The 57671-nt window shown below is 41.8% G+C and carries 53 protein-coding genes, 2 tRNA genes and 1 pseudogene (1 of these 56 running past the window's edge); 20 read left to right on the plus strand and 36 right to left on the minus strand.

Features of this window, described 5'->3' with window-relative positions:
- Positions 1-312 precede the first annotated feature (312 nt).
- The 3 genes from VXQ92_RS07215 to def all read right to left on the minus strand — a co-directional run bounded on the left by VXQ92_RS07215 (position 313) and on the right by def (position 3458).
- Positions 313-2343 (minus strand): TonB-dependent copper receptor, encoded by a 2031-nt coding sequence (locus VXQ92_RS07215; protein ID WP_416680955.1) that lies wholly within the window; start codon positions 2341-2343, stop codon positions 313-315.
- A gap of 73 nt (positions 2344-2416) precedes the next feature.
- Positions 2417-2836 carry a DUF2946 family protein gene (locus tag VXQ92_RS07220; RefSeq protein WP_064096964.1) on the minus strand — a complete coding sequence of 140 codons (420 nt, stop codon included), beginning with the start codon at positions 2834-2836 and terminating at the stop codon, positions 2417-2419.
- 91 nt (positions 2837-2927) lie between these two features.
- Entirely contained in the window at positions 2928-3458 is a 531-nt protein-coding gene (def, locus tag VXQ92_RS07225) for a peptide deformylase (protein ID WP_004644875.1), read from the minus strand.
- Positions 3459-3579: 121 nt separating this feature from the next.
- Between def and VXQ92_RS07230 the strand changes: the two genes are divergently transcribed.
- From VXQ92_RS07230 to VXQ92_RS07240, 3 genes are read left to right on the plus strand one after another with little or no spacing between them, the layout of a single operon-like run.
- On the plus strand, positions 3580-4734 hold the full coding sequence (locus VXQ92_RS07230) for a LysM peptidoglycan-binding domain-containing protein (RefSeq protein WP_064096963.1): 1155 nt from the start codon (positions 3580-3582) through the stop codon (positions 4732-4734).
- A 56-nt stretch (positions 4735-4790) separates the two neighbouring features.
- The gene (gene dprA / locus VXQ92_RS07235) at positions 4791-5930 is read left to right on the plus strand and encodes a DNA-processing protein DprA (protein WP_416680956.1); all 1140 of its coding nucleotides are present in this window, start codon (positions 4791-4793) and stop codon (positions 5928-5930) included.
- A 40-nt stretch (positions 5931-5970) separates the two neighbouring features.
- Positions 5971-6540 carry an L-threonylcarbamoyladenylate synthase gene (locus VXQ92_RS07240; protein ID WP_064096961.1) on the plus strand — a complete coding sequence of 190 codons (570 nt, stop codon included), beginning with the start codon at positions 5971-5973 and terminating at the stop codon, positions 6538-6540.
- A 432-nt stretch (positions 6541-6972) separates the two neighbouring features.
- Here VXQ92_RS07240 and VXQ92_RS07245 read toward each other — a convergent pair whose 3' ends face one another.
- A complete protein-coding gene (locus tag VXQ92_RS07245; protein ID WP_416680957.1) occupies positions 6973-7881 on the minus strand; it encodes a DMT family transporter in 909 nt (302 codons plus the stop codon).
- A 189-nt stretch (positions 7882-8070) separates the two neighbouring features.
- Here VXQ92_RS07245 and VXQ92_RS07250 point away from each other — a divergent pair, with 189 nt between their 5' ends.
- Positions 8071-8616, plus strand: a complete 546-nt coding sequence (locus VXQ92_RS07250; RefSeq protein WP_416680958.1) for a glutathione peroxidase — start codon at positions 8071-8073, stop codon at positions 8614-8616.
- Positions 8617-9024: 408 nt separating this feature from the next.
- Positions 9025-9600 (plus strand): hypothetical protein, encoded by a 576-nt coding sequence (locus VXQ92_RS07255; protein WP_416680960.1) that lies wholly within the window; start codon positions 9025-9027, stop codon positions 9598-9600.
- A 76-nt stretch (positions 9601-9676) separates the two neighbouring features.
- Here VXQ92_RS07255 and adhP read toward each other — a convergent pair whose 3' ends face one another.
- Both adhP and VXQ92_RS07265 read right to left on the minus strand, forming a co-directional pair.
- Positions 9677-10708 carry an alcohol dehydrogenase AdhP gene (adhP, locus tag VXQ92_RS07260; protein ID WP_179992711.1) on the minus strand — a complete coding sequence of 344 codons (1032 nt, stop codon included), beginning with the start codon at positions 10706-10708 and terminating at the stop codon, positions 9677-9679.
- Positions 10709-11078: 370 nt separating this feature from the next.
- On the minus strand, positions 11079-12485 hold the full coding sequence (locus VXQ92_RS07265; protein ID WP_416680961.1) for an NAD-dependent succinate-semialdehyde dehydrogenase: 1407 nt from the start codon (positions 12483-12485) through the stop codon (positions 11079-11081).
- A gap of 362 nt (positions 12486-12847) precedes the next feature.
- On the opposite strand from VXQ92_RS07265, the gene VXQ92_RS07270 reads away from it, so the two are divergent.
- Positions 12848-13486 carry a hypothetical protein gene (locus tag VXQ92_RS07270; RefSeq protein ID WP_180050939.1) on the plus strand — a complete coding sequence of 213 codons (639 nt, stop codon included), beginning with the start codon at positions 12848-12850 and terminating at the stop codon, positions 13484-13486.
- Between the two features lie 51 nt (positions 13487-13537).
- Here the strand turns inward: VXQ92_RS07270 and VXQ92_RS07275 are convergent, their stop codons facing one another.
- From VXQ92_RS07275 to VXQ92_RS07320, 10 genes are all read right to left on the minus strand, one after another.
- Entirely contained in the window at positions 13538-13957 is a 420-nt protein-coding gene (locus VXQ92_RS07275; protein WP_004814254.1) for a F0F1 ATP synthase subunit epsilon, read from the minus strand.
- A gap of 26 nt (positions 13958-13983) precedes the next feature.
- Positions 13984-15378, minus strand: coding sequence for a F0F1 ATP synthase subunit beta (atpD, locus tag VXQ92_RS07280; RefSeq protein ID WP_004280997.1), 1395 nt, complete (start codon positions 15376-15378; stop codon positions 13984-13986).
- 26 nt (positions 15379-15404) lie between these two features.
- Positions 15405-16274, minus strand: coding sequence for a F0F1 ATP synthase subunit gamma (atpG, locus tag VXQ92_RS07285; RefSeq protein WP_004280996.1), 870 nt, complete (start codon positions 16272-16274; stop codon positions 15405-15407).
- A gap of 88 nt (positions 16275-16362) precedes the next feature.
- Positions 16363-17907, minus strand: coding sequence for a F0F1 ATP synthase subunit alpha (gene atpA / locus VXQ92_RS07290; RefSeq protein WP_005094547.1), 1545 nt, complete (start codon positions 17905-17907; stop codon positions 16363-16365).
- A 43-nt stretch (positions 17908-17950) separates the two neighbouring features.
- Positions 17951-18487, minus strand: a complete 537-nt coding sequence (locus VXQ92_RS07295; RefSeq protein WP_191730889.1) for a F0F1 ATP synthase subunit delta — start codon at positions 18485-18487, stop codon at positions 17951-17953.
- A gap of 12 nt (positions 18488-18499) precedes the next feature.
- Positions 18500-18970: a F0F1 ATP synthase subunit B gene (locus tag VXQ92_RS07300; protein ID WP_064096954.1), complete on the minus strand. Its 471-nt coding sequence runs from the start codon at positions 18968-18970 to the stop codon at positions 18500-18502.
- 39 nt (positions 18971-19009) lie between these two features.
- Positions 19010-19255, minus strand: a complete 246-nt coding sequence (gene atpE, locus VXQ92_RS07305; protein ID WP_000424060.1) for a F0F1 ATP synthase subunit C — start codon at positions 19253-19255, stop codon at positions 19010-19012.
- 83 nt (positions 19256-19338) lie between these two features.
- Complete coding sequence (atpB, locus tag VXQ92_RS07310; RefSeq protein ID WP_064096953.1) at positions 19339-20214, minus strand: F0F1 ATP synthase subunit A; 876 nt, start codon at positions 20212-20214, stop codon at positions 19339-19341.
- 111 nt (positions 20215-20325) lie between these two features.
- The gene (locus VXQ92_RS07315; protein ID WP_064096952.1) at positions 20326-20718 is read right to left on the minus strand and encodes an ATP synthase subunit I; all 393 of its coding nucleotides are present in this window, start codon (positions 20716-20718) and stop codon (positions 20326-20328) included.
- A gap of 174 nt (positions 20719-20892) precedes the next feature.
- On the minus strand, positions 20893-21729 hold the full coding sequence (locus tag VXQ92_RS07320; protein ID WP_416680962.1) for a metal ABC transporter solute-binding protein, Zn/Mn family: 837 nt from the start codon (positions 21727-21729) through the stop codon (positions 20893-20895).
- A gap of 147 nt (positions 21730-21876) precedes the next feature.
- On the opposite strand from VXQ92_RS07320, the gene VXQ92_RS07325 reads away from it, so the two are divergent.
- From VXQ92_RS07325 to znuB, 3 genes are read left to right on the plus strand one after another with little or no spacing between them, the layout of a single operon-like run.
- Positions 21877-22374 carry a transcriptional repressor gene (locus tag VXQ92_RS07325; protein WP_416680963.1) on the plus strand — a complete coding sequence of 166 codons (498 nt, stop codon included), beginning with the start codon at positions 21877-21879 and terminating at the stop codon, positions 22372-22374.
- Positions 22356-23138 carry a zinc ABC transporter ATP-binding protein ZnuC gene (znuC, locus tag VXQ92_RS07330; protein ID WP_064096949.1) on the plus strand — a complete coding sequence of 261 codons (783 nt, stop codon included), beginning with the start codon at positions 22356-22358 and terminating at the stop codon, positions 23136-23138. Before VXQ92_RS07325 ends, znuC begins: the two co-directional genes overlap by 19 nt.
- Positions 23139-23141: 3 nt before the next feature.
- Complete coding sequence (znuB, locus tag VXQ92_RS07335; RefSeq protein ID WP_064096948.1) at positions 23142-23942, plus strand: zinc ABC transporter permease subunit ZnuB; 801 nt, start codon at positions 23142-23144, stop codon at positions 23940-23942.
- Positions 23943-24030: 88 nt separating this feature from the next.
- Here the strand turns inward: znuB and VXQ92_RS07340 are convergent, their stop codons facing one another.
- Positions 24031-24651 carry a LysE family transporter gene (locus VXQ92_RS07340; protein WP_064101719.1) on the minus strand — a complete coding sequence of 207 codons (621 nt, stop codon included), beginning with the start codon at positions 24649-24651 and terminating at the stop codon, positions 24031-24033.
- A 161-nt stretch (positions 24652-24812) separates the two neighbouring features.
- Between VXQ92_RS07340 and VXQ92_RS07345 the strand changes: the two genes are divergently transcribed.
- Positions 24813-25733 (plus strand): Dyp-type peroxidase, encoded by a 921-nt coding sequence (locus tag VXQ92_RS07345; protein ID WP_416680964.1) that lies wholly within the window; start codon positions 24813-24815, stop codon positions 25731-25733.
- 44 nt (positions 25734-25777) lie between these two features.
- Here VXQ92_RS07345 and VXQ92_RS07350 read toward each other — a convergent pair whose 3' ends face one another.
- The 3 genes from VXQ92_RS07350 to VXQ92_RS07360 are packed head-to-tail and all read right to left on the minus strand — an operon-like array spanning position 25778 to position 31308.
- Positions 25778-26464: a hypothetical protein gene (locus VXQ92_RS07350; RefSeq protein WP_005108400.1), complete on the minus strand. Its 687-nt coding sequence runs from the start codon at positions 26462-26464 to the stop codon at positions 25778-25780.
- Between the two features lie 12 nt (positions 26465-26476).
- A complete protein-coding gene (locus tag VXQ92_RS07355; RefSeq protein WP_416680966.1) occupies positions 26477-28453 on the minus strand; it encodes a LysM peptidoglycan-binding domain-containing protein in 1977 nt (658 codons plus the stop codon).
- Between the two features lie 17 nt (positions 28454-28470).
- Entirely contained in the window at positions 28471-31308 is a 2838-nt protein-coding gene (locus VXQ92_RS07360; RefSeq protein ID WP_416680967.1) for a type VI secretion system Vgr family protein, read from the minus strand.
- A gap of 246 nt (positions 31309-31554) precedes the next feature.
- Between VXQ92_RS07360 and VXQ92_RS07365 the strand changes: the two genes are divergently transcribed.
- Both VXQ92_RS07365 and VXQ92_RS07370 read left to right on the plus strand, forming a co-directional pair.
- Positions 31555-32709: a methionine aminotransferase gene (locus VXQ92_RS07365; protein ID WP_416680968.1), complete on the plus strand. Its 1155-nt coding sequence runs from the start codon at positions 31555-31557 to the stop codon at positions 32707-32709.
- A gap of 133 nt (positions 32710-32842) precedes the next feature.
- Positions 32843-34207: an MATE family efflux transporter gene (locus VXQ92_RS07370; RefSeq protein ID WP_416680969.1), complete on the plus strand. Its 1365-nt coding sequence runs from the start codon at positions 32843-32845 to the stop codon at positions 34205-34207.
- Between the two features lie 119 nt (positions 34208-34326).
- Here the strand turns inward: VXQ92_RS07370 and VXQ92_RS07375 are convergent, their stop codons facing one another.
- Entirely contained in the window at positions 34327-35175 is an 849-nt protein-coding gene (locus tag VXQ92_RS07375) for an SDR family NAD(P)-dependent oxidoreductase (RefSeq protein WP_416680970.1), read from the minus strand.
- Positions 35176-35399: 224 nt separating this feature from the next.
- Here VXQ92_RS07375 and VXQ92_RS07380 point away from each other — a divergent pair, with 224 nt between their 5' ends.
- The 3 genes from VXQ92_RS07380 (at position 35400) to phoR (ending at position 38423) form a co-directional block, all read left to right on the plus strand.
- Positions 35400-36077: a TetR/AcrR family transcriptional regulator gene (locus VXQ92_RS07380; protein ID WP_064096939.1), complete on the plus strand. Its 678-nt coding sequence runs from the start codon at positions 35400-35402 to the stop codon at positions 36075-36077.
- 250 nt (positions 36078-36327) lie between these two features.
- The gene (gene phoB, locus VXQ92_RS07385) at positions 36328-37038 is read left to right on the plus strand and encodes a phosphate regulon transcriptional regulator PhoB (RefSeq protein ID WP_064096938.1); all 711 of its coding nucleotides are present in this window, start codon (positions 36328-36330) and stop codon (positions 37036-37038) included.
- A 26-nt stretch (positions 37039-37064) separates the two neighbouring features.
- Positions 37065-38423 carry a phosphate regulon sensor histidine kinase PhoR gene (gene phoR, locus VXQ92_RS07390; protein ID WP_416680971.1) on the plus strand — a complete coding sequence of 453 codons (1359 nt, stop codon included), beginning with the start codon at positions 37065-37067 and terminating at the stop codon, positions 38421-38423.
- Between the two features lie 48 nt (positions 38424-38471).
- Here the strand turns inward: phoR and VXQ92_RS07395 are convergent, their stop codons facing one another.
- On the minus strand, positions 38472-39122 hold the full coding sequence (locus tag VXQ92_RS07395; protein WP_416680973.1) for a glutathione S-transferase family protein: 651 nt from the start codon (positions 39120-39122) through the stop codon (positions 38472-38474).
- Positions 39123-39281: 159 nt separating this feature from the next.
- A complete protein-coding gene (locus tag VXQ92_RS07400; RefSeq protein ID WP_416680974.1) occupies positions 39282-40229 on the minus strand; it encodes a pirin family protein in 948 nt (315 codons plus the stop codon).
- Positions 40230-40730: 501 nt separating this feature from the next.
- Here VXQ92_RS07400 and VXQ92_RS07405 point away from each other — a divergent pair.
- Complete coding sequence (locus VXQ92_RS07405; RefSeq protein WP_416680975.1) at positions 40731-42053, plus strand: GGDEF domain-containing protein; 1323 nt, start codon at positions 40731-40733, stop codon at positions 42051-42053.
- 191 nt (positions 42054-42244) lie between these two features.
- The gene (locus VXQ92_RS07410) at positions 42245-43462 is read left to right on the plus strand and encodes a GGDEF domain-containing protein (RefSeq protein WP_416680976.1); all 1218 of its coding nucleotides are present in this window, start codon (positions 42245-42247) and stop codon (positions 43460-43462) included.
- A 141-nt stretch (positions 43463-43603) separates the two neighbouring features.
- On the opposite strand, the gene guaA is transcribed toward VXQ92_RS07410, so the two are convergent.
- Together guaA and VXQ92_RS07420 are read right to left on the minus strand one after the other, a co-directional pair.
- Positions 43604-45172 carry a glutamine-hydrolyzing GMP synthase gene (gene guaA / locus VXQ92_RS07415; protein ID WP_064096934.1) on the minus strand — a complete coding sequence of 523 codons (1569 nt, stop codon included), beginning with the start codon at positions 45170-45172 and terminating at the stop codon, positions 43604-43606.
- A gap of 193 nt (positions 45173-45365) precedes the next feature.
- The gene (locus VXQ92_RS07420; RefSeq protein ID WP_144723855.1) at positions 45366-45728 is read right to left on the minus strand and encodes a NirD/YgiW/YdeI family stress tolerance protein; all 363 of its coding nucleotides are present in this window, start codon (positions 45726-45728) and stop codon (positions 45366-45368) included.
- A gap of 271 nt (positions 45729-45999) precedes the next feature.
- Between VXQ92_RS07420 and VXQ92_RS07425 the strand changes: the two genes are divergently transcribed.
- Positions 46000-46638 carry a DedA family protein gene (locus VXQ92_RS07425; RefSeq protein WP_064101706.1) on the plus strand — a complete coding sequence of 213 codons (639 nt, stop codon included), beginning with the start codon at positions 46000-46002 and terminating at the stop codon, positions 46636-46638.
- Positions 46639-46659: 21 nt separating this feature from the next.
- Here VXQ92_RS07425 and VXQ92_RS07430 read toward each other — a convergent pair whose 3' ends face one another.
- From VXQ92_RS07430 to VXQ92_RS07450, 5 genes are all read right to left on the minus strand, one after another.
- Positions 46660-47253, minus strand: a complete 594-nt coding sequence (locus VXQ92_RS07430; protein WP_064096931.1) for a hypothetical protein — start codon at positions 47251-47253, stop codon at positions 46660-46662.
- Between the two features lie 197 nt (positions 47254-47450).
- Entirely contained in the window at positions 47451-47843 is a 393-nt protein-coding gene (locus tag VXQ92_RS07435) for a hypothetical protein (RefSeq protein ID WP_064101705.1), read from the minus strand.
- A 13-nt stretch (positions 47844-47856) separates the two neighbouring features.
- On the minus strand, positions 47857-48693 hold the full coding sequence (locus tag VXQ92_RS07440) for a ParA family protein (protein ID WP_416680977.1): 837 nt from the start codon (positions 48691-48693) through the stop codon (positions 47857-47859).
- A gap of 96 nt (positions 48694-48789) precedes the next feature.
- Positions 48790-49182, minus strand: a complete 393-nt coding sequence (locus VXQ92_RS07445; protein ID WP_064101703.1) for a SirB2 family protein — start codon at positions 49180-49182, stop codon at positions 48790-48792.
- Between the two features lie 9 nt (positions 49183-49191).
- Positions 49192-49500, minus strand: a complete 309-nt coding sequence (locus VXQ92_RS07450; protein WP_416680978.1) for a BolA family protein — start codon at positions 49498-49500, stop codon at positions 49192-49194.
- 233 nt (positions 49501-49733) lie between these two features.
- Here VXQ92_RS07450 and VXQ92_RS07455 point away from each other — a divergent pair.
- Both VXQ92_RS07455 and VXQ92_RS07460 read left to right on the plus strand, forming a co-directional pair.
- Positions 49734-49806 (plus strand) — tRNA-Gly (locus VXQ92_RS07455).
- Positions 49807-49854: 48 nt separating this feature from the next.
- A tRNA-Gly gene (locus VXQ92_RS07460) sits at positions 49855-49930 on the plus strand.
- A 174-nt stretch (positions 49931-50104) separates the two neighbouring features.
- On the opposite strand, the gene VXQ92_RS07465 is transcribed toward VXQ92_RS07460, so the two are convergent.
- From VXQ92_RS07465 to VXQ92_RS07490, 6 genes and pseudogenes are all read right to left on the minus strand, one after another.
- Positions 50105-51364, minus strand: a complete 1260-nt coding sequence (locus tag VXQ92_RS07465; RefSeq protein WP_416680979.1) for a capsule biosynthesis protein — start codon at positions 51362-51364, stop codon at positions 50105-50107.
- Positions 51365-51371: 7 nt separating this feature from the next.
- On the minus strand, positions 51372-53324 hold the full coding sequence (locus VXQ92_RS07470) for a capsular polysaccharide biosynthesis protein (protein WP_416680980.1): 1953 nt from the start codon (positions 53322-53324) through the stop codon (positions 51372-51374).
- A gap of 87 nt (positions 53325-53411) precedes the next feature.
- On the minus strand, positions 53412-54722 hold the full coding sequence (locus VXQ92_RS07475) for a hypothetical protein (RefSeq protein ID WP_416680981.1): 1311 nt from the start codon (positions 54720-54722) through the stop codon (positions 53412-53414).
- A 196-nt stretch (positions 54723-54918) separates the two neighbouring features.
- The gene (locus VXQ92_RS07480; protein WP_416680982.1) at positions 54919-57144 is read right to left on the minus strand and encodes a hypothetical protein; all 2226 of its coding nucleotides are present in this window, start codon (positions 57142-57144) and stop codon (positions 54919-54921) included.
- Between the two features lie 67 nt (positions 57145-57211).
- A pseudogene (locus VXQ92_RS07485) lies at positions 57212-57343 on the minus strand (IS982 family transposase); the annotation flags it as partial.
- A 148-nt stretch (positions 57344-57491) separates the two neighbouring features.
- On the minus strand, positions 57492-57671 hold the 3' portion of the coding sequence (locus VXQ92_RS07490) for a polysaccharide biosynthesis/export family protein (protein WP_064096921.1). The gene runs 1506 nt beyond the window's last position; 180 of the gene's 1686 nt are visible here — the last part of the coding sequence; its start codon lies beyond the right edge, outside the window; its stop codon occupies positions 57492-57494.

Consider the following 57671-nt stretch of genomic DNA (forward strand, 5'->3'; position numbering starts at 1 on the left):
TCAATCAATCTTAACTAAGTCACTGTTTTATCAGAAGTTTTAATCTTCATCACCGCCGATGGATGTGCATTCTACAGTATTTCAGGAGGCTTGCAACCCCATTTTTTAAACTTTACAAACGCATGTTTATTTTATAATCCATAAAATTCATAAGTTACTGTTTTATTTATAAAAATTATTTTAATAAAAGTTTGAGTTATTATTTAATGCAAAACAAAACAATATTAACTTACTGATAAACATGAATTTAAATTACTACCATAAACAAAAAGCAGGAAAAAACTCCTGCTTTTTGTTTGTTTTCAGTTCAAATTAGAATTTCATACTGATTCTTGCCCAGTAATTCCGTCCGATATTATTAAATTGCTCATTGGCAGCAAATCCAAAACCGGAACTGCCCATCTTGTTCAAATGCTCGGCATAGGTACGGTCCAGTACGTTATCGACACCCACAGAAAGATCCATGTTGTCATTTACATGATATGTACCATTTAAAGAGAGAGTACCAAAACCAGCACTTTGCTTAAGATCATAGCCGACAATATTGCCTTCACGCTCACTAATTCGGTTCTGACCATCGACCAGGCGCCAGTAGGCACCCAAAGTATAGTTATCCTGGATATAACGTAAATTTACCCGAGCTTCCAAAGGTGAAATCTGTGGCAACGGCGTATTGTCACTGGTATTTTTACCCCAAGCATACATCGCACTCAGATCAGCCTGAATCGCATCAGTAAACTGATATCCGATTCCGACTTCTGCACCTGCCACTGTTGCATCTACATTTCGGCTATGTGCTTCTAACATTCCCATATTACCTGTTGGCAAGTAAGTCGTGAGGATGTAATCATTGATCACACCTGCATATGCCGATGCCCATGAACTGAAATTACCATGTTCATGCTGGTAGCCAATATCCAGCTGTAAAGTTTTTTCAGTATCAATGTTCTTAAAGGTATTTGGATGACCATTGCCTGATTTTGGACTGAACAGCTCCCAGTAATCCGGCATACGTTCGACATAGCCAATACCCATATAAGTCTTGCCATCATCATGGTCTGGATGCTGATTCTCAAAACGCAAAAAAGCGCTTGGTAAAGTTTTTTTACGCTCCTGGTTTGACTCCACTGCTTCTACTTTGACCTGATCCAGACGCAGGCCACTCACCAACTTATGATTATCACTGACCTCATAACTGAGCTCACCGAAACCACCGATCGACTGGAACTCCATATCTTTAATACGTGGCTTATTCTGATACGCTGTCATCAGATTTCCGTTACGTTTGCTATGCTGATTATTCTGGCTGTCGATACCTGTAATCAGCTGTAATTTATCCCATTCACTGGTCACGGCCATACGCGCATTCAATGTCTTACGCGCCACATTGGTGGCCATAGGCATACTCATCATACCGCCAGGCTTGAACTCGCGCAGACTATAGTTATCCATGACATGGTCATTAAAATTGTAGTTTACCTGTGCTTCAATTTTCTTGATCACATCGCTGACATTTCTCTTTTCAACACGCAAACCCAGACTTTCACGGGCAAACTTGGAGCCATCCATTGCACGGCCGGCATACACAGCTTCACCATCCGCCTTGCCCCCGGTCAACTCTACCCAGGTATCGCTATCCGGTGTCCAGCCTAATGCAACGTCGGCATTCCAGCGCTCCCAATCGGAAGGAACGGTCGTGCCATTACCATCTTTATAACTGTCTGAAACAGAGCGGCTGGTATTCAGGCGAATATATTTCTGTGCATCACCTGCTGCGACTTCAACATTATGGTCAAGACGTCCGAAGGAGCCCAGCAGGACACTGGCCTGACCGCGATAGTGATTGTCTGCATCAAACTGTTCAGGTGAACGCTCAAAAATGACGGTTGCGGCTGAACCGGTATTGGCATATTGCACCGTCTGCGGACCTTTAATGACCGAAATCTGGTCATAGCTTTCCGGGGAAATATAGGAGGTGGGCGAATCCATCCGGCTTGGACAGGCCCCCAGGTTTTCCGTGCCATCCGTTAAAATTTTAATTCGTGAACCGAACATGCCGCGGAAAGTGACATCCCCATTGGTTCCTGCGCCACTATTGACTGAACTAAAACCCACAATGCTTTGCAGATAATCTGCGCCATCTGTGGCAGGAACAGGCTGGATCGGCTGTTTAGGATCGGCATGGACAATCAGTCCATTGGCATCATTACCCGCAGTCGAGGTCACCACAATCGGCGCCATGGTTTGTACAGGCATGGCTTCATTGGCCATTACCGAAGCTGAATAACAGGCAATACAAATCGCAGCCGCAAGTGGCTGTAGAAAAAATTTAGGCTGAGCCATTTTCTATCTCACTGAATACATAAATTGAACACGGTCTAAGTCACTCAAGACCCAGACGAAAAACAACGTGGATTTATGCAAACAGTGGTGGAGCTCTGCCTTGGGGTAACAGGAACAGCCGCTGCAGAGCAAACCAGACATGCTTAAAGGTTTTTTCAAAAGCCAGCAGTCTGACCTGGATTCGATCCAGAACTTCTTTAATGTCCAGTTCAGGCGGCAAGATCAGGTTGCCATAGACGGTACAGTACTGGCATTGATGACTGGCATCATGCTCATGGACATCAGCAGGAATATGCTGTGCTGTAACAGAATGCTGAGCGTGCTGCTCGGCATGGTGAGAATGATCAACAGAGGATTTGTCTAAAAGTGCATGCGTGATGGTTTCACAGACCGGAGCAACCTGATATTGCTTTGGCAATAAAGGCTGTAAAAATACCGCAATCTGTAAAAACACTGCTACCAAGGAAAGTAGCAGACCGCCCCGCAGGACCATAGGCAAGCCCTTAAATTTATCTAGGCCAAGTATAGCAAAGCCCAATCAGAATTGGGCTGGTTTGGCCATTAAAATAGACTTTGAAATTATCCTAACGTTTCACTGCTACTTTGTCTTTATTACGCTGGCGTACCAGTTTTTCCACTTTTTCACGGGCACGCTGGCGTTTTAGTGGCGATAAATAATCAACAAATAACTTGCCATTTAAGTGATCCATTTCATGTTGGATACACACAGCGAGAAGTCCGTCAGCATCGAGCTCAAATGCTTGACCTTCCAGATTAATTGCCTCAATTTTTACGCGTGACGGACGATCAACTTTATCGTATATTTGGGGGACTGATAAACAGCCTTCTTCGTAAGGCTGCGTTTCTTCAGTCAATGGTGTGATTTTGGGGTTAATGAACACCATCGGTTGATCTTTATTTTCAGACAGATCCATAACAATCAGCTGAATATGACGATCCACCTGAGTCGCGGCAAGTCCGATACCTGGTGCTTCATACATGGTTTCAAACATATCCGCAGCGAGCTGACGAATTTCATCAGTCACTTCTTCGACAGGTTGTGCAATGGTACGAAGACGGGGATCCGGGAAACTTAAAATAGGTAATAAGGCCATACTGCATCCTCAATTATGCCATTGATCAAAAAAACCAAATGAAGGGAATGCTTCATCAAAAAAATGTGTGTAAGATCGTTATTATAACGCAACTACGCACATAATTTTAGGAATTATGATAATGAAAAAGGTTTTGAAAGGCATGCCATTTTTTAGTGCCTTGGGGTTTAAAAATCAGATGCTGGCACTTGCCGTCTGTGTTGGCGTCAGTATGGGGACCATTCATTCTGCTGAGGCAGCACCTGCACGCAACGTTAATCCACCGGCATTAAAAGCCAATGCACCAAACGTTTATGTGGTGAAAAAAGGCGATACGCTTTGGGATATCTCAAAACGCTTCCTGAAAAATCCGGTACGTTGGCCGGAAATCTGGGCCAGCAATAAACACGTGAAAAATCCGCACTGGATTTTCCCGGGTGACCGCCTGCTCATGTGTGATTACCAGGGCCGCCCGATTATTGGTAAAGACGAAGGGGATGGTTGTGAGGGTATTATCAGCCGCTATCTGGGCAGCACTACCCTGCAACCCCAGATTCGGGTTGAATCTTTAAATAACACCATTCCCGTGATTCCACTAGAACATATCAGGCAATGGCTAGAGCGTTATACCCTGATGGCGCCTGATTCAGTTCAAGGTACGCCCTATATTCTCGGAACTGCAGATCAGCGCGTACTGGCAGGCAAAGGCCAGAAAGTTTATGCACGTGGCAACGGTCTGGAAGTTGGTCAACGCTATGCCGTTTATCGTGAAGCGGAACCGTATGTATTTACGGATGCAAACGGCAAGAAATATACTGCTGCACTTGAGCTGCAACAGGTGGCGTCTGGTATTGCAGTACGTAACGAAGGTGATGTCACCACACTTGAACTGACGGACAGTTACAATGCTGAAGTACGTCGCGGTGACCGTGTACTCCCTGAATATGATCCAATGTTACCAACCCTGTTCTATCCGACCAGCGCGGAAAATATTGCTGCCGGCGGCCAGATTGTTCGCGTATTGGGATCAATTGGTACCGCAGCACGTCATAGTGTTGTCACCATTGACCGTGGTACGGCACATGGGGTTCAGACGGGTCATGTCTTTAGTGTCAACCAGAAAGGTGAAGTCGTGACTGATCCGAAGACTAAAGAACGTGTGCAACTGCCAGGCGAGCGTATTGGCCAGATCATGGTATTTAAAACCTTCGATCAGTTGAGCTATGCCTATGTGCTGGAGAGCGAATTACCAATCAAGGTTGGTGCAGGAATTCAAGCGCCTCTTTTAGATGAATAAATATTTGTCTAAATAAAAAAACTTAATAACAAGAAGACAACCCTATAGGTCTCAATATGCTGAACCCGTTATCGCGCGCGCAACTGGAAACAATTACGTTATGGTATCTGGTTCAGCATTCTCTTTCGAGTTTCCATAAAATCAGTCAACACTATGCCGAACTGACCCATGCCCTTCAGCCGGATCAAGCCCCTGTCTGGCAGGCACTGGGTATTCATGCCAATCATGTACAGCGCTTAAAAGAATTTTCTCTTCCCGAAGCCCAGCAGAAATTTCAGCGTTGTCTGCAGCAGATCCAGCAGGATAGTGACTTTGTTTTATTGCATGGCGATCCGCATTATCCGCAGCAGTTGCATCCTTATATAGATAAACCCCCAATCATTTTTGGTCAGGGTAGACCCGATACTCTGCTTCAGGCACAAATTGCCATTGTGGGCAGCCGCAAACCCAGTCCACACGGCCGGCAAGTAGCTTATGATTTTGCTTTTTACCTGAGTGAACAGGGTTTTTATATCAATAGCGGTCTGGCACATGGTATTGATGAAGCAGCACATCGGGCTGCCCTACAACATCAGGGGACGATTGCGGTAATGGCCACCGGACTGGATCAAACCTATCCAGCACAACATCAATCATTACGCCAGCAAATCATTGAGCATGGCGGTGCCGTCATCAGTGAGTTTCTGCCAGATACACTGCCTTTGCAGCATCATTTTCCACGGCGCAACCGAATAGTCAGTGGTTTAAGTCTAGGCGTGATTGTGGCAGAGGCTGCATTAAAAAGTGGTTCTCTGATTACGGCTAAACTGGCAGCCGAGCAAGGCAAAACCGTGTTTGCCATTCCGGGACATATTTACAGTGAGCATCATCAGGGCTGCCACCAACTGATTCGTGAGGGTGCGATTCTGATTGACCATCCACAGCAGGTAATTGAAGAACTGGCACTGGCGACGCAATGGCAGGCTTTGGAAAATACTCCCAAACTGGAAGTCGCTGCAGCAGAATCACAACAGATCCCGCCACATCTGCTCAGTCTGTACAACCAGCTGGACTGGGTGGGACAGAGTCTGGATCAACTGGGAACGCAGGTTCAGCAAGAGGTATCTGCTTTGACCAGTCAACTGATGGAACTGGAGTTACTCGGTTTTTGCACCCAGCAAGCCGGCCTGTATCTACGTTGTCGGATTCTCAAATAAGGTTCACAATAGCGCTTTGTTGTTTGATAAAGGTATTCACATGATCACTACCTCTGTTGCCGAAGCAGCAGCATGGCTTAAAGACGGACAAGTCTTGGCATATCCCACAGAGGCTGTTTGGGGCTTGGGTTGCGACCCCTATAATGAACAGGCATTTCATCAGATTTTAGAATTGAAGCAGCGCCCGATTGAGAAAGGTGTGATTCTGCTAGCAGCTCATCTTTCACAGGTAGAACATCTGCTACAGGATTTAAGCGAAGAAATGCGTGACAAAGTGATTGAATCCTGGAACCATGACAGGCCTGCTGAGCGTGCGACCACCTGGCTGCTTCCTGCAAATAAAGAGATTCCTGACTGGATTAAAGGTCAGCATACTCAAGTGGCCGTACGTGTAACCACTCACCCGCTCTGCGTGGCACTGTGTCAGGCCTTTGGTGGTTTTATCGTTTCGACCAGCGCCAATCCTGCCGGCATGGAACCTGCCCGCTCACTTCAGGATGCCCTCCGCTATTTTGACCAGAACCTGAATTATCTGAATGGCGACCTTGGTTTAAGTCAGCAACCGAGCCGGATTATTGATGCACTCACTGGCGCGGTTATTCGTGACTGAGACTTAGCGGATTTAGTCGGGATATTCAAACCCGACTAAAGTTTTAAGACAAAAAAAAGCTCAACCATATAGGGATGGCTGAGCATAAAAAAGGATGTGCATAAATCACATCCAGAGGGTTCAGAAAATCTCTGGGAGCCTGATAAAACAAGGTTTTTTTTGCCTGATCATTCTCGATGGGCGCATTATGCGAGAAATTAGTCACAACAACAAGTACAATAAAAAACTCAATTAATACATTTTTTCTATTAACAAAGTAGAACTTTTATTAAAAATTCAAAATATCTCGCTCATTCCATTCCGATTTTAAAATAAAGTGCTAATTTTCTATTTATTTTTGCATTCAGAAATCAGTATTTAACAAATGAATTCTCTTAAAAAAACATGCCTGAATGATCAATATTTAAACGATTAAGGATTTTAAAAACTGGCCTACTTCCTTATGACTTGGCTTTTCCCGGGGTATTGCGCCCATAAAACCCCCAATAAAATAATACTGCCGCCAATAGTGTGATACATCGTCCAAGCTTCGCCTAACCACAAATATGCGACTACTGCGGTAAAGACAGGCATCAGGTTCATAAAAATACTGCTACGATTTGGACCAAGCTGCTGCACAGCCATCATCCAGAATAAGGGCGCGGCAATGGAAGGAAAAATTCCGGCATAGACAATGCTAGCTGCATTCGCGCTATTGATGCTGTCCAGACCTAAAAACAGTATCAAAGGAATATGGTAAAGAAAAGCCATAAAAATCTGGATATACAGACTCAGTAGTAGTGGAATCTGAATCTTCCATTTCTTCAGCAATACGCCATAACAGGAATAGAAAAATACCGCGATCAACATCAGCAGATCGCCAATATAACTTTCACCCACGCTTAAAAACTGCAGGCCCTGCCCTTGCGCCATGACATACATCAGGCCAATAAACGACAAAAGGCTTCCCAGCACTGCAGCCTGCGTCGGGCGAATCCTTAAAACAAAAATACCCACGATAATGGTAAAAATAGGAATAAAGGCATTGATCAGGCCCATGTTGGTGGCAGTAGTGTAGTGTGCCGAGCTATAAGCCAGTCCCTGATACAGTACCATTCCCAACGCACTCAAAATGGCAAAATGTCCGAGATGTGGACGGATTTCTGGCCAGGCTGCTTTGACTCTGGGCAACATAAAGGGAGTTAAAATTAGCAAAGCCAAGGCCCAGCGGTAAAAACTGATACTGATGGGAGAAATATAATCTGCCACATAACGGGTAACCGTCATATTCAGAGACCAAATCAAAACTGCGGCCAGGGGTAAGGCCATGGCCCACCAGGCTGCTTTTTGTTGTTGTATCATACTGTCATCCATGAGTCGCTGGTCTTGTATTAAGCTATTCCTATTCGCACCCTAGCATAATAGATTTTTCACATAATATTGCAGCAATTTTACTGCCTTGAGTAAATCAGCTCACCTGTTTGTACTTGTACTAAATCTGAATACCCGTTAAAACAAATACCGATTCAGTCGCAATAAACAGGAAATCTAATGACTCGCTCTGTATATGACATTCCGGTCAAAACCATTGACGGAACAGAAACCACTTTAAACCAATACCAGGGTAAGGTTTTGCTGGTAGTCAACGTCGCTTCTAAATGTGGCCTGACGCCGCAATATGAAGGTTTACAAAAACTGTATGATGACAAAAAAGCTGAAGGTCTGGAAATTCTGGGCTTTCCTGCCAACAACTTTTTGGAGCAGGAACCAGGCAGTGAAGCCGAGATTCAGGAATTCTGTTCGGTGAATTATAAAGTCGACTTTCCGTTATTCGCAAAAATCTCTGTGGCGGGCGAAGACAAGCATCCTTTATATACCACTCTTACACAGGCTGTACCGGAACGTATCGGCGAGGGACCTTGGTGGAAAGATCTGGTCGATTATGGCCTGACCCCAAACCAACCACCAGAAGTACTCTGGAACTTTGAAAAATTCCTGATCAATAAAAATGGCGAAGTGGTGGCACGTTTTGCACCAGACATCACTGCAGATGATCCACGGATTGTAGATGCGGTGAATGCAGAACTTACAAAATAATGCTCTGCTCTCTCAATAAGTATTAAGATTAAAATAAGTATCTGTTTTTATAATGGATACTTATTTCTATTTAAAACTCTTATTTCACTAAATTGATATTCACCTACATTTTTAAAGACTCAACCAATCCGTGCACAATCAGCAATTGCTTAGGATGCAGGAAAATAATAGTCGAATGAAATTTCACATAATAAAGTCTTCAATTTAATCACCGACCAAACAAGTCGCCCGCTTAAAACAAAATATTTACTTATTCATTTTTATTAGATTTTTCTCACTTCTGCCTGGCTAATTATTTAAAATCCAGAAGAATTGTTATGAGTTTGCAACAATCTTTTTTATCTCCATAGTTTGTCCTTATATTAAACACTATTCAAATTCTATCACCTGTATCGAGACCCTGATTCTATGTCCAAAATTCTTGCCAATGCTGTCCTTCCTTTCGCATTATTTAGCTCGGGAATTTTACTGATGGGCTGCGAACAGGCTGTCGAAACACCCACTGAACAGGCAGATACAACAACGTCAGATCTGAAACCAACCTCTCAGCAACAAGGCTCGGCAACACCAACTGAACTTAAATCTGGCAATATGTTTTATATGGTTCGGGATGTCGCCGACTTGCAGCTCAAGGCCGGCAGTTATGTGGAACAGTTAAAACAGACCCAGACCGAACTGCAAACGGCGGTCGAAGCCAAAGATACCCAGCAGCTGCAATCCACTGCGACCCAGCTTCAACAGCAACTCAGCAGTTTTAATCAGGTGCTGGGTAACCTGAACTTAAAAAGTCAGGAAATTGACCAGATTCGTAATAATATGATGTCTGCAAACCAGCAAGTGCTGGCTTCTCCCCTCTTGAATGGTCAGGTGGATTTTAGCCAAGTGGACTTGAAAAAGATTGAATCGCAGATGGTCAATGTTCAAGCCGAAATGATCAAACTGGCCGGCTTGCTGATCCAGAATCCCGAGCAGAAACAAGGTTAAAACTCATTCAATCCCTTTCATCAAAAAACCAATCCGGCAAGAACCAGATTGGCTTTTATTTTCCCTCAATGAGGAATTAAAGTCGCATATCGATCACGATCCGGCCATCAATTTTCCCTTGTTCCATACGCTGAAAAATATCATTGATATTTTGCAGCGGCTCAACATTAATATGTGCCTTAACCTTACCCCGGGCAGCAATATCCAATGCTTCCTTGAGATCCAGTCGTGTACCCACTATCGAGCCGCGCACCGTAATGCCGTCAAGTACCATATCAAAAATCGACAAGTCAAACTTGCCTGGTGGTAAACCATTTAGCACCATAGTTCCCCCCCGACGCACGATCGAGACTGCCTGTTCAAAAGCTTTGGGAGAGACTGCTGTTACCAATACCCCATGACAACCTTCTCCAGTGGCTTTCATCACTTCTTCTTTTACATCGGATTTCAGTGCATTTATGCCCACATCAGCACCCAGATTTTTGGCCAGTTCCAGTTTTGAGTCATCCACATCTATGGCAATAACATTAAATCCCATGGTTTTGGCATATTGAACAGCAATATGACCCAGACCGCCAATGCCCGAAATTGCCATCCAGTCTCCTGTTTTGGCATCAGCCATTTTCAGACCTTTATAGACAGTGACGCCTGCACAGAGAATAGGTGCAATTTCAAGTAAGTCTACTCCCTCCGGAATTACTCCTACATAATCTCCATCGGCCAGACAATATTCAGCAAAGCTGCCGTTGACCGAATACCCCGAATTTTGCTGTTTTCTACACAGGGTTTCCCAGCCCGCATAACAATGTTCACAATGGCCACAAGCCGAATACAGCCATGGAATACCGACAATATCTCCTATTTTTAAATGGTCAATGCCTTCACCTATTTCAATCACTTCTCCTACTCCCTCATGCCCGGGAATAAAAGGTAAGCTCGGTTGCACCGGCCAGTCGCCATGCATGGCATGCAGATCGGTATGACAAACACCTGTGGCAATGATCTTGACCAGGACTTTGCCTGGACGAACTTGAGGGATGTTGAGTTCTTGGATTTCTAAGGGTTGGTTAAATGCAGTTACGACCGCTGCTTTCATTGTTGTTGGCATATTAATTCTCTCTTCTATTATTATAATTTCAGATTATTTTTGAATAACCTCCTTAATTATAGACAATAGAAAAACTGCAACAACTATAGAATTGTATTTCTCCGCTATTCTTTAAAAATTCTTAAAATTTTTTTGGCTGTTATTTTTAAATTATGCTCGACTATCTCCAAACAAATATTTTTATTTACACATAAATATAAGAATAATAATGATTTAATTAAATTCACTATCAGCAGATATAATATTTTTATCCAAATAAGATAGCTTCAAATTTTAGACTACATCTTCTTAAGCCCGTATCTTTATAATAAGGTGATAATTAGTCATATTCGAAAGGAATTTAATCAATACTAATTAAAAGAAAGCCACTTCAGCAGTGGCTTTCTAGTTTGGTGTTGGGCTTATTTTTTGGGCTTTTCACGACGACCAGTTTTTTCTGTACAAATTCTCTGAAACCATCAATGGAGAGTTCATGACCATAACCCGAGTTCTTGATTCCGCCAAATGGCAGTTCTGGCGCAGTATCGGTATACCAGTTAATCCAGATCATGCCCGTTTCGACACGTGAAGCCAGCTTTTTCGCCCGCTCGATATCTTGTGAATGAATCACGCCACCCAGACCATAATTGGAATCATTGGCAATCGAAACAATCTCATCCTCATCCTTGGCCACATAAATCTGGGCAACCGGACCAAAGAATTCTTCATACCAAGCCGGATTATCTCGGCTGATATTTTCCAAAATCGTCGGCTGATAGAAATTGCCTGCATGCTCATACGGCTTGCCCCCAGTGACCACTTTCGCACCATGTTCTACCGCCTTATCGACCTGTTCGGTCAGCTTTTCCAAAGCATCAGCGGAAGACAGTGGACCCAGTGTGGTTTCAGGATCAAGCGGATCGCCAATTTTTAACCCTTCAAATACCTTGATCATGCCAGCCTTAAATTCTTCTGCAATTTTTTCATGCAGGATAAAGCGTTTGGCTGCTGTACAGACTTGACCGGTATTGTTCACCCGTGCTTGGCAGCCTATCTTGATGGCCTTTTCCAGATCAGCATCATCCAGCACAATAAAGACATCATTACCGCCCAGTTCCAGCGTTGATTTTTTAAGATGTTTTCCGGCCTGTTCAGCGACAGCACTGCCCGCACCTTCTGAACCTGTGAGTGCTACACCACGCACACGCTTGTCTGCAATTACTTCAGCGACCTGATCACTACTGATAAACAGATTGGTCCAGACACCTTTGGGTGCACCTGCATCCAAAATCAGTTGTTCAAAGGCTTCCGCACATTGCGGTACAATGCCAGCATGTTTTGCCAGAACCGGATTACCAATGGCACAGTTCGGCGCAAATACCCGCATCAGTTGATAAAATGGGAAATTCCACGGTTCAACTGCCATGATAATACCCAATGGATGATGCTCGACCCAGGCTTCACCCAGATCGGTCTGATAAGACACTGGCGCTAAAAATTCTTTGGCATGATCGGCATAGTATTCTGCAATTTTGGCGCAGGTTTCGATTTCACCTTCACTCTGCTTAATCAGTTTTCCCATATCCTGGGTCATAAGCTTGGCCAGTTCGGATTTTTGCGCTCGCATGTTGGTAGCCAATTTACGCAGTACTGCAATACGGGTATCGACCTGCTGTGACCATTCTGACTTTAGGATTTTTTCTGCAGTATCGAGTGCATGTTGAATATCTTGATCGCTATGCGATGGGTAGTCTTTCAATTTTTGATTGGTAAATGGATTAATAGATTGATAAGCCATGGTTTTCCCTTTTTCAATTATAAGTTTTGCCTGTTCTAAACTTCTATCGTATTAAGCTATAACAAGCGAAATCTGTTCGAATCATTTAACTTATCACTGATTTTTTTATGGTGTGTGCAGGTTTACAGATTGGTTCAAAACATTACTGAGAAAGGGTAAAAGTTATATCGAGTGGTACAAATTAAAATTTATTTAAGAATCGGAAATGTAAAACCAACACTCTCAAGATCGATACTTGCAAAAATTCCAAGCTAAAACAAATAATCTAAATCAGCTGTTTTAAGGTGATGCTAAAAATATAAATTTCAAATTTTCAGGTGTGTAGTACATTATTCTATATAGTAGAAAAAAGAAAATTCATAATGAGTCAAATACCATCTAATATCATTCAAACAGCAGAAAACTATTTTGATAATACAGTTTTAGAAACGACTGATACTATTTTTCAAGAAATTTTAAAAGCTTTTCCAATAGCATCTTCAGGTTTAGCGATTTATAAAGTTTTCAGAAGCTATAACGAAAAGCAAAAATTAAAAAATATCCTGGAATTTATAAAGGAAGGTGAAAAGTTAGCATCAGGAACATTACTAAAAATCTTCAAGAATCAAAACAACTTAGAAATAGGTGGTGAATTACTCAATGCTTTAGATAAAGTCTATTTAATCCATCAATCTAAAATGCTCGCTCGTTTAGCTCTTTTATATGATGCGAAAGAAATAAATCGTGAAAATTTTTTAAGATATGCTCATATTATTCCTCAATTTACATCGTTTTTATTAGAAGGGTTAGAAAAAGCCTACTTATCATTTGAAATGAACAAATTCGAGAAGGATTACCGCCTTACGAATAATGAATGTAACTTTTCAGCATCTGAATTAGAAAAGTTTGGTTTTTTGTACGTAGTAGCTACATTTGGTTCTGGCAATAATTATGGTAGAGAAAAAGACTTAATCTTTTTTTATGAACACATATATAAAAACAAACATGATAAGAACCTATGAACCATAAAAAAACCACCCTTTCGGGTGGTTTCTTCAATCTTAAACCTGCAATTACATTGCGCGGTTTTTGATTTTGCGGATCGTTTCCAGCTGAGCAGCAGTTTCTGCAAGAGCAGCCAAAGCAGCAGCAGCGTCCAAATCGCCCTTTTGATTTGCTAGCAATTGTTCAGCGTGTTTACGCGCTTCAATAATTGCAGCTTCATCTAAGTTTTCTGCACGGACTGCAGTATCTGCAAGAACCGTAACAACATGCGGTTGAACTTCTAGAACACCACCAGATACATAGATTAATTCTTCTGTACCGTTTTCCAAAATAACGCGGATCGCGCCAGGTTGGAGCAAAGTTACCAGCGGAGCGTGACCAGGCATAATACCTAACTCACCGCCAGCACCTTTAGCAATTAGCATAGTTACAGTGCCTGAGTACAAAGACTCCTGAACACTTACAACGTCACATTGCATAGTCGCCATGAGAATCTCCTAAATTAGGGAACTAATTAAAGTTTCTCAGCTTTAGCAATCACTTCGTCAATACCACCAACCATGTAGAACGCCTGTTCTGGGATGTGATCGTATTCACCAGCTAGAAGACCTTTAAAGCCACGAATCGTTTCTTTAAGAGATACTAATTTACCAGGAGCACCAGTAAATACTTCAGCTACGTGGAACGGTTGAGAGAAGAAACGCTGGATTTTACGCGCACGGTAAACAACCAGTTTATCTTCTTCAGCAAGCTCGTCCATACCAAGAATCGCGATGATGTCTTTAAGCTCTTTATAACGTTGCAATACGTTCTGTACAGAACGTGCAATTTCATAATGCTCTTGACCAACAACTAACGGATCTAACTGGCGTGAAGTTGAGTCTAGTGGATCGATCGCTGGGTAAATACCAGAAGATGCGATGTCACGGCTCAATACAACAGTTGCGTCCAAGTGAGCAAACGTTGTAGCAGGCGATGGATCTGTCAAGTCATCGGCAGGTACGTATACCGCTTGGATTGACGTAATAGAACCAGACTTAGTCGATGTAATACGTTCTTGAAGAACACCCATCTCTTCTGCAAGTGTAGGCTGGTAACCTACTGCAGATGGCATACGACCTAGAAGTGCTGATACTTCAGTACCCGCTAGTGTATAACGATAGATGTTATCTACGAACAATAGTACGTCACGGCCTTTACCGTTTTCGTCTTTCTCGTCACGGAAATATTCAGCCATGGTCAAACCAGTCAACGCTACGCGTAAACGGTTACCCGGTGGCTCGTTCATCTGACCGTAGACCATTGCTACTTTGTCTAGAACGTTAGAATCTTTCATTTCGTGATAGAAGTCATTACCTTCACGAGTACGCTCACCAACACCAGCAAACACAGATAAACCTGAGTGAGCTTTCGCGATGTTGTTGATCAATTCCATCATGTTTACAGTTTTACCAACACCGGCACCACCGAACAGACCAACTTTACCACCTTTAGCGAACGGGCATAGCAAGTCGATGACTTTAATACCAGTTTCTAGAAGGTCAGTAGAAGCTGCTTGTTCTGCATAAGAAGGTGCAGAGCGGTGAATTGGTAAACGCGCTTCAGTCGCAACAGGACCAGCTTCGTCGATCGGGCGACCAAGAACGTCCATGATACGGCCTAGAGTCGCTGTACCTACTGGTACAGAAATCGGCGCGCCAGTGTTAACTACGTTCAAACCACGCTTAAGGCCTTCAGTAGAACCCATTGCAATAGTACGAACTACGCCATCACCAAGCTGTTGCTGAACTTCTAAAGTAGTTTCAGTACCATCTACTTGGAGAGCGTCATAGATCTTAGGAACGCTGTTGCGTTCAAACTCGACGTCGATAACCGCGCCGATGATCTGAATGATACGACCGCTATTCATTGCTGTCTCCTCAATTCAAAATAATGTTAAACGGCAGCGGCACCACCAACGATCTCAGAAATTTCCTGAGTAATCGCGGCTTGACGCAGCTTGTTATAAATAAGTTGCAGGCTCTTAATGATCTCGCCTGCGTTGTCTGTCGCTGCTTTCATAGCGACCATACGTGCAGACTGCTCACATGCGATGTTTTCAATCACACCTTGATACACCACAGACTCGATATAGCGAACCAACAAGCCATTTAAAAGCTCTTCAGCTTCAGGCTCGTAGATATAATCCCAACCGTATTGACGGTTAAGAGTCTTGTCTTCTTCAGCAGCAGCCAAAGGAACAAGTTGTTCGATCTTTTGATTTTGAGTCATGGCATTGACAAAGCCGTTTGACACTAGATAAATACGATCTAACTCGCCTTTATCATAAGCATCCAACATCACCTGTACAGAACCAGATAACTGCTCAAGACTTGGAGTATCACCGACTTGCGTCGTCGCCCCAAGCACTTTACCGCCGTAGTTTTTAAAAAACGAAACCGCTTTTTGACCAATTAAAGCAAATTGAACTTCAATTGACTGCTCTTGTTGCTGTTGAACGTGTTTAACCACTTTTTTGAACAGGTTAATGTTCAAACCACCAGCAAGGCCACGATCTGATGACACAATAATATAGCCAACGCGCTTAACCGGGCGTTCAACCATATAACGGTGTTTGTATTCAGGATTCGCTTGAACCAAATGAGCAATTACACGGTGCATATTTTCGGCATACGGACGGCCTTGAGCCATGCGCTCTTGCGCACGACGCATCTTAGAAGCTGCTACCATTTGCATCGCTCGAGTAATCTTTTGCGTGCTCTTGATACTAGCTACTTTGGCGCGAATTTCTTTTAAATTTGCCATACGCTTAACCTAGTATTCGAAAGCCCTTGCGAGCTTCCGAAGGTTGATTCCGTGAACCAAACCAACACTAATCTAGCAAGTTGCTAAATTAGTAAGTTTGAGTCGCTTTAAAGCTTTCAATACCTGCTTTGATTGCAGCTTCGATGTCTTTGTTGTAATCACCAGAGGCATCGATTTGTTGCATTAACGCAGCATGTTCTGAACGGAAGTAAGAAATCAACGCAGCATCAAAGTCTACGATTTTCTTAACGTCTACGTCAGCCATGTAGCCTTCGTTAGATGCATAAATTGAAACAGCCTGGTCAGCAATTGAGTATGGAGCATATTGTTTCTGCTTCATTAACTCAGTTACACGTTGACCATGTTCAAGTTGCTTACGAGTTGCTTCGTCAAGATCAGAAGCGAACTGAGCAAATGCTGCCAATTCACGGTATTGCGCCAAAGCAGTACGGATACCACCAGACAATTTCTTGATGATCTTGGTTTGCGCTGAACCACCAACACGAGATACAGAGATACCCGCGTTCACAGCAGGACGAATACCTGCGTTGAATAATGATGTTTCAAGGAAGATCTGACCATCAGTAATCGAAATTACGTTGGTTGGTACGAATGCAGATACGTCACCCGCTTGAGTTTCAATAATCGGCAATGCAGTTAATGAACCAGTTTGGCCTTTAACTTCACCGTTAGTGAATTTCTCAACGTAGTCAGCAGATACACGAGAAGCACGTTCAAGTAGACGTGAATGTAGATAGAACACGTCACCTGGATAAGCTTCACGACCTGGTGGACGGCGTAAAAGCAATGAAATTTGACGATACGCAACAGCTTGCTTAGACAAGTCATCATAAATGATTAACGCGTCTTCACCACGGTCACGGTAGTATTCACCCATTGTACAGCCAGAGTACGGAGCCAAATACAGCATTGCTGCTGGATCAGATGCACCTGCTGCGACAACAGTGGTATACGCCATAGCGCCAGTTTCTTCTAGCTTGCGTACTACGTTAGCGATAGTCGATTGTTTTTGACCGATGGCTACGTATACACATTTAATGCCAGAGTTTTTCTGAGCGATGATCGCGTCGATCGCCATTGCTGTTTTACCAGTTTGACGGTCACCAATGATCAACTCACGCTGACCACGGCCTACAGGGATCATTGTATCTACTGATTTATAACCAGTTTGTACAGGTTGATCCACTGACTGACGCCAAATTACGCCTGGTGCTACTTTTTCAACAGCATCAGTTAATTTAGCATCGATCGGGCCTTTACCATCAATCGGGTTACCCAAAGCATCTACTACACGGCCTAAAAGTTCTGGACCAACCGGAACTTCTAATACACGACCTGTGCAACGCGCTTTTTGACCTTCTTGAAGGTTCAAGTAGTTACCTAAAACAACGACGCCCACTGAATCCTGTTCTAGGTTCAGTGCCATACCGTAAAGGCCGCCGTCGAATTCGATCATTTCACCGTACATAGCGTCAGCTAAGCCGTGAATACGCACAATACCGTCGGAAACCATAACAATGGTCCCTTCGTTCTTAGCGGTTGCGCTGGTGTCCAGATCGCCGATACGCTGTTTAATGAGCGCACTGATCTCGGATGGATTCAGTTGTTGCATTGCGCTATACCTCAATCTTTTTAAAGTTCAGTCTTCTTATTTATTAAGCAAGAAGACGAGTACGCATTTTTTCAAGCTTATTAAGCGCAGAATCATCTATCACTTGGTCGCCTGCACGAATAACTACACCAGCAATAAGCTCTGGTTTCACTTCCACAGAAACATTCACTGCTGCGTTAAAGCGTTTTTTCAACGCATCTGCAAGCAATTGTTCTTGGTCAGAAGTCAATGGGAATGCTGATTCAATCACAACATCCACAGTATTGTTATTCTGTGATTTGAGCTGTTCATATTCTGCAGCGATTTCAGGAAGAAGTTCCAAACGGTTGTTTTCAGCAAGCAATGTCAAGAAGTTAGACACTGCTGCAGTTTGGTCTTCACCTAAAACTTTAGCAAAAAGAGACACCTGCTCAGCAGGTGTAAGCTCTGGGCGATTTAGATAAGCTGAAAATGCTTCGTCTTGCACCGCAGCACTGAGCAATTCAAGTGCAGTCGACCAAGAGTCAGTTGCACCCTGCTCAGAAGCGTAAGCAAATGCTGCTTTAGCGTAAGGGCGTGCCAACGTCAAGAGTTCAGCCATAATCCGCCTCTCTTAAAGTTTAGCAGCCAGCTGAGTCAGCATGGCATTGTGAGCTTCTGCATCAACTTGCTGGCTAAGAATTTTCTCAGCACCAGTCACTGCAAGAGCAGCCACTTGTTGACGCAATTCTTCGCGAGCAGAATTGATTTCAGTATCAACAGCTTCTTTAGCCTGTTGACGAATACGCTCACCTTCAGCCGCAGCCTGGTTACGCGCTTCTTCGATCAATTGTGCACCACGACGGTTCGCTTGTTCGATCAATTGAGCCGCTTGTGCTTTTGCCGCGTCCAGTTCAGCTTTCACTTGTGCTTGCGCATCTGCAAGGTCAGCCTTCGCTTTTTCAGCAGCGTTTAAGCCATCAGCGATACGACGCTGACGTTCACTAATCGCATTGATTAGTGGTGGCCATACAAACTTCATGCAGAATGCGACGAAAATCGCAAATGCAATCGCTTGGCCAAACAATGTGAGGTTGATATTCATTGCAAATTCCTCAAATAGTGAATTTCGGAATTAAGCTGATTAACCTACAAATGGATTAGCGAAGATGAAGAACAAGCCAATACCAACACCGATCATAGGCACAGCATCAAGAAGACCCGCGATTAAGAACATACGAGTTTGAAGTTGTGGAGCCAATTCTGGTTGACGAGCTACAGCTTCAAGGAAACGGCCGCCTAGAAGACCAAAACCAATCGCAGTACCTAAAGCACCAAAAGCGATCAAGATAGCAGATGCAATTGCAACTAGACCTAAAGTGAGTTCCATGATAATTCCTCAGAGGTTAGGTTTTATACCAAATTAAGTTAGAAAACTGTGCCCAACCATCTCGTGACAGTCAGGCAATACCATTAATGTTTTTCGCTAGCCATACTCAAGTATACGATAGTCAGCATCATGAAAATGAATGCCTGTAGCGTAATAACAAGAATGTGGAAGATCGCCCAAGGCACAGACAACGCCCACTGGATCCAGAACGGCAATAACGCGATTAGGATGAAGATTAACTCACCTGCATACATGTTACCGAACAGTCGGAGAGCCAATGAAACTGGACGAGCAAGGAAGGTTACCAATTCCAAAATCAAGTTCACTGGAATAAGCAACGCTTTTGCAACTGGGTTACTTGGATTGAATGGGTTAAGTGCCAATTCGCCGACAAAACCACTAATACCCTTTTCACGGATACTGTAAAACAAGATCAGTGCAAATACAGACAATGACATACCAAGGGTAATGTTAGGGTCAGTAGATGGAACAATCTTGAAGTAAACGTGATGAGGGTCCATACCAAACACGTTTGCACCAATCAATTGAGCTGTATACGGGATAAAGTCAACTGGGATCAAGTCCATTGCGTTCATGAGGAAAATCCACACGAAAATGGTCAATGCAAGTGGTGCAATTAAGCGTGATTTGCCATGGAAAGTGTCGCGAACACTTGAGTCAACAAACTCAATGATCATTTCAATTGCAGACTGGAACTTGGTTGGAACACCAGCATTTGCAGCTTTCGCTACAATCCAGAACAGCAAACAGAAAATGACACCAAGGCCGATTGACCAACCCATTGAATCCAAGTGAATAGCAGTGAACCCCATCTGTTGAGCTTCATCAGCAGTCTCAGCCAACTTCCAAGAACCATCCGGCATCTTGCCATAGGTCATGTTGGTCAAGTGATGCTTGATATACTCGGTCGAAGTAAGCGCATGTTCTTCAGCAGCCATAAATCACACCTGGTCAATGTCAAATACTAAATAGAGTGAACGAACATCGCGTGCTGCCTGACATCTCGTTCATCTCCTAAAAAACTTTTCAATTTTTTGTTGTGCCTATACTCATTTTTGTAGACGTGACGCCCAAAATGGAGCGACCCACGACATGGCCTGAACGAGCATAAAACCACAAAACAACGCCACCGCTGACAACGGCTTAACATTGCTTAAAATCAAAATGAAACCAACAATCACAATGGCAAACTTTCCCATTAAGCCTTTATACATGTTCGACAGAACTTGTTTAGACGCGCGGGCTCCTGCTGCTCGAAACGATTGCCACGAAAAATAACAAGTCGCGAGCCAACATACGAGCGCACCTAATGCTGCACTCAAGGCTGCGGTTGAGTCTTTCACGACCCAGCCGATCAAGGCTGAAACAGGGATCATACAGGCTTGCAGGAGGACCAAAGCTTTCGCTAATCGTCGGTCAATCAAGCGACTAGTTCGGCTCATTATTTATTCACTCACAGCAATCATGCTTGACAAGTTTAACAGGTGATTATTTTTAATCGCAGGCATTATAGAGTTACACCCCTGAACATGCAATCTTTTCCCGACCTTAGTCGCGTTTTTTTAAATCGGGTCAATGCTGCTAAACTAATCAAAATCTGTGCATTTTTTAAATCATTAGCGCGCATTTATCACACATTTTTGAGTTTTTGCCGCCAATTGCTGCCACGCTTCTACGAAGTCCCCTGCACCGCTCATGCTTTCATCTACATCCTGGAACACCACCGGTTTGAGTTTTCGGTACTGATTTTCACTGGCATGACCTTCGGCCAGCAGACACATTTTACGTTGTGGACGATGATCCTGCAGAAACTTGATTTGTGCCACAGTTGGCGAGACATGCGGATCATCTGTTAATGCCCCCATGAATTTTAAATTCAGTGGGCGTTCCAGATACTGATAGGCATCGTGATAAGACCAATAGGGCTGGGCTTTACTGCTTGAACCATAACGCTGGGCCGTAGCAAACATGTTTTGTGCAAAGTCACGGGCATTTTTCCAATAGCGTTCGCGATGCTCCGGCAATTGCTGCGAACGCAATGCAGCAATAAAGAAACCAATCCGCACTGCATTGTTGGGATCAAGCCAGACATGCGTATCTACCGTATTTTTTAAGGCCTCGCCACGCGGATTACGCATCGGCAAGGTAGTCAAGATCCCGGAGTCTAAAAGTGCAATACCTTTATTACTTTCAGTCAGCACTTTCGCCAATGGTGCTTCATGCGCCTTGCCGAGCCAGATGACCAGACCTGCATCCTGAATGGTTTTACGATGTGCCGGGGTAAGACTGACATCATGCCCGCTCTGATTGGCCAGCAATAAGGTCGGCTGTTCCACGCCTTGGGTAACTTTCTTGGCGATCAGATAGATCGGCTGAGTAGACACCACCAGACTTTGTGACCAACTGAGTGTGCTGAACAAGGCCAGCAGACTTATTGCAAGGAGACGGAACATGGGCAGGAATCACTTAAAAAACGATAAAATCAGTGAGTGTTATAATATAACAAAAATACAAAAATACCTATGCCCAATCGAAACTCAGAACGCTTCATGCTAAGATTTGAAATCTATTAATTTTCAGTTTCGCACTTGAGGTGAACTATGGGTTCCTGTTCGCACGAACACCACAACGCATTGCACGGCGTGCACGACTATCCGAATGTCGCACAACGTCTTGTCGAAGCTGAAAGTCTTTGTGCAGCAAGCGGCGCACGTCTGACACCTTTACGTAAAGAAGTGCTGGAACTCATTCTGAATGCGCATGGCCCAATGGGTGCCTATGATCTGTTGGCACAAATGAAAAATGCCAGCGATCGTCCTGCAGCACCACCAACGGTGTATCGCACTCTGGATTTTTTATTAAGCAAAGGTCTGATTCATCGCCTGACCTCGATCAATGCCTATATTCCTTGTTGCCATCCGCGTGAAGGACATCAGGCCGCTTTTTTAATCTGTACCCGATGTAAAGCCGTCAAAGAAGCTTCAGCGCAGGGTCTACTGGATCAACTCGATGCACTGGCAAGCTCGGACGACTTCACTGCACATCATAGTATTATTGAAATTTCAGGAATTTGTCAGCAGTGCCGCAACAAAGCTTAAGTGCTCCTCCCCTGATTCAGCTTTCCAAGATCTGGGTCAAAATCGATGAGCGCGATATTCTAAAAGCCATTGATTTCTCGCTACAAGAGAAAGAAATTGTCACACTGATTGGTCCAAACGGTGCGGGTAAGTCAACCTTAATTAAAGTCATGCTCGGCATTCTGAAACCGCAATCAGGTGAAATCACGACTGCGCGCAAGCTTAAATTCTCTTATGTGCCACAGAAATTCAATCCTTCACATAGCTTGCCGCTCCGGGTAAAGGATTTACTGGCACTAGAAAAGTGCCCCGCCAAAATTAAAACCGAGATTATTCGCGATACCGGCATTAATAACCTACAAGACTCCAAAGTTCAGCAGTTGTCTGGTGGCGAACGTCAACGGGTGCTACTGGCTCGCGCCTTGTTGCGCCAGCCGGATATTCTAGTTCTCGATGAACCGATGCAGGGTCTGGACATCCAGTCCGAAGCGGAACTCTATGAATATGTCCGCAGCCTGCCAGAAAAATATGGCTGTGCCATTCTCATGGTTTCACATGACCTGCAATGGGTGATGCAGGGTACACATCGTGTCGTTTGTCTGAACAAGCATATCTGTTGTAGTGGCCTGCCAGAAAGCGTGCAGCAACATCCGGAATACCAGGCTATTTTTGGTACCAACCGGGTGTTTTACCAACATCATCATGACCACTGTGCTCATGGAGACTCTGCGACCCCCTGTCAGCATGATTCACGCCCTCATATCCACCCAGAGCCGGAAGCTTAAACCATGATGGATTGGTTACAACTCCTTTTACCTGCATGGATCATGGGTACGCTATTGGTATTTCTGACTGCCCCACTGGGCTGTCTCATGCTGTGGCGTCGTATGTCCTTTTTTGCCGACACCATGGCACACGGCACTTTATTGGGTGTAGCGCTTGCTGGCGCTTTAAGTTTACCGCTTTGGGTAGGTGTGACCTTTTTGGCCCTACTTTTGGTCGGAATTCTCTGGATTTTGCACGATCCTCGCTTGCCCAATGATGCCCTACTTGCACTTTGCTCAGCGACCCTGCTCTGCTCAGGATTGTTATTCATCCAGCATTTACCCAGCTTAAGACCGGAACTGCTCAGCTATTTATTTGGTGATTTACTCACGATTTCCTGGACTGACTTACCGACTTTTGCCATTGTCATTGGTCTGGCCTTAGCCGTGCTATATAAAAGTTGGCAAGCGCAGATCCAAATCGCGATTGATCCAGACATGGCGGTCAGTGAAGGCGTCAATGCCAAATGGCAACGCCTGATTTTCATGTTGCTGTTAGCACTCTTTACCGTGCTTGCTCTAAAAGCAGTCGGTTCACTCTTGATGGGTGCATTATTGGTGATCCCTGCCCTGACTGCCCGATTACTGGCAAACTCCCCTCGTCAAATGGTGATCTGGGCATTCGTGATTGCACAAATTGGGGTGACCGTAGGCCTCTGGTCTAGTGCAGGCCTCAACACTTCAACAGGTCTAACCATTGTCCTGACCATGGCCACCCTATTTGCATTAATTTTTTGTATCCAGAAGTTTAAAAAGCTGAGTTAATCTTTCTTTCGCATCGTTATAACTTTTATATACTTTTTATTTTCTATTAACCCATTCAGCTCTCTCCAAAGGAGAGAGCAAACAATCTCTATTGATGCACCAAACTCAATAAAAATGCTGCGCCAGCAAATAAACCGGCAAAAGTCCGGTTCATGACTTTTTGTTGTTTCGGCGATCTAAGTAGCCTTAAAACTTTAGCCGCCAGTCCGGTATAACCGGCCATCACAATCAGATCAATTGTCACCATCGTTGCTGCCATAATCAGATATTGAATCCATTGCGGCTTGGACAAGTCCAGAAATTGTGGCAGGACTGCCAGTAAAAATACGATGGCTTTGGGATTACTCATATTGACCAAGAAACCATGTAATACCAGTTTCCCTGCCGATTTACGTGCCAATTCGTGTTTAATTTCGATAGATTGTGCGGGTGCTTTCCACTGTAAATATGCCAAATACAACAAATAAGCCACGCCAAACCATTTCACCGCCAAAAATGCCCATGGTGTGGTTGCAAACAAAACTCCCACACCTGCCGCAACCACTGCAATCTGCACCAATAACGCCAGTTGCAGACCCAGCGCATTCCAGTAACCATGCCGAAAACCATAGTTGAGCCCACTCGACATTGATGCAATTGCTCCTGCGCCCGGGGACACACTAATCACCCAGCAGGCCAGCATATAGGCAAACCATATTTGATAGGACATGAACATTTCACTCAGCAAAACCCACCCAATATTATATGAATCTTCCAATAAAATCAGGCTAAAAACCTGCTTAAATATAAAGCATCGGACTATTCACTCTGTGTGGCTTCAGGCACAATATAGAAATTAGAAAACAGGACTTATTCTTACAGGAGCCATGAATGACAGCCCAATCGGTAATCTTGCCACTTCCTTCAGATCATGCCCGCTTTATTGTTTTACGTATTAAAGATTTAAGTATTGAAAAATTAAAAGAACAACTTGAACATCTGTTTACTTCACGTGATCGGCTGATCACGCAACATCCTCAAGCACAAATTAAAACGGCGGTAGCCTTTGGGCCTGAGCTCTGGTCACGCCTGTACTCACAAAGTCCTGCAGGTTTTAAACAGCTTGAACCCATTCATGGTTCATTTGAAATGCCTGTGGTTCCGGCAGATATGATCATTCATATTGCCAGTGCCCGTGCTGATATCTGTTTTGCGCTCAGTCAGGCTTTTTTTGAAGGCATTCAGGATCAGGTTCAGGTGCTGGATGAGCGGGTTTGCTTCCGCTATTTTGATGGTCGTGACATAACTGGCTTTATTGATGGAACTGAAAATCCGCAATTCCCGGATGATCGTGCTGAAGTCGCATTATTAGGTGAAGATTCAGGTATTTTCCAAGATGGTTCATTTATTTTTGCCCAACGTTACGCGCATAACCTGGAAAAATGGAAAAAGCTAAAAGTTGATACTCAGGAACAGGTTATGGGTCGTACCAAGCTTGAATCGATTGAGCTGGATGATGAAGTCAAACCTGAAAATGCGCACGTGTCACGTACTGTAGTGGAAGATGAAGAAGGCGAAGAAATGGAAATCCTACGTCATTCTCTGCCTTATGGTGATGGACGTGGTGACCAGGGTCTATTCTTTATTGCCTACACCAAAGACCTTACGATTATCGATGCTATGTTAGAACGTATGTTTGGTACCTCTGGCGATGGAATTCATGATCGTCTGCTGCATTTCGTAACACCTCTAGATGGTGCCTATTACTTTGCACCGAGTGAGGAGTTGCTGGAAGAGGTTTTGGAAGGGTAAAAGAAAAAAGGATTGCTACATTAATAATGTAGCAATCAAATAAACTATTTTTTAAGTGATTTTTGAGAGTTTATACTTTCACACCCTAATGTAGATGACAAACATTTCAATTCAGAATTTAATATTAATTTATACTTCTCTAATTTACCACTAGACTCTCTAACATCTGCTTCATATAAATATTTTTTTTCTTTTAGAATATAAGAAAAATTATCACCCGCTAATATATTTACATAATCACTCTCTAAATTAGCAGATGAAGAGTCTACTACTGGAGCTTCAACAACTAAATTTGATAATTTGTTATATATAAATAAATTAGAGCTAAATTTTTTATAAGGTCTTTTTACATAATCTATTTCGCTGAATTCTCGTGTTCGAAAAGCTACTATTTTTTCATCTTGATAGAGTATTTTTAAATCAACACTAGACTTCAAAGGTACTGTACTTTTAAATAAATAATATTCTTTTTGATTATTTAAGACCTCAATACCATAAATTTTAAGGACGTAATTCCCACCAGAATATTTTTTATTTTTATTTCCATAATCAATTAAACCTAACTTTAAGTTATTATTTAATTGAGAGAATTCACCAAAATGATCTAAAAATAAAACTGGTTCATTAATCTGTATAGCACTCTGCTGATAATCGTTCCAATCTATATTTTTAGAATGACATGATAATGAAAAAAAACTACCAATTATTACCAGAAATTTAATTATTTTCATATTTCAAAAAGCCTAAATTAATTTTGTTAGAAAAAAAGGAATAGGATCAAATCTTCCTTGTAAACCTTTACCCAACAATGGCGAACTTCTCGTCTCAAAATGCAAATGTCCACCCTTTGATATAGTAGTCATTCCACTCGCATTTCCACTAGACCCTGTTTTACCTAAAACTGTCGTAACATCCACAGCATCTCCCTTTTCAACATTTATAATAGATAAATGAGCATAAAAAAAATAAATAAAATTGCTATTTATAATTTTTTTTAATGCATATTTTTTTTGTTGTATAGGCAGGTCATCAATATTTACTTCTAATACAACAATTTTACCATATGGCCCTCCACTATCCTTTGCGACAGCAATAATGCCACTACATACTGCAAAAATATTTGTACCTGAGTCAGCAGCTAGATCTATACCTTGATGATTTCTTGTACCTCCATTTCTAACCTTCCCAAAGGTGGCACTTTTGATATTTGCAAGACCAGCAGTTCTTAACTTATTTACTGATAAAGGATCTACCCATATTTCACTTCCTCCTACAGTTTTATTTTCTTGTACTTCTTTACTTGAGATTGGTGTTGGTGTTGGTGTTGGTGTTGGTGTTGGTGTTGGTGTTGGTGTTGGTGTTGGTGTTGGTGTTGGTGAAGAAGCTTGTCCTAATAAAATTTTTATTGTTTCCTCTAAAGATAAATTCGCCCCGGAAGTTTTTGATTTATCCAGTACATAATCATAAATATTAATATGTGCATCAATATAAGCTCTTAACCATGCTCCATAGGCAGCTTTTGCATCATCATTATATCTTTTCAAATAATCTGAAGCTCTTTGTTTACCTTTACTTCCAAATTGTGCAAATAATAAATTTTTCGCTCTTTCTTGAGAAAAACTATTCTGTATGAATGACCTAGTACCGCCTGCTCCTTCATGATGTAATAGATAAGCAAGTTTCGCGATTGAACTTGGTTCTGTTAATTTTTGATAAGGTAATTTTGACCATTTAAAGTTAACAACTGCATAAGCTGCTGCTGCATCAATAGAGAATTCAGGATTGAATCTCAGACTGAGAAGTTGCTTCTCAGTAAGTTTCTTAATTTTTGAAGCATATTGCCCTATTAAAGTATCTTGATTTTTACAAATTTCAAGCCACGTACCTTTTAAAAATTGTGTTAATCCAGCAGCATTTGTACTTGCATTAAAACTTTCCGGATCCCATTCACCATTACTTTTTTTTGCAGCCTCAGCATGGATTAAAGCTGCGAGGCTATGAGGTGTAAACCCATGACGCCTTGAAGCATCTATAACAAATTTTCTATATTTATTATTTACTGTATTTAGAATAAAGTTCTCTTCTGTAAATTGACTTGCAATTATATGAGTACTATTACCCAAATCAGTCCTTTTTTGATCGTTTCTTGGTTCGGGTAAAATTATAGATGATTGACTAGTATTTTGTTCATCTCCTCCCCTTATAATTGGCTCTGCTAAATTTTTTAATGATTTTTTAATTTCATCAACTTTCTGCTGGACTATACCTGATTTAGGATAGTGAGTACCTGAAACCTTCATTTGCCTTGAAGTCAACCTTAAAACTTTTTTCCCTATAGGTAAACTTTTATAATTAGCTATTAAATCAAAGGTACCTTTAATATTTTTATAATAAACTTTTAGTCCCTTTGAATGATCTAAAATTTCTAAATCATAGATCACACCATCTTTGAAAACTATGTCATTTGACTTACCATCATATTCTAATTTTACAATACCTTTTGGGATTAACTTAAAGGACAAATCTAATAATATAATTCTTAAAACTACTTCAGCATTAATCTTATCTGTTTTACTAATATATATTTTTTGACCTATTTTTATTTTATGAATAGCAGAACTATTTAACTCATTAAGTTCAGCTATTTTTTTTACAGTAATATTAAATTTTCTTGAGATACCCCATAATGTATCTCCTTTTTTTACAATATAATAATTCACAGAGAGTACCTTTATAATTATTTAATGTCTTCTAACTGAATTCCATGCTCTCCCACATCAAATTCATCTTCTATATCAGTTACTTTAGTTTCCAAATCTTCAAAGATACTTGACCATTGATTAAATCCAACTAATGCTTCATAAGCTAATGATTCTTCAAAAATAGATAATTGAGTCTTACCATTCAAATCAGTTTTACTTTCCCACAAGATTTCCTTATTTTTGGGTGTGAACATAGTTACCTGTGCACCTTCAATGCCTTTACCACCTAAACTACTGAATAAAAAATCTACAGCGTAGGGGCCAGCTTTAGGTAACTCAGGAATTTCATAGAAAATTTTAGCCCCTCCTATAAAACTATGCTGCCCTGCCTTACACTCAAATTTCCCACCAGTTGTGACCATTACTCCACCACCATTGATCTTAATTTGAGACCCTCCAGCGGTCAGTACGATCTCCTTCGGACTGGTGATTTCGATCTTGTCTTCAGTCGAAATAAGCTTGATTACCTTGCGGGCAATCGCTTCAATCGCATCATCTTGGGCTTGTAGTTCAATTTTTCCTTGAGCAGCATAGAGACTCGCACCCTCTTGAGTAGCAAATAAACTGATCTTGTCCTGTGCATGAGCAACTAAAGATTTCTGTGTGGATAAATGAATATTATTCCCGGCACTCTGATTGATTTGCTGATCAGCGGATAAATGAATATTTTCATTTGTGCTCAGTGCAATCGTTTGGGGGGCAGTTAATAACATCACGGCCTGTTTAAATGCGGCAGCCTTGGCTTGATCTTCAGCTTCAATCTGACTCAGAAACTGTTTTAAACTATCAAAAAATTGCAGCGGATCAGTCTGCTGTTGTTCAGCAATATCACTCAAGGCTTTACTATGATCGAGATTCGATTCAATCTGCTCTTTGGCACGACTCGCATCCAGGTGATTGCCTGCTGCTGAATCTTGCCGATAAGTGGAGATTAATAAGCCTTTTCCTGCACGTATGGCACCCCACTGGTCTGTCCTTAGTTCAAAACCTTCTCCTCGACCTTCGCTGCTTTCACTTTCTTTAGGATGGCTTAGATTTCCCAGATTGAGCTGACTGGCTGCATGACTACTTTGCAGCTGCGCACTAATCTGTTCAGGGGTATCATCGAAACGCAACTGGTTAAAGCCATCCCCATCGACCTCCTGAGAACGGATGCCACTGAGTTTTTTGGTCGCAGGAAGTTCTCCTTTTGCATCAAACATGGTCGGATGCCGTTCTGCTTCATGAATCCGTCCCACCACAAAGGGCCGGTCGATATCACCTTCAAAGAAGTCAATCACTACAATTTCGCCAATTCGCGGATGCAACCTGATGCCATAACCCTCACCCGCCCAAGGGGTCAAAACATCCACCCAAGCAGAATCGCTATCATTGTCATTGCTGCCTGCACCGCCATCATGCTGATGATCCTCACTCCGGGTAAACAGAAAACGAACTTTCACCCGTCCCCATGCATCGACATGAATCGTTTCACCTTCAGGTCCGACCACTCGAGCCCGTTGCGGATATGCAGAAGGCCGATGAATGAAAGGCTGATATTCAGGAACAACCGGGATTTCGCGGCGCACAATCTGTAGTTCATTAGCCTGTCGTTCCTCCTGTGTCATCTGCCAACCACTCTTCTCAAGCAAACTGTCCAGCTGCGATAAGATATCTTTGGGTAAATTGTTCTGGTTATAAAACTGCTTAGCCAAAATCAGAAATTCACGTTGATGGGCAGGATGCTGATCAATTTCAGGATGCTGTTGCAGTTCAAACCAGTATCCAACCTGAGCATCTCGTACGCTGCTACTGGCTTTAAAATATTTGGACTGCAAAGCATGATAGTCACTGAGCTGCTGATTGAGTCGTTCCAGTTGAGTTATACCAGATACTGTCACCTGATCCTCATGATTTAAGTCGCCGGTCCAGGCCGGACTGATGTTCCAGGCATCTTCAAGCTGAAGAGTGGCATTTGCGTGAATATCACTTTGCTGATGATTACTGAATAAAGGCTGGCTTTGATCCTGGGCGAGTTGCTGGGCGTGCCAGCGCTGGGTCTGGGTACTATTCGGATTGAGCTGACGTACCGCAATCAGACTGTTCAGCGTGTCGAGCTGTTCGGTGGCATGACTGCGATGAAACCGGATGGAGCGGCGTTTTAAAGCTGAAAAATATTGGGAATGATCTACCAGTTTTAAAAGCTGAGCTTGAATCTCGCTGGCTGATACAGGCACAGTTAATTGCTTTTCATCAATCAGCCAGTTAATTCCTTCGCTACGCCATAAACGGGTCAGAAAATCATAATCCGATTCATTCGACTGCATCACAAAAGGCCGGACATCATAGTCTCGGCTGAGTCCTGTCAAATCCAGGCTGAGACTGGCAGCGAATAATGCACTTCTGTTTTGCCATTCACTGAACAGGATTTCACTGATCTCGCGCACCGTCTTGTTCATAAAAACCCGACTGTTACGGCGCTTCTGCCAGAGTGCAGTCGGGTCATTTAGCGTCAATTTATACAGGGTCAAAGCTCCATCATTCTGTCCTTGACTGGCTGCAGTAATAATGCCCGTAGTCCGGAAAAGTTCACCCCGGTCTGTGACCTGATCAATGGCCACCCGACAGCCGATAAATTGTTTCAAGGCAATATGAGCATGAGTGGAAAGACAGATCAGTTCAGCCTGCAAGCCTTGATTGATCTGATGCTGACCCTCAATCCGCTGAATCAAAACCTGATGATTTAAAGGAGGATGTGAAAACTGTAAATGTAGCGCACGATGCTGTCGCTTAAGCCCGAGCTGCTCCAGCAGCATATGGATAGGTTTTGGCATTTTATAGTTATCATTTTAAGCTTTATTATTGTGCGGCAGATTTTAGGAAAAGTTATCTATTTCGTCCAGTTTACGATGCATTTCACATAATTAGGCCTTTAATTTATGGCCCTTCAATTAAAAATCTTAAATCGCATGTGGTGCATCTTAATTTAAAATATTGCCCAATATTCCCTATTTTTCTGATTATCCAATACGGAACTTGCTGCTACACTCATTCAGATCTCATTCTTCAAGGCCAAGGATATGCTGGAACTCCCTTCTAAATTACCTGATTTGGGCGTGACCATTTTTAGTACCATGTCGGCCTTGGCACAAAAACTCGGAGCCTTGAATCTTTCTCAAGGATTTCCGGACTTTGCAGCGCCTCCTGCCTTGATTGAAGCTTTAAAGCGGGCCAGCCAGAATGGATTTAACCAGTACGCTCCGGGAGATGGTCTGCCAGTCTTGCGCAGTCTGGTGGCAGATCTCTATCAGCAGCGTGATCAACTGATTATTGATCCTGTCGAGGAAATCACGATTACGCCTGGGGCCACGATTGCGATTTTTTGTGCCATTCAAGCCACGGTGCGTGCCGGGGAAGAAGTAATTATTTTCGATCCAAGCTACGACAGTTATGGACCTGCGGTTCAACTGGTTGGGGCAAAGCCAGTGCATATTGCTTTGCAGCATCCTGATTTTTCTGTGGACTGGAATCAGGTCAAAGATGCCATTAATGATCGTACCCGCATGATTGTGGTGAATACTCCGCATAATCCGAGTGGGAGTGTCTGGTCCAAGGCAGACTGGCAGCAACTGATCGAGCTGATTCGCGAGCGCAATATTGTGGTGCTGTCCGATGAAGTCTATGAACATCTGGTTTTTGACGGTGTTCAGCACTATTCGGCGTGGTCATTTCCAGAACTTCGCGAGCGTAGCTTCGTGATTGGTTCTTTTGGTAAAACCTTCCATGTCACGGGCTGGAAAACCGGATTTTGTATTGCTGCACCGGCACTCATGAAAATGTTCAGACAGATTTATCAGTTTGCCAGTTTCTGCGGTGTGACGCCCGTTCAAGTTGCCTTAGCGGAATATATGCAACTGCATCCTGAGCATATACCTGGACTGTCCTCTTTCTATCAAAACAAACGGGATTTATTTAACTCATCCATTGAAACGTCACGCTTTAAGTGGACACCCTCTCAAGGAACTTATTTCCAGAACTTAGATTATTCAGAGATTCGGCCTGAGCTCGATGATTTGTCCATGTGCCATTTTCTGGCAGAACAACATGGGATTGTCGCGATTCCAGTCTCTGCGTTCTACCAGCACCCTCCTGACGATTTACGTCTGCTCAGGTTCTGCTTTGCAAAAAAAGAACAAACTCTGGTCCAGGCAGGTCAAATTCTTTCAAAGGTTTAACTCACCTTTTTAACTAAAAACCTTATAAAATAAGTAGCTTAGTTACCTAAAAGCTAAGGCTTTTTTCTATACTCTAGCCAATAATAGTTACAGCAATAAATAAGTAGATAATAATCCAATCACAGGATGTCGCATGGCACAGCAAGCATTGATTCACCAAGAGAATTTATGGAAAGCCTTTCTGGTTTTTCTGGTGCCATTGATTGTGACCAATATCCTGCAAAGTCTTTCTGGCACGGTCAATACAATATTTGTGGGGCAAATGCTAGGCGTCAACGCCATTGCTGCTGTTGCGGTATTTTTTCCAATCCTGTTTTGCCTAATGGCTTTTGTGATTGGCTTATCCGCCGGTTCTACCGTACTGATTGGCCAGGCCTGGGGCGGGAAAAATATAGAAAAAGTCCGCTGTGTGGTTGGTTCAACTTTATTTATGACCTTGATTGGCGGCAGTTTGATTGCACTTTTTGGGGTGATTTTTGCTGAAAATATTCTCTTGGCACTCGGCACAGATCCGGATGTAATGCATTTGTCCCTGCCTTATGTGCAGTGGATGCTGGTAGGTAGCCCCTTAATTTTTATCTATATTTTTTATACCTCCATTCTGCGTGGTGTCGGAGACAGTACCACGCCCCTATTTGCTTCCGTCATTACCATTGGGGTGGGCCTGGTGGTGACACCGGTCCTGATTGGCGGTTATTTTGGCTTTCCTAAAATGGGCATTATTTCACCGGCACTTGCTACCATTCTGGGAAATCTCGCAGTTCTGGTATTTTTGATTTTGTATCTGAAGCGCAAGCAGCATCCGCTCAAGCTCGACTGGGCTTTATTAAAAAATATTCGTCATCAGCCCCAGTTAAGCAAAACCATCCTTAAACTGGGAGTTCCAACTGGTGTACAAATGGTCACGACTTCAGTGGCTGGTCTGGTAATTGTGGGACTGGTTAACCGTTATGGTGCAGAAGCAACAGCCGCCTATGGCGCAGTCAATCAGGTCTTAAATTATATTCAGTTCCCTGCCTTATCGATTGCGATTGCTGCATCTGTATTTGCTGCTCAAGCCATTGGTGCAGGCAAATCGGATCTGCTGAATAAAGTTACCCGCACTGCGCTCATTATGAATATCCTGTTCACCGGTGGTCTGGTGATTCTGGCTTACCTGTTTTCCAAATATCTGATGGCGCTGTTTATTACCGACCCCCAGGTGGTGGTGCTCGGTCAAAAACTGCTGTTCATTGTTTTGTGGGCAATTCTGTTTTTTGGCGCCAGTGCCATTTTTGCTTCGATCATGCGTTCCAGTGGTACGGTAACTATGCCAATGCTGATTAATATTTTCGCCATTCTATGTATTGAAGTTCCCGCCGCTTATCTGTTTAGCCGGTGGTGGGGCCTGGAAGGTATCTGGTATGCCTATGCATTGGCCTTTGTCAGCATGTGTATTTTGCAGGGACTGTATTATCAGTTTGTCTGGAAGAAAAAGACCATTGAGACCTTGATATAGATAAAAAGTTTATAATTCAAAAGCCTTACATTACCTCAGATACTGACCTTCTAAAGAGTCAGATTAGGATTATCGTGATAAAAAGAAAACCCGCTTTTGCGGGTCTGTTTTACAATTTCTTAAGCAGACTTTTTCTTTCTTTTACCAAATTGGGTCGCCAGTGCAGTGACATGCTGATAACCGGTCGGCAAGATTCGCTGAATCAGGTCTATCGCTTTGGCATCATTGCCGATGAGTAGACGGCGCTTGTCTTTTTGTACCGCCTCCAGAATTTGACGAGCAGCTTCTGCAGGTGGACAACGCAATAATTTATTAAAATTACGGGCCGATTTTTCCGGATTCATACCTAAAGTCAGCAGGCTGTTATTCATTTTTGCTGCATTGGCAATATTGGTACGGATCCCGCCCGGATGCACACAGAGCGCACTGACTCCGCAATTTTCCATGTCCAGTTCCTGACGCAGGGATTCAGTAAAGCCACGTACTGCAAACTTGGTCGCATTATAAGCAGACTGGGTCGGTTGAGCCGTTAAACCAAACAGGCTGGAAATATTGATAATATGGCCATCGCCAGTTTTCTTGATCAGTGGCAGAAATTCTTTGGTGCCATACACCACACCCCAGAAATTGATTCCGACGATCCATTCCAGTTCTTCATAAGATGCCCCTTCCACTGTTGAACCCAGTGCAACACCGGCATTGTTAAAGATCATATTGACACTACCATGATCCTGTTCAACCTGCGCCGCCCAGTTACGCACCTGGTCCAGGTCAGCCACGTTTACTTTCTGAATGGTGACACGGACATCACTCTCTTTGAGCAATTCGAGCGTTTGCGCCAGACCCTGTTCATTGATATCACTCAGTGCCAGATGACAACCCTGCTGGGCCAGTAGTACCGCCAGTTGCTGGCCAATACCTGAACCGGCCCCGGTAATCGCGGCAACTTTATTGTTAAAATTTTTCATTTAATTTCCTTATGTAAACTACTGCCATTCCATGACAGCAGGATCTTGTTCTGTTGTTTCAGGAGCTAGCACAGATCCTCAATATAGTTTTGACAATACAGATTGTCAATAATTATCCCATATCCTTAGAGGCCAACTTTCGGGACAGAATTTCTCATGTAGGTCTAAGCGTGATTTATTGCTAAGATATTCAAAATCTTTATACAGATGAGCACTCAGGCCTTATGACCGATTCAATCGACTCAGCAGTGAAACCACGAGCCGCCAAAACCAGACAACGTCAGTTTAAAGGCCTGTCGATGGCGGAGCGGCAGCAGGCACGTCGTGAAAAGTTGATCGAAGCTGGAATTGAAGCCTATGGCAGTTACGGCTTTTTTTCAGTCACGGTCAAAGATATCTGCAATGAAGCCAAACTGACTGAACGTTATTTTTATGAATCTTTCAAGAAAAGCGAAGATCTGTTTCAGACCATTTTTTTGAAACTGATTGATGAACTGCAACAGAATGTGATGCAGGCCATGATGCAGGCATCGAGTGATCCGAAAAAAATGATCGAAGCCGGTTTGACAGCCCTACTCACCACCTTGCGTGACAATCCACGTATGGCCAGGATCATTTATATTGATGCCATGCTGGTACAGGAACTGCATAATCAGGCCACCATTCATGAAACCATGTCGCGTTTTGACCGTATGATTCATGCTTTTGTCATGTTAATGATGCCGCAGTTAAATCGTAGCGAGCAGGAAATTTCCCTGGTTTCGACCGGTTTAAATGGTTATGTCACCCAAATTGCCATTCGTTGGGTGATGAGCGGTTTTAAGCATTCGCTTGAAGAAGTTTTATCATCTTGCAGTGTGGTTTTTTTAGCACTATTAGAGTCATTTTCCGAGAAAAAATAGCTGTTAAATCCTTTTGTTAAAAAGGTATTATGAGCTTTCCAGTGTAGTTGTGAATTTATGCTTTATCTTGGAAACAGGTAAAATTAATTTATGATTTTTTAACAATTTTATGCGCTATATTTGTCACAAATCTTTGTGAATTTCAGCAGTTTTTCCCTTTCTGCAATGATACTGTCATAATTAGTCTTTGTAATAAGCCTGTCATAAATATAAAACGGCTCACCGTTTACATGAAATAGGGTATTGCGTTGTGAAAGATGACTACATATTAATCGTCGATGACGAGCTCCCGATTCGGGAAATGATCCATACCTCTCTGGATATGGCCGGTTTTCAGTGCTTGCAGGCAGAAGATGCCAAGCAGGCGCATCAGATGATTGTGGATCAACGTCCGGCACTGATTTTGCTGGACTGGATGATGCCAGGTGGTGTCAGCGGTGTGGACTTATGTCGTCGTCTGAAACGTGATGAAAGCCTGTCTGAAATCCCGGTGATCATGCTGACAGCACGCGGTGAAGAAGACCACAAGGTACAAGGTCTGGATGCCGGTGCCGATGACTACATGACCAAACCGTTCTCGACCCGGGAACTGGTTTCCCGGATTAAGGCGGTACTGCGCCGTGCCAATGCCCTGAGCGGTGAAAAAACCATTGATGCCAATGGCCTGATTCTGGATCCGGTCAGCCAGCGGGTGAATTTTGGCAATAATATTCTGGAAATGGGACCCACCGAATACCGTTTGCTGGCATTCTTCATGACCCATCCGGAACGTGCCTATACCCGTGCGCAATTGCTGGATCAGGTGTGGGGCGGTAACGTCTATATTGAAGACCGGACCATTGATGTGCATATCCGTCGCCTGCGCAAGGTGCTGGAACCCTATGGTGTGGACCGTTATGTACAGACCGTACGTGGCACAGGTTATCGTTTCTCGACCCGTTCCGATGTCGCTTTAGGTTAAATATCATTTAAGGTAAATCTTGTTTTATGTATGAACCCTACCCTGTCCCCGAACTGGCACGCGAGCACAAAAGAATCCGTTACAGCAGTTTATGGGATTTCGCCAAACAGGATTTACGCCTGCTGGCTTTTTTTCTGATTATTGCCAGCTTTATTGGTTTTGGGAGTGGGTATTTCTGGATTTGTATCGTAATCGCCTTCGTGGCGTTCTTTGCGACCCAGATGCGTTCTTTATACTTGGTCAATGAATGGATTTCCAACCGCCCCTATGATGTTCCGCCCAATATTGGCGGAATTTGGGGTGCACTGCTTTTCAATGTTTACCGCGCCCAGCGTCAGGAACGGATTGTTCAGGCAGAAATGGTTGAACTGATCGATCGTGCACAGTCTTCTCTGGTAGCCTTGCAAGAAGCTGTCGTTTTAATTGATGAAAACCAGCAGATTGAATGGTGGAATCCTGCTGCGGAACGTCTGCTCGGAATCTCGAGTGATGACCGTGGCCGTAATATCCTGACCTTGCTGCGCCAACCGAATTTTATTGAATACTATCATCATATTGATGAATCTCCGGACGGCCTGAAAATGCGCTCTTCACTGTTTGAAGACCATTATGTACAGGTCAAAATGACACGTTTTGGCGGAGAAAGCCGAGTACTGGTCGCTTATGATGTAACCCGGATGCATAATCTGGAACAGATGCGTAAAGATTTCGTCGATAATATTTCCCATGAACTACGAACTCCTTTGACCGTACTCAGTGGCTATATTGAAACCTTTACCGATCAGGAAGACATCAATCCACGCTGGAAACGTGCCTTTGATCAGATGCAGTCGCAGACCCGACGCATGAATGCACTGGTCAATGACCTGCTATTACTGTCACGTCTGGAAAATGACAAGAATATTGCCAAAAACCAGATCATTGAAATGCCGAGTCTGATGAACCAGCTGTTCGATGATGCCCAGGCCTATAATATGGATTATGGTCATACCCTGAATCTGGACATTGACAGCCATTGCGATCTGATCGGTTCAGACATGGAACTGGCCAGCGCTTTTAGTAATCTGATCACCAATGCCATCAAATATACGCCTAAAGGTGGCACCATCACTATCGGCTGGCATGATGATGGTGAATCGGCCTATTTTGTGGTGCAAGATAACGGTATCGGCATTGATCCCAAGCATCTGCCACGTCTGACCGAGCGTTTTTACCGTATCGATTCAGACCGCAGTCGCCGTACTGGTGGTACCGGTTTGGGACTTGCCATCGTCAAACATGTATTGATGCAACATCAGGCACATCTGGAAATCGAGTCCAAAGAAAACCAAGGTTCCACGTTTAAGGTGGTTTTCCCCAAAGAACGTCTCAGCTTCCCGGACTAATCTCACAAAATCAAAAAAGGTGCCATCGGCACCTTTTCTTTTAAGCATTTAAGAGCTGATCTGTTTTTCCCTGCTCAGCGCACGCGCATAGGCTGCACGTTGTGAGACCCGTTTCAGATAGGCCTGAATCGCTGGATAACTTTGGCCTGTCCGGCTCTGCATCGCTTCCAAAGGAAAACTCATCTGAATATCGGCAAAACTGAAATGTCCGGCAAAATAATCATGCTCGCTCAAATAGCTTTCCAGAAACTGGATATGATCTTTTAAGCGGCTCTGTACAAACTGTTTCTTCACTCCATCACAGATTTTCTTGGCTACAGGCCGAATCAGCAACGGGGTATGTTTTGGTACAGTGGTCATCACCAGTTGCATCACCAGCAGCGGCATTAACGAACCTTCCGCATAATGCATCCAGTAACGGTACTGGGCCTTGTCGGCAGGATCTTCGGGACGAAACTGCTGCTGTTCGTCATAGGTTTCCTGTAAATATTCCAGGATCGCTGCAGATTCCGCCAGTACCTGACCCTGATCGACCAGAATCGGAGCTTTGCCCAATGGATGGATCTGTTTTAAGGCCGGTGGCGCAGAAAGATTGGGCTGACGCTTATAGTATTTAACCTCGTAATCCAGTCCTAACTCTTCCATGGCCCACAGGATACGAAATGACCGTGATTGTTCGAGATGATGTAAAACACGCATATTAGACTCATGATTTTATTGTTCTTGCTCATTGAGCATAGCAAAAAGCAGCCGACTCCAGCTCATTTTTTGATGACTGTAATGATATGTATCCCATGTTGCAGATTCACTCTTTGAGTTCAATTCAGCCAGCGCTTTATATTCCCATCATTTTAGCATTTATCGTGAAGCACGCATCCGCTCTGGAAATGCAGGAGCTTCTAAACGTAGCCCATCATAGGCTGGAATAGAACCAAAACGTTCATGCCCTTCTATCCATTGTTCCCGTGCAATTTTAAGGTCCTCTACCGTACGCCCGACCAGATTCCACCATAATAAAATCGGGCTTTCAAATGGCTCTCCTCCAATCAATAACACCCGGCTTCTGGCATGAATTTCAGCATTGACCTGTTGCAACCCCGGCTCCAGGATCAGCATATTATCCTCTGTCAGTTCATGTCCATTTATACTGGCCGTACCTTCAAGTACCATAAAGCCATATTCAAATTTCGGATTCAGTGGCAAACGCATACTGCTACTTTCATCTGCATACAGATCCACGCCCAGCAATTCACTATGCACTTTAACCGGTGATCTGGTATTTAAATACTCTCCAACCAGCACGGTAAACTCGATACCCTGCTCATTGACCACCGGTAATTCAGGATAATGGTCAAACCCCGGTGCCATATTGATCTTGTCATCCGGCAAGGCAATCCACAACTGTGCTGCATGCATATGGGTCTCACTTTCCGGAGAGACTTCAGTATGTGAGATACCATAGCCCGAGGTCATCAGATTGACCTGCTTGGGACGAATCAATTGCTGATTTCCCAGACTGTCATTGTGCATCATGCTGCCTTCGATCATCCAGGTAAAAGTCTGCAGCCCGATATGCGGATGTGGTCCGATATCTAGGCCATCTCCTTGCGGGAAAATGGCAGGACCGGCGTGATCGAGAAAACACCAGGCACCTATCATGCGCTTGTGTCTGCTTGGCAAGGCACGTTTAATCACGGTACCCTGCCCGATTTCTGCGCGGCGTAAAGGAAATTCCTGAATAAACCGGTTTACATACTTTTCACAATCATCAGAATTGGACAGTTCAATATCACTATTGGTCGACATGGCTGAGTTTACCTCGGCATTTTCATTCTAGTTCCGGAGTGGGTGAGACATTCACATTAGACTGATCCAAAATGCCCCTTGCTCAGGACAATGTACAGGGTCTAGATTCAAAATCTATCTCTAGAAATATTTAGATACGTATTAAGTATTCTAATGGCTACCCTATTTAAAATCTGAACAGCTGATACGATTTATATTGTAAATACAAATACTTGAGTTAGCTTAAAATTTTTGATGCAGCTACCTGGCTTAAGGAGATGATATGGGGTTATACAAAGAAGTATTGCGCAATCATGTTTCACGTGAAACGAATGAATAGTTTTTTAAAATTCTGGCAAATAAGATGATTTTTCATGTATTTCAAATACTTCCATTATTAAAAAACACAAATTTTGTTACGTTTTAAATGTAAAAACCTTCCGGATACCCAATTTTTGGGAGGTTATTTTTTATGCAATCACGGCATAATAGGCACCTATAAAAATAATACTGGACCAGGACATGTCTGCTAAGAATGAGAATATATATTCAACGACGAATGTATCTTTTCAAAATTCGACGACTGATAAATCACTAAAACTATCTGAATGTGATCTGAAAAACCGTCAGCTGATTGAACAGGCGCTGACAGATCCGCATGCCCGTATTCCTGCTCCGTTTCAGCAATATTTTTATGATTACGTCTATACCCATAGTCATCAAAATTTGCGTCAAATTAACTATCTGGCACAAATAGCATTTCTTCTGTATTTTTTTGCTGATATCCTGATTATTCCGGACATGTTTTTTATGTCCGGGCTGATACGTGTGGTTCTGGTTCTGGGCGCACTGTTTTGCTGTTATTACCTGTTTAAAAAATATAAAAACATTCAGGTTCTGGATAGAATCGTGCCTATAGGTACGACTGTGGCCGCAGCGGCCTGGATTGGCTTACTGGTACTTTCAAGTAGTCCTCATGTGGCCACCTATATTTATGCCTCTGCGATTTTTATTCTTGTCGCCAATCTCTGTATACAGACCCAGTTTAAAGTCGCGGTCTATTGTTCCATCTTGATTGCCCTGTTTATCATGCTGGGGGCCAATCAGTTAATGAGTACATCTCAAGCTTTTATTTTTGCAGTAGTTTTTAGTCCTCTCTGGTTTTTTAGTATCTATATTAACTGGAATAATATTCTAAATGTTCGACGTTCGTTTCTGCGCTCCCTACTTGACGAATGGAACTATCAAACCTTAAAAAATCTCGCACATACCGATGATTTGACCCAGCTATATAATCGTCGCCATTTTGTCGATATGGCTGAACGCTCAATTCATCAGTGGCCTAAACATGCCAGTAGCTGCCTGCTGATGTTTGATGTTGATCATTTTAAGAATATTAATGATAGCTATGGACATGATGTTGGTGATCGGGTATTGCAACTCATTGCTGAAGTGACCCGTAAAGAAATGCGGCATAGCGATGTACTGGCACGTTTTGGCGGGGAAGAATTTATCGCCCTTCTGGAGGATACTCAGCTACAAGACAGTCTGGTGATTGCAGAGCGAATTCGCTGTGCTATTCAAAAGCAGTACATTTATGTCAAACCTAATCATGCCATCCGGTTTACTATTTCGATCGGGATAGCAGAACTGGAATCACATACCCAAACTCTGGAAGACCTGATCAAACAAGCTGATATTGCTTTATATCAGGCCAAAAAAACTGGACGCAACCGGATTGAAGTCTATTATCCCGACATACTGGATCAGGCCAAGCCTGCAACAGACAATCCCTGGAATGTATTTAAATCGAGCACTCAGCCAGTTCAATCAGCCACAAATTAAAGTTGAACCCAGTTTGGTTTGTTATAACAAGCCAAGCTCATCCTGAGAAGTATTAATCAGATATTTTTACCTGATCAAATAAATTTGTTTCTTCACTTTTAAAATATTTAACAAAAGAATAGAATATTTTTTATACAACTATATAAATTTCATCTTATTCATTTTTATAAATTTTAAGTTGGGAAGGCTGCATGCCTCATGATTATGAAAAAGAATCTCGTAGTTTGATTCAGGAGGCTCTTCAAGAGCCGCTTGTTCGTATTCCTGCACCCTTAAAACCAGCTTATTATGCTCATCAAAAACAACTTACTTTAAAATACCTGTTACAGGTTAATTTATTTGCACAGCTGGCCTATGCATCCTATACCCTTGCCGATATTGTGGTACTCAACGATATCCTTACTTTGCTCATTTTGACCAAAATCAGCTATACCCTTCTGATCGTCATGGTGACGATCTGGATGTATCATTCTTACCGCAACCTGCCTGTCTTTGACCTGCTCTTGCCCACTTCAATTATTGGCGCAAGTGCCATCTGGTTCTTTAACCTGAATCAGTCCGAAAGTGCCTCTGTCCTTATTTATCAATATGCATCCCTGGTCTTTATTGTGTTGGCCAATTTATGTATACAGATCCGTTTCTGGCCGTCTTTGATTACTTCAGGTCTGATTACCCTGGTCATTTATCTTGGCGTATATTTCAATACCCATGCTGACCCGTATCAGATATTTTTATTTTCCTTGATTTATCTGCCGGTATTAACCTTCAGTCTTTATATCAGCTGGAACTCGACCTTAAAATCACGCATTGTATTCCTGCAATATACCCTGAATGAATATAATCGTCAGGCCTTTGAAAATATGGCACATACTGACTCACTCACTGGCCTGAATAACCGTCGATGTTTTGAATATCTGGCCCAACAGCTGGTACAGCAGAATCTTGCGCGACCTGCACCCATGAGCTTACTGGTATTTGATGTTGATCATTTCAAGCAGATTAATGACCGTTATGGGCATGATATTGGAGATCAGGTCTTACAAACGATAGCACTAATCACCCATAGTGAAATGCGGCAGCATGATATTCTGGCGCGCTATGGAGGCGAGGAATTTATTGCTTTTTTACCTGAAACTTCTCTCGATGATGCGTTAAAAATTGCTGAACGTTTAAGGCATAAAATTGAAAATATCGTGATCGACCTAGACAGTCAACATCGTTTCAGTTTTAGTATTTCTATTGGTGCTGCCATTCTGGAAAGCTGTGAAACCGATTTACTGACCCTGATTAAACAGGCCGATATCGCATTATATCAGGCTAAAGCCAATGGTCGGAATCGGATTGAGGCTTATGATCCAGATCAGAGTTTAGATGGAGAGCTGCAAAACTGGCAGGTTAAGCCGGCTTAAGTCTCTTATCTATTTAAAAAAGTATAAAAAAGAGCGCCTAAGCACTCTTTTTTAATTTGGAACGTTTAGATTCCTAAACTGCCGCGAGCATAGCGCTTGGCGTAATTTAGGCGGACAGCAGTGCTGTCCGAAACCCCTAAATTACTCCCATTCAATTGTTGCTGGTGGTTTAGACGATACGTCATACACAACACGAGAAACTTCAGCAATTTCATTCATGATACGGGTCGAGATCTTATCGACTAAATCATAAGGAAGATGCGCGAAACGAGCCGTCATAAAGTCCACGGTTTCTACCGCACGCAGTGCAATCACCCATGCATAACGACGGCCGTCACCGACTACACCCACCGATTTCACTGGCTGGAATACTGCAAAGGCTTGTGCAGTTTTATCATACCAACCGCTGGCACGCAGTTCCTGCATGAAAATGTCATCTGCAAGACGTAAAATGTCTGCATATTCTTTTTTCACTTCACCCAGGATACGCACACCAAGACCTGGGCCCGGGAATGGATGACGATAGATCATGCTGTGTGGCAAACCTAAAGTCGTACCCAATTTACGTACTTCATCTTTAAACAGGTCACGTAACGGTTCAACCAGTTCAAACGCCAGGTCTGCCGGTAAACCACCCACATTGTGATGCGATTTAATCACATGCGCCTTACCCTGCTTGCTTGCGGCAGATTCAATCACGTCCGGATAAATCGTACCTTGAGCCAGGAATTTTACGCCATCTAATTTACGGGCTTCTTCAGCGAAGACTGCAATAAATTCACGGCCAATAATCTTACGTTTTTTCTCTGGATCAACTTCGCCAGCCAGTGCAGTCAGGAAACGTTCCTCTGCATCAGCACGAATCACGCGGATACCCATGTTATCTGCAAACATTTGCATCACTTGATCGCCTTCGTTCAAACGAAGCAGACCATTATCTACAAACACACAAGTCAGCTGATCACCAATTGCTTTATGCAACAGTGCTGCCACTACAGATGAATCCACACCGCCAGAAAGACCAAGTAATACTTTTTCATCACCAATCTGTTGGCGAAGCTGTTCTACACGTAGATCAATAATGTGTTCTGGCGTCCACAGACCGCGACAACCACAAATTTGATGAACGAAGTTCGACAGTAATTCTGCGCCTTTAGAAGTATGTGTTACTTCAGGATGGAACTGAATGCCATAGAAACCGCGAGTTTCGTCAGAAACCATCGCAATTGGACAGCTTGGAGTTTGTGCAGTGATCTGGAAGCCTTCTGGAATACGGGCAACCTTGTCACCATGGCTCATCCAGACATGCAACTGGTTTTCACGGTCCTGTAAATTACCGATCAGCTTGTCACGTACGACAATATCTACTTCTGCATAGCCAAATTCGTGTACATGACCCGGCTCAACTTTACCGCCAAGCTGTTCGCACATGGTTTGCAGGCCATAACAAATACCCAATACCGGCACACCCAGTTCGAATACCACTTGCGGCGCACGTGGGCTGCCTTCAAGGTGAACACTCTCAGGTCCACCAGACAAGATGATCCCGTTTGGATTAAATGCACGAATGTCTTCTTCAGACATATCATAGGCATACATTTCAGAATATACACCAGCTTCACGAACACGACGTGCGATGAGCTGACTATATTGAGAACCGAAATCCAGAATCAGGATACGATCTTCAGTAATTTGAGTATTGGTAGTCATGACGAACAACTATGAAAGGCAAACGAAAGATAAGCGCCGTATTCTAGCATTTTTCTTGCATTTAAGCACACTATTCCAAAGCGTTTAAATATTAAACAGTTAAGAAATTATAGAAATTAGTGGCTTCATTTTTGGCTGGTTCACAGGAGAGCAGACTTCCGCTGCTTTCCTGTGAACCAGCCAAATGAATGGTTTATTTCAGGTGTTCAATCTGAATCACTTCAATATCGGTGGGTTTATTGCGGTGCGTATCGACCTCGCCCCAGACTTTCACCCGGTCGCCTGCTTTGAGTTTTAATCTTTTCCAGTGGTCATCATCCACATCAATCATGATGCTGCCGGTTTTATCTTTTAATTCAAATTCATCACTTTGCGCTGCACGCTGTTTGACGATCTGGCCTGTTAAGGTCACGCCGGTTTCATCTTTCATTTTGTGTGCCTGAGCAATACTGACTACATTCTTTTTGGCTTCTGCCAGAACAGCCTGATCGGATTTAGCCCAAAGTGCCGGACTGACAGCTGCCAGAACTAGTATCACAAGAATATATTTTTTCATATGTTTTGACCTGCTATTTTTATGATGATTCCATAATCTAAACAGAAAGCTGGAGCAGACGCTGCAGAAGTTATGTAACACCATGATGACCTTGTGTAGTCTGCTCAGAAAGCTCCAATAAAAATCTGTAAATACGCTGATACATCCATTTTTAAAATGACAGGATTAGCCTGAAAGCAGAAAAATAAGCCGCAAAATAGTCGACTTTTATTACTGACTTTAGAGGTGATCGCTGTTAGGATTTGAGCACACTTTTGCTTGTACTGGGCTCATGGAACTGATTGATTTTATCTTGCATGTTGATGATCACTTGCTTGAATTTATCACCAATTACGGGATCTGGATTTATGCCATTCTTTTCCTGATTATCTTTGTGGAAACAGGTTTGGTGGTCATGCCGTTCCTGCCTGGTGACAGTTTGTTATTTGCAGCAGGCGCACTTGCAGCCTCTACCGGTGCGATGGATCCCTGGGTGCTGATTCCGCTCCTATTTGTTGCGGCAGTGCTGGGTGATACCCTGAATTATCACATTGGTAAATATATTGGACCTCGGGTGTTCGAGATTGAATCACGCTTTATCAATCAAAAACATTTATTGGCGACTCAGCAATTCTTTGCCAGACATGGGGGTAAAACCATTATTTTTGCGCGTTTTATTCCTTTTGCCCGTACCTTTGCACCCTTTGTAGCCGGTGCTGGCAGCATGAATTACAAATATTTCCTGACCTATAATGTGGTCGGGGCATTTGCCTGGATTAGCTCATTTGTAATCTTGGGTTATATGTTTGGCAATATGCCGATTGTTAAAGACAATTTTACCTATCTGATTTTCGGCATCATTATTTTAAGTGTATTGCCAGGTGTGATTGGCTTTATTCAACAAAAGCTTAAAAAAAGCACAACAGCTTAATATTTTTTATAGCCTGCGCATTTAATCCCACAGCTTGATCAGGAGTGGGATCAGACAAAGCAGGACAAACAGAGCCGCGCCTTTATAAATGAGGCCGGCTTTTATTTTTTCAGAATGACTGCTCAAAATTGCCTGACCAAAAATCATCCAGAAAACCCCTACAGGAATGGTACTCAAGCTAAAGGCAGCAAAAACCAGCACGAAGTTGGTCGGACTTTGCCAGGTTTCCATGGGTAAAATTCCTGAGGCCAACAGGGCTGCTTTAGGATTTTTTAAGGTGGCCCTAAACATTTGCCAAGGACGAATCTGAGGATGGTTCTTATTATAGCGCTCTAACTGTTGGGCCTTATATAAATGCAAGGTCATCCAGCCCACACAGATGGTACTCAGTACATAGACCACACCTTTAAAATTTGGCCAGATCGGTGAAGCCAGATGAATCAACAAAGCCCAGACATTAATGGCATAAAAATAGCCCATCAGAATGGCAGGAAGATAAAGACTGGTTTTGGGCCGTCCCTGCTGATAAGCAGAACTGGCCACCAGGGCATTGGCCGGCCCTGGAACCATCAGCACAGCAATGAGTCCTAAAACAAATAACCAATTTTCAATCATCGCGATGAACTATTCCGGGCCCAGATTCTAGCTTAATCAATATGCGAATATCATGACAAGCTTAAAAATTTCAGACTTCTATACAGGCCGGTCAATTTCACGTGAGTTTTATCTTAATTTAAACCGCTCTATTCTTGGTGAAAGCAATAAAAAATGCCGACCCGAAGTCAGCATTCATCCTTTTAATATAGAATGATTTATTTAGGTATCGCCTGCCGCACGATCATCGGGCAGTTCTTATAACGTGCAGCCTGGACAATCGCTTCCTGCTCGCCTAAAAGTCGTGCCAGTTCGGTTCTTTTGGTATCAGATGACTGTCCCATATTGACTGAGATACTCGGACCAATACCCCAACCACCGTGACTGCCCCAACCACCGCCAAGACCCACACCTACACCCATGCCAGTACGTTTCGGTGGTTCGACACCATTATCAATATACTGCTGAATACGGTTATATTCACCCTGTAGTTGCGAGCAACCCAAAGTCTGATACAGGGTTGGCGACACATAAGTCGGTTTTACCGTCGTTGCACAAGCACTGAGTAATGCAAGTGCAGCAATACTCAGGCCGATTTTCACAAGTTTCATAGCTAACTCGATCTTAATTCTGTTCTATCTCATTGAACAACGATTGATAGGCCTGAGTCAATTTATGATCAGTAGCCAAATGAATCAGCGGCTGATTTTTCTGATGAGATTCTTTCATCAAGATCGACGGTGGCAACATACTGTCAAGCACCGGTAAGCCTTCATCTTTGAGCTGCTGTACCACTTCACGCGGTAATTTGGCCTGTGCCTGAAACTGGTTGACGACAATGCCTTCAATTTCCAAATTTTCATTATGGTCATCTTGGGTTTCAATCACATTTTCAATCAGGGTCTGCAGGGCGCGTTTAGAAAATACGTCACAGTCGAAAGGAATCAGCACGCGATCTGCCGCAATGAGTGCGGAGAGGGTAAAGAAATTGAATGCAGGCGGTGTATCAATAAACACCCGGTCATAATGTCCCGACAGTTGTTGCAAGGCATCTCTTAACTTGTAAATCTTGTGCTTGGATTCCAGGGCATGAGCCAATGTCCCAAGTGTAGGGCTGGCCGGAATAACATCCAGATGCTTAAAAGAGGATTGATGCACATAGCTTTCCAGACCTTTGCTACGACTTTTTAAAATCGAGCCAATGGCATTGCCGAGCAGCCCCTTACTTTGCTGGTTGCCGAGTACATCTTCAAAATAGTTTTCGATATTCGGTTCGAGTGCAGGCTTGTCACTGGAATACGTCGCATCATCGCCTAGCACATACTGGCTGGAGTTAGCCTGCGGATCCAGGTCGATCAACAAGGTTCTTAAGCCCTGATATGCGCTGATCGCTGCCAGATTGACGGTAATACTCGACTTGCCCACCCCACCTTTTTGATTAAATACCACACGTGTACGCATGTCCCCTCCTGTCAATTTTTAATTACTTTTACTACATTTGTACTTTTTAATTATTCAGATGTAATGGCTATGCTGATCGTCATAGCCAGTCTGCTTTTAGCCAAAATTCGGCTTGATCATCACCAGGGCCAGAATAGACATCAATGAAACCACAGCAATAAATAAGCCAGCCCGACGCTGTACCAGCAAAATCGAATCATCTTTTTTATAGGCTTTGCCTAGAGAGGACACCAGTACCAAAAATAAAATAACTTTGGCATAGAACCAGGGCTGCACATCAAAATCTTTAAGGAAAAGCGACACGATACCGGTCAGTACAATCACCGTGATGGCGAAATGCTGCAAAGCCACTAATGCGGTGCGTGCTACCGGATTAGGCATATTTCCCTGTGTGCCGACAAACAAGGTCAAGGCACGGGCAAGAATGGCGACAATCGCCAGTCCTGCTACCGACATATGGATAATCTTGACTAAAAGTTGGGTTTCCATCATTTCCTCTTAGTTTTTTGGTGCATGGGCACAAGCAGGACTGCTCGTATCCTGTCCTGTCCATTCTTCAGGTAAAAATGCATGAATCGCCAGCGCATGAATCTTGTCTTTCGACAGCAGATCCCCCGCAGCAGCATAAACTTTTTGATGACGCTGGACGGGGCGCAAACCGGCAAAAGCCTGACTGACAATGACGGTTTTAAAATGCGATTCTTTTCCCGGGAAATAACCGCCATGGCCCGAGGACTCATTGACTACTTCCAGATGGGTTGGGGATAATTGTGCCAAACGGTCTTTCAGTTGTTGTTCTAAGCTCATGGCCGGACTCCAATTTTGAAAAATATGGTTTCAGTATACCTTGTTCTGCGAAGTATTTTGGCAGTCTATATGGGTGCAATCCGTTGAATGTAGCTAAGTTTTATAAACTACCAGATGAATATTGGCTATTTAATGTCTAATCCAAAGGATTTTGATTTTATTTTATGCAATTGATGCAAGATTTTTAACAAAGGTGTTGACCTGATTTTTGCATGCTGTATTATACACGGCATGCGGGAATAGCTCAGTTGGTAGAGCATAACCTTGCCAAGGTTGGGGTCGGGAGTTCGAGTCTCCTTTCCCGCTCAAAATTTTTTCATTTAGTTTTTTCATTTAAAAAACTTTATAGACTCCGCGGGAATAGCTCAGTTGGTAGAGCATAACCTTGCCAAGGTTGGGGTCGGGAGTTCGAGTCTCCTTTCCCGCTCCAGATTCTAAAAAAGCCCTGATTTTTCGATCAGGGCTTTTTTTATTTTAAATTCTTTTATCCCCTTCAATGAAGTTCAGGCAAAAGTATTTTATTTAAGGATTTCTCTCAACAAGATTTCTAAAATTTCTAAATTTTACCAGTTAATTATATGAGCCATGAAGGCTCTCATCCCAATCAGATGGAAACAGGATTATTGGCCGGCTGCATTTCTACATCTACCTCGATATGCGACAGATCATAGTGATCCATCCAAGGTGAAGCACCATAAAATGCCCCGTTTAATTGAGAATAATTAATCAGCTCTTCACGGAAGTAATTAAAATACACCTGATCCACCTTACCTGGATTCCTCCAGAATTTAGCCAGTGGCCGTTGGTTGGTCAGCTTAGGCAAGTTATAGAGTGCATAGCCCAATACCTTGACAGGAATATGGTGATACAAAGCCTGAATGCCTGTCGTACTATTTACCGTGACAAAACCCAGGCTATTTTTTAAAAGCGTAGGTAAATGGATATCACAAAAATAGTGAATCCGTCCCTCCACATCCTGAGACTTGGCCAACTTACGAATATAAGAAGCATAATTACGATAGCCACGATCCATTGGATGATGTTTAAGTACTAAATGATGATGCGGATCTGCGTGTCGTGCAAAATCCCGAATCACCATTTCAATATACTTTTTCATACATTTCAAATCGGAATGGGTACGAATTTGAAAATCGTTATGCACTTGTAGGGCAAAAACAAAATAGCGTTTTTTATAGCCCTGTATAAATGTATTAAACCGACCGTCTTCTACAAAATAGTTTTTAATGCGCCGCGCACCTGACCAGATCCAGTAATAAATTTCAGCCCAGATAGTCATCTGCCGGTGGTGTTTATAATGGGGGTATTTCCATGAAAAAATCAGCATAAACAGATAATAGATCATTACACTGACTACCATTGAGCGGTAGCTATTATTGACTTCGGAAATTTCCTCAATCTGGCTATGTTTATGTTTTTTGGCTTTTAACTTCAAATGCGATAAAAAGTTGGAAAAGAAATTAACCCCGTCCTGCTCAAAGGTAATGTAGTTTGGCCGGATATACCCTTCTTCAAAAGCAAAAAAGTTAATCTGATGCTTCAATGCCACTTTTTTTGCAATCTGATGGTATTGACGGCAGTCCCCAAAACATACGACAGTATCAATATCCTGGGTTAACAGCAGATCCTCAATCCAGGCTGAAAATTCAGAAGAAGCACCGGTAAAATTAAAATTGTATTCAAAAGAACGTGAAAAAAACTGATCACCACCATTCAAGTTTACTTTAAAGCAATGAATATCATGATCTTTTAGCCATGCAGAAAAACGAGTAAAAAAGTTCCCCATCGGGCCCTGTAACAAGAGGACCCGTTCAGAAAGTAATAAACGATTTATATGGACTGACATAAAGCAATTAACCTATTTTTTTTAGTATATTATATAGAGCTAATAATACACGTTTATACCTTTCGTTATAACTTACCGGTTGATCTAACTGTTTTTTTATATAAGCAATTACATCTTCAGGTCTGACCAAGGGGATACCCGACACCTCGGTATGCGCTAAATTATAGGTCGGATATTCTACAAGGGTGATATACAGTAAATCCTCCAATGTAAGATGTCTATTGCGTCTTTGTGACAAGTACCTATCCTGTGTCAAGCCCCAGCCTGCATAGAAAGGTAATCCATAACAATAGACCTTTAGCCCCCGAATTAAAGCTTCGAAACCACTTAAGGACGTTATGGTATGTACCTCATCACAAATTTCAAAACACTCTAAAATGGAAGTATCAAGTTCAACCTGATCGGCATAATGCAGCATGTCCGGTTCAGGAATTTTCCCTGTGCGTAGTCCGCTCTGGACATCTGGATGTGGCTTGTAAATAATATAGCTGTCCGGATGGTTTTCCCTGACCTGCTTGAGCAGCCCCAGATTGGTTTTAACCCCCACTCCCCCGAGCTGAATCGACATATCATCTTCCACCTGTCCAACGACCAACAGAACACGTGAATGTGGAGGACGTGTTAATGATTTTTTTGTGCCGACATTGTATTTTGAAATATTTAAATCAATAAGTAATTTTCTTAATCGCTGTGCGCGGTCAATCTGCTCTGTACTTAAATTCACATTTAAAAGCAGCTGTTCTATTCGTGAAGGCTGTGTAGCATCATAGTAAATGCCGACATTGTCAAAAACCAGTGAACAGGGCCGGATCAGCTTCGCTCCTAGGCCAACAGAACGAATAAATCCATCTTCAACAGTAGTGACTTGTTCATAAGCTGATTCTTTTAACAGCCTGGCTCTTTTCCCCCAAGCTAAAATATAATGATGTTTATGCGGTTTAAAATAACGCTGGAATTTCAGCTTGAGCTGAGGAAATGCGAAATAAGCTGCAATAAACTTTTTTTTCCAGGGACTAAACCCATAGGCTATATACGATTGGGCCAGTTGTTGTTGGAACTGTATATTTGGAATAAATAAATCGAGGATTTCCTCTAACTCGCAGCGCTGTCCGGTTACTGGATTAAGATAATGTGCATACTGCAAATACGCACAGGCAAATAAATGCTGCAAGGAGCGATTTTGTCTGCGTCGCCCATTTAAAATATGCAGAGGCGCGCGATGATCCTGGGTAAGTCCCCAGCCTGCATACCATGGCACACCAAAACAATGTACCATCTTGCCACACAGCAAGGCTTCAAAACCAAGCTGTGAGCTGACTACATAGACCTCGCTCATATAGTCCAACAGCTCAATCGGATTATAGGCCTCAGTTAAAACCCGGATATTTTCAGAATCCAAGTCCTGCGGTTGAAAATGAGATTTTGCCTTTCCCGCCATTACATCAGGGTGAGTTTTGACCCAAATAATCGCATGCGGATGATCGTGACAGGCTTGTGCCAACATGGTCTTAAAAGTTGCTGGGGTAGCACCTGCATATTTAATGGATTGATCACCAAAAGTTTGATCAACAACCAAAACATGTCTAGTTGTCTGTTCAAATTTAGCAGGATCGATGCTTTGGAATTTTTGATTATATTTGGTGACTTTATGGTTTAATATTGTCTGAATGACGGATGAAGCTCGCAGGTTTAGTTTTTCAGTTTCAGGTTGAAGAATCAGTTGTTCCAAGTCTGATGTTTGCAAGGCATCAAAATAAATACCTGTTTCATCAATCACTAGGGAAAGAGGTGCATAGCCATCTTTGCCTAAGCCAAGAGAACGGATAAATCCATCTTCCAAGCAGAGTGCTTTTAAGCCATTTTTTTCAGCTAGGTTTTGGGCTTTGAAAAAACTTTTTTTGCGTCCCCAGCCACAGGGAATAAATGCATGTGGGCGAAAGATAGTTTCCCATACATGCAATTTATTTCTATAAAGAAAATTTCTCAAAGAGCATTGATGTTTTTTATCAAAAAAATAATACATAGTTTCCAAAATATTAATAATTTTTTAATCATTAACTAATGATAAAAAAGGTTTTTTATAAAAACATTCTAAATTAGTGGCAGTACTGGCAATAAAACCATTTTCTTCAAAGTAATCAAAATTAATATAATAAGCAGAAATAGAATTTATTGAACTACTAACCTCTATATATCCAAAATTAATTCTTTCTCTTTCAGGCACTTCCAACTGCTTCACTAAACTTTGATTACTATCAAGTACAATTTTACATTTTTCATCAATAATCCATACTCCGTCATAATTAGGATAAGACTTTTCTATCATATTTAAACTAGACTCAATAGTTTCACCTTTTAAAACATCAACAGATTCAGAAGATATTTCACTTTTAGTTAAACTTAAGATAATACAATCTGCCCATCTTTTTTTTATTAACCCTACCAAGTCATGAATATTATTTGAGCCTTTATAAACCAAACAAACCAACACTCTAGGTTGAAATCCAGAAATAGTTTTCTTTAAATTTCCATCAATTTTATTAAGTAATAATTTCTTATAATGTCGCCCTATTTTTTTTTGTTTTTTTAAAATATGAATCATTCGATCATTATAATCTTGGGAGTTAGTAGATATAATAATAGGATGATAAAAACCTTGTTTAATATTAACAAAGTTTGGACTAATAAAATATAAGTTACCACTAGTTGTAAAATTAAAATTTTCTAAATCATCTTTGCCATACAATTCATCCATACGTAAGACTTTATAATTTAGACTAAAGTTTGCTAAAAATGACTCATCGTTTAAAAAATTAAGAAAATTATTTTTAGAATAAAGCTCTACATATTCTATTCTTTTCCTTAATGCCTCTAAACAAAATTTTTTCGATACATAAACTATACTGAATGACATTTTCTTAGCAATTGGAACTTGAAAATAAGCTTCAGCACTTTCTTTCCAAACCCATCCCGAATGTGCATTCCAAAATGACTTCGCACATAAATCGAGATTTTTTGATAAAGGTAAACCAAGATAAGTCGTCAAACTTTCGCTTGCTGCTAAAGCATCATCTTCAATTAACCAATATCCGTCATAGTTAGGGTATTTTATTGACATTAAATATAAACCAAAATCCCCACAAAGCCATCCTAACTTTTCTAGTTCTACATATAATCCTACTTCAGTTAAAGTACTTTTATTAATTGACACCTTGGGGAAAATTCCACAGTCTACGTCTTTTTTTAGCTCATCAACAACTAAGACTACATCTATATTTGCATTTTTATAGTATAAAAAAAGACTTAATGTTTGTATGTCAAATTTGGTTGTTCTTAGTCCAATTAAAAATTTTCTCATCAAACTTTTCCTACCGTATAATATTTTAAAGTCTTTTATAAAATAACTATATTATAGAATCTATTTTATAATTAATAATTAATTATTAATAATTAATAATTAATAATTAATAATTAATAATTAATAATTAATAATTAATAATTAATAATTAATAAACTAGATTCTATTTAATAAAACTAAACAATAAATAAAAATTTTAATTATCTAAAAAATTCAGTTTATTTTTTACGGCATCAATAAAAAAACCCTTAGGATTTTTAATTAGTTTACGAACTTTTTTATTACTCTCTAAAAATGGGAAAGGCATGCTGAACTTTTGAGGAGATACAGCAGACTTTTTATCTTCTATAACAGTTTTTGATTCAAATATAATTTTTGCCGAAATAAAAGATTTCTCTGAATAAGGAAAAACCTTATGATTACCAATATTTATTGAAGTATTATCAATACTAAACTTTTGAACTTGAATATTTTTATAACCATGTGATAATCTATCACCAAAATCTCTAATTTTATCTTCAGCCTGGAAGGTACTATACTTTTTTTCTAATAACCAAGTTATAAACTTAAATACAATCATTTCGTCTAAATTTTGTTTATATTCAGAATCTAAAATAAATTGAATTGCTTGCTCTAAATTAACCGCCTTTGTCGCAAGCCGTCCATTTAAACTATAAAAGGCGTTACCTATACAATAAGGTTTTTTACCATGTAATATTGAAAGCAAGCCAACACCTGAATTATAAAGTACAATATAGTCAAAAACATCTAAAATAGCATGAATGTTGGTATTATTAAGTATAATAATATTTGTATAATTCTCAAAGCTATTAATATTTGGCATTAATGGATGTGGTTTAATATAAAACATAATTTCAGAATATTTCAAAGCTAATGTTTTTATATCTGAAGTAAAATCATCATAATTTTGATAATTTTCATTAAAATAAGTTACAGCCATATCGTCTGGCAACTGAAAAGGAATAAAAATATTTTTAGTATTTTTATTTATAATTGAATGAAGATTTTGAATAGAATCCTCATAATCCTGCATATTTTCTAAAGTATTTTTCCCGGTTCTAATCTTAGAAATGTACCTTGAAATACTTTCTTTTTCTTTAACATTTAAATTCTTATTTAAAATATTCTTAGTAATATTATCTTCATCATAAAAATCAGAATCGTTATAGGATACTTCATTTGCATAATAAATAGTGTGTGGTAAAGCACCTCGCTCAATAATTTTAACAGGAATACTATTTTCCTTTGCTAACTCAATTAAAGCATAATAATCTTTATGACTTTTCATATATGGATTAAAAATACAAACTAGGTCAATCTCTCGGCGTAGTATTTTTTTATATGCTTGATTAATTTCTGCTTGATTTGAACTTGAGGCAACTTCTAATGCATAACCTTGGGCTCTAAATGGTAAAAAATATCCCCATTGGTCTATATCATTCATCAGACATAAGGCTTTTTTATTGCGAACTAGATAGTCAATTTCTAGAATTTTTTCTTCATTTTTTAAATAAATACCTAAAATTTTATTAAAACGCTCCCGTTTCCAATCATTGTTATTGGTCCAATACCCTTTTTCACTTGGTTTAGGATGCCACATATGGTAGGTTTTATAACCTAAATATGCGGAGGTAAAAGTTAACGCTTCTAAATATTTTCGAAAGCCTTCATAAGTTGAGGCTTTCCAAAAACTTTCTTTGAGTGGTCCATAAAAGTCTTTATTCAAGTTTTTAGGTTTTGGTAAATCACTTGTTAAATAACCTAAACGAATTAAATATTCAAAATCTTCAGAGCCATGACCGCGGAATATATCACAATATCCACCACTTAAGTCATATAAGTTTTTATGCATAAATAAGATATTGCTATATGGTGCAATAAATTCAATTTCTTTTTTAAACTCAGCTTGAAGAGAATAATAGTCTAGACTTCTAATATATTTTCCTTTATCTAATGGCTCTAATTCTTCAAAATCTTTTGAAATATTTTCAGCTAAATGAATAACGGGAAAAGTAATATAACGTCTAGGATTTACATTAAACTCCAGTAAAGTTGCATCTTTTGCTAAAGTTTGGAAAATATCCCTACTAAATACGCAATCAATATCAGAAAATAAAATCAAATCTGTTGTCACGTATTTAAAGGCCAAGTTTTTGGCTTTTGATGCGGAAAATGTACTGGTATCATTGATTTTTACATAAGTTGCATTTGATTTTTTACATTCATCTTCAATAAATAATGAATATTTTTCTTCTGAACCAAAGTCTAAAATTAAAATTTTTGGACATGGTTCATAAAAATTTAAGCAAAACTTAATACGTTCTAAAATCCAAGGAGTGAAGTCTGAAACTCGAATGGTGAGAACATAGGTAATATCTTTCTCTGAAAATTTTTTAAACATATTTTGAAACCTTAGCTATTTAGTTTTTTTTAAGTATGTGAACAATATTGTATAACCCGAATCCTGCTTAAGTCGATGTTTCATAAGCTTGAATGGCTGGCCTATTTTTATGGTAAAGTTGATAAGCACATAAAGAAGCATAAATTCCTGTGAAATAGCCTCGAGTACTTCTCGCTTTACTCCTCACTAAATTGTATTCCTTCCAGTAGTTTGAAAAGCCATTAATCAGTCAGAATACATATGTAAAATAATCATCTTATCTAAAAGTATAGGTCAGGTGGTTATTCCCTAATGGGGTTTCAGCCATCTTTTTTTCAAGTCAATTTTTTATCCGCGATTCAGGTTAATTACAAATCTAAAGCGACTTTGGCAGCCACTGCAATCTGATAGATCACCTGGGTGATCCCACGCGTCATCTCGATACCTTTGGTCTGGGCTTTCGGCAGCACTAGAATCTCGTCGCCCTGCTGGATTTTTGCAGTTTTACTGACCAGCTCTGCTCTACCATTCTGCCTGATCACAATCAC

Source organism: Acinetobacter sp. 228, from assembly GCF_048147885.1.

Bases quoted from the DNA above. Each gene is read 5' to 3' on its own strand.
- VXQ92_RS07215 (WP_416680955.1), bottom strand. From the start codon at position 2,343: ATGGCTCAGCCTAAATTTTTTCTACAGCCACTTGCGGCTGCGATTTGT.
- VXQ92_RS07220 (WP_064096964.1), bottom strand. From the start codon at position 2,836: ATGGTCCTGCGGGGCGGTCTGCTACTTTCCTTGGTAGCAGTGTTTTTA.
- def (WP_004644875.1), bottom strand. From the start codon at position 3,458: ATGGCCTTATTACCTATTTTAAGTTTCCCGGATCCCCGTCTTCGTACC.
- VXQ92_RS07230 (WP_064096963.1), top strand. From the start codon at position 3,580: ATGAAAAAGGTTTTGAAAGGCATGCCATTTTTTAGTGCCTTGGGGTTT.
- dprA (WP_416680956.1), top strand. From the start codon at position 4,791: ATGCTGAACCCGTTATCGCGCGCGCAACTGGAAACAATTACGTTATGG.
- VXQ92_RS07240 (WP_064096961.1), top strand. From the start codon at position 5,971: ATGATCACTACCTCTGTTGCCGAAGCAGCAGCATGGCTTAAAGACGGA.
- VXQ92_RS07245 (WP_416680957.1), bottom strand. From the start codon at position 7,881: ATGATACAACAACAAAAAGCAGCCTGGTGGGCCATGGCCTTACCCCTG.
- VXQ92_RS07250 (WP_416680958.1), top strand. From the start codon at position 8,071: ATGACTCGCTCTGTATATGACATTCCGGTCAAAACCATTGACGGAACA.
- VXQ92_RS07255 (WP_416680960.1), top strand. From the start codon at position 9,025: ATGTCCAAAATTCTTGCCAATGCTGTCCTTCCTTTCGCATTATTTAGC.
- adhP (WP_179992711.1), bottom strand. From the start codon at position 10,708: ATGCCAACAACAATGAAAGCAGCGGTCGTAACTGCATTTAACCAACCC.
- VXQ92_RS07265 (WP_416680961.1), bottom strand. From the start codon at position 12,485: ATGGCTTATCAATCTATTAATCCATTTACCAATCAAAAATTGAAAGAC.
- VXQ92_RS07270 (WP_180050939.1), top strand. From the start codon at position 12,848: ATGAGTCAAATACCATCTAATATCATTCAAACAGCAGAAAACTATTTT.
- VXQ92_RS07275 (WP_004814254.1), bottom strand. From the start codon at position 13,957: ATGGCGACTATGCAATGTGACGTTGTAAGTGTTCAGGAGTCTTTGTAC.
- atpD (WP_004280997.1), bottom strand. From the start codon at position 15,378: ATGAATAGCGGTCGTATCATTCAGATCATCGGCGCGGTTATCGACGTC.
- atpG (WP_004280996.1), bottom strand. From the start codon at position 16,274: ATGGCAAATTTAAAAGAAATTCGCGCCAAAGTAGCTAGTATCAAGAGC.
- atpA (WP_005094547.1), bottom strand. From the start codon at position 17,907: ATGCAACAACTGAATCCATCCGAGATCAGTGCGCTCATTAAACAGCGT.
- VXQ92_RS07295 (WP_191730889.1), bottom strand. From the start codon at position 18,487: ATGGCTGAACTCTTGACGTTGGCACGCCCTTACGCTAAAGCAGCATTT.
- VXQ92_RS07300 (WP_064096954.1), bottom strand. From the start codon at position 18,970: ATGAATATCAACCTCACATTGTTTGGCCAAGCGATTGCATTTGCGATT.
- atpE (WP_000424060.1), bottom strand. From the start codon at position 19,255: ATGGAACTCACTTTAGGTCTAGTTGCAATTGCATCTGCTATCTTGATC.
- atpB (WP_064096953.1), bottom strand. From the start codon at position 20,214: ATGGCTGCTGAAGAACATGCGCTTACTTCGACCGAGTATATCAAGCAT.
- VXQ92_RS07315 (WP_064096952.1), bottom strand. From the start codon at position 20,718: ATGAGCCGAACTAGTCGCTTGATTGACCGACGATTAGCGAAAGCTTTG.
- VXQ92_RS07320 (WP_416680962.1), bottom strand. From the start codon at position 21,729: ATGTTCCGTCTCCTTGCAATAAGTCTGCTGGCCTTGTTCAGCACACTC.
- VXQ92_RS07325 (WP_416680963.1), top strand. From the start codon at position 21,877: ATGGGTTCCTGTTCGCACGAACACCACAACGCATTGCACGGCGTGCAC.
- znuB (WP_064096948.1), top strand. From the start codon at position 23,142: ATGATGGATTGGTTACAACTCCTTTTACCTGCATGGATCATGGGTACG.
- VXQ92_RS07340 (WP_064101719.1), bottom strand. From the start codon at position 24,651: ATGTCCTATCAAATATGGTTTGCCTATATGCTGGCCTGCTGGGTGATT.
- VXQ92_RS07345 (WP_416680964.1), top strand. From the start codon at position 24,813: ATGACAGCCCAATCGGTAATCTTGCCACTTCCTTCAGATCATGCCCGC.
- VXQ92_RS07350 (WP_005108400.1), bottom strand. From the start codon at position 26,464: ATGAAAATAATTAAATTTCTGGTAATAATTGGTAGTTTTTTTTCATTA.
- VXQ92_RS07360 (WP_416680967.1), bottom strand. From the start codon at position 31,308: ATGCCAAAACCTATCCATATGCTGCTGGAGCAGCTCGGGCTTAAGCGA.
- VXQ92_RS07365 (WP_416680968.1), top strand. From the start codon at position 31,555: ATGCTGGAACTCCCTTCTAAATTACCTGATTTGGGCGTGACCATTTTT.
- VXQ92_RS07370 (WP_416680969.1), top strand. From the start codon at position 32,843: ATGGCACAGCAAGCATTGATTCACCAAGAGAATTTATGGAAAGCCTTT.
- VXQ92_RS07375 (WP_416680970.1), bottom strand. From the start codon at position 35,175: ATGAAAAATTTTAACAATAAAGTTGCCGCGATTACCGGGGCCGGTTCA.
- VXQ92_RS07380 (WP_064096939.1), top strand. From the start codon at position 35,400: ATGACCGATTCAATCGACTCAGCAGTGAAACCACGAGCCGCCAAAACC.
- phoR (WP_416680971.1), top strand. From the start codon at position 37,065: ATGTATGAACCCTACCCTGTCCCCGAACTGGCACGCGAGCACAAAAGA.
- VXQ92_RS07395 (WP_416680973.1), bottom strand. From the start codon at position 39,122: ATGCGTGTTTTACATCATCTCGAACAATCACGGTCATTTCGTATCCTG.
- VXQ92_RS07400 (WP_416680974.1), bottom strand. From the start codon at position 40,229: ATGTCGACCAATAGTGATATTGAACTGTCCAATTCTGATGATTGTGAA.
- VXQ92_RS07405 (WP_416680975.1), top strand. From the start codon at position 40,731: ATGTCTGCTAAGAATGAGAATATATATTCAACGACGAATGTATCTTTT.
- VXQ92_RS07410 (WP_416680976.1), top strand. From the start codon at position 42,245: ATGCCTCATGATTATGAAAAAGAATCTCGTAGTTTGATTCAGGAGGCT.
- guaA (WP_064096934.1), bottom strand. From the start codon at position 45,172: ATGACTACCAATACTCAAATTACTGAAGATCGTATCCTGATTCTGGAT.
- VXQ92_RS07420 (WP_144723855.1), bottom strand. From the start codon at position 45,728: ATGAAAAAATATATTCTTGTGATACTAGTTCTGGCAGCTGTCAGTCCG.
- VXQ92_RS07425 (WP_064101706.1), top strand. From the start codon at position 46,000: ATGGAACTGATTGATTTTATCTTGCATGTTGATGATCACTTGCTTGAA.
- VXQ92_RS07430 (WP_064096931.1), bottom strand. From the start codon at position 47,253: ATGATTGAAAATTGGTTATTTGTTTTAGGACTCATTGCTGTGCTGATG.
- VXQ92_RS07435 (WP_064101705.1), bottom strand. From the start codon at position 47,843: ATGAAACTTGTGAAAATCGGCCTGAGTATTGCTGCACTTGCATTACTC.
- VXQ92_RS07440 (WP_416680977.1), bottom strand. From the start codon at position 48,693: ATGCGTACACGTGTGGTATTTAATCAAAAAGGTGGGGTGGGCAAGTCG.
- VXQ92_RS07445 (WP_064101703.1), bottom strand. From the start codon at position 49,182: ATGGAAACCCAACTTTTAGTCAAGATTATCCATATGTCGGTAGCAGGA.
- VXQ92_RS07450 (WP_416680978.1), bottom strand. From the start codon at position 49,500: ATGAGCTTAGAACAACAACTGAAAGACCGTTTGGCACAATTATCCCCA.
- VXQ92_RS07465 (WP_416680979.1), bottom strand. From the start codon at position 51,364: ATGTCAGTCCATATAAATCGTTTATTACTTTCTGAACGGGTCCTCTTG.
- VXQ92_RS07475 (WP_416680981.1), bottom strand. From the start codon at position 54,722: ATGAGAAAATTTTTAATTGGACTAAGAACAACCAAATTTGACATACAA.
- VXQ92_RS07480 (WP_416680982.1), bottom strand. From the start codon at position 57,144: ATGTTTAAAAAATTTTCAGAGAAAGATATTACCTATGTTCTCACCATT.